This window comes from Streptomyces sp. NPDC102467, from assembly GCF_044765445.1.
In the GTDB taxonomy this organism is placed as follows: domain Bacteria; phylum Actinomycetota; class Actinomycetes; order Streptomycetales; family Streptomycetaceae; genus Streptomyces.
In genome coordinates this window covers 57672-114427 of record NZ_JBIWKA010000011.1, presented here as the reverse complement: position 1 = coordinate 114427, position 56756 = coordinate 57672, and the positions used below count along the sequence as shown (strand labels likewise).

Here is a 56756-nt window from a genome sequence, read left to right as displayed (position 1 = left end):
TGGCCGAACGTCTGCCCCCGGTTGTCCGCGTCGTGGATCGACACCGGGAAGATGATCTTGTCGCAGGTCGCCGGCACCTTGGAGAGGTCGACGATGAGCGACTCGTCGTCACCTTCACCCTCACCGGTGAGGTTGTCCCCGGTGTGCTCGACCGAGCCGTCGGGGCTCGTGAGCTGGTTGTAAAAAATGAACCACTCGTCGCCCATGACCCGGCCGCCGCTGCACAGCAGCGCGCTGGCGTCCAGGTCGAAGTCGGCTCCGGTGGTGGAACGTGCGTCCCAGCCGAGCCCGACCAGGACCTGCGTGAGGTTCGGTGCGGCCTTGGAGAGGGAGACATTGCCTCCCTTGGCGAGCGTGACGCCCATGATTTTGATCCTCCCCGATGTACGACGTTGCGGTGGTCGAGCGCGTCCGGCGCCGCACTGGCAGTGCGGCGCCGGACGAGTGAACGTAGTGCTGTGCTGCGGCTCAGACGTTGACGCCGAAGTCCTGCGCGATACCGCGCAGGCCCGACGCGTAGCCCTGGCCGACGGCGCGGAACTTCCACTCCGCCCCGTTCCGGTACAGCTCACCGAAGACCATGGCGGTCTCGGTGGAGGCGTCCTCGGAGAGGTCGTAGCGGGCGATCTCCGTGCCGCCCGCCTGGTTCACGACGCGAATGAACGCGTTGCGCACCTGGCCGAAGGACTGCTGACGGTTCTCGGCGTCGTAGATCGAGACCGGGAACACGATCTTGTCGACATCGGCCGGAACCGTCGCGAGGTCGACCTTGACCTGCTCGTCGTCGCCCTCGCCCTCACCGGTGGTGTTGTCACCGGTGTGCTCGACCGAGCCGTCCGCGCTCTTCAGATTGTTGAAGAACACGAAGTCCTGGTCGTTGCGGACCTTGCCCTCCGCGTTGATCAGGATGGCGCTGGCATCGAGGTCGAAGTCCGTACCGGTGGTGGTACGAACGTCCCAACCCAGGCCCACGACGACCGCCGTGAGGCCAGGTGCCTCCTTGCTCAGCGATACATTGCCGCCCTTGCTGAGGCTGACTCCCACGAGTCCTCCCTATGGTCTGGGGGCGGGGAGCCCCGTAGTGCGTCTGGCATCGGATCAACGTCTGGATCCTAGTGAGGGGTTCCCGCCCCCCGCGAGGTGTCCAACACGGTGTCGTCCCCGAGGAGTGCTTAAAGCGCGTCGAGCGCCTTGGCGTACTCGTTCAGGTCACGGGCGTCCGGCAGACCGTTGACGACGGTCCAGCGGACCACACCCTCCTTGTCGATGATGAAGGTGCCACGCACCGCGCAGCCCTTCTCCTCGTCGAAGACGCCGTACGCGCGCGAGGCCTCGCCGTGCGGCCAGAAGTCGCTCAGCAGCGGGTACTCAAGGCCCTCCTGCTCAGCGAATACGCGCAGCGTGAACGGGGAATCGTTCGAAACGGCGAGCAGCTGCACGTCGTCGTTGACGAACTTCGGCAGCTCGTCACGGAGCGCGCACAGCTCGCCGGTGCAGACCCCGGTGAAAGCGAACGGGTAGAAGAGCAGCACCACGTTCTTCTCGCCGCGGTAGTCCGAGAGCTTCACGGTCTCGCCGTGCTGATTCCTGAGCTCGAACTCCGGAGCCTTGGTGCCGACCTCGATCGCCATGGTGAAGCTTCCCTTCGGTGGGGCTGTTCGGGTGGCTTCAGCCTAGTTGGCGACGTGAAAGCGCCCTCCACCGCCCGTCGGCCCGTGCCCATGCGTGAGGCCCCGCGGGCGCACTCTCATGCCCGCGGGGCCTCACATGGGGATCCCGGTCCTCCGGGGCGGCTACCGCTTCTTGGCTGCCGTCTTCGGCGTCACCAGCCTGCTCCCGGTCCAGTCCTTGCCCACACTGACGCCCTTGGTCTGCGAGAGCCCGGCGGTGGTGGCGGCCTCGCCGATCTCGCTCGGCTCGACGTACCCGTCCCGCCCGGTCTTCGGCGTCAGTAGCAGGATGTAACCGCCGTCTTCGATGTACGTGGTGGTGTCCACCAGCGCATCAGTAAGGTCCCCGTCGTCCTCACGGAACCAGAGCACCACGGCATCAGCCACGTCGTCATAGTCCTCGTCGACGAGCTCTGTGGTGGTTGTGGCCTCGATGGCCTCACGGAGCTCCTGATCGACGTCCTCGTCGTAGCCGATCTCCTGGACCACCATGTCGGTCTGGAAACCAAGCCTTGCGGCAAGGTTCGTCTCCGCGTGGTCCGCGGTCGCGCTCACGGATTGCCTCCTGATCATGTTTACGAAGTTGTCTGCAGCCTCGCGCACGCGCGAAGCGTTGGCCGTAGTCCACACGTGCGCGACGGATCGCGCAAGTACCCGGCCGCCGAGACCGCCGAAACGGTGACGTTCCAGGCCGTGCCACCACAACTCCTGTCAAGGATTCCCGCAGGCCGGTGATGTACGCCACAGCATTCTGCCGGGTTTGCCCGCCCTGCTCCGGCACACAGCGTAACCAGGGCCGAACAGTCCCACGGAACACATGAACGACAGGGGCGTAACGTTGCGATTCGTTCACAGCTGCCCAAAGGGTCACGCGCCGGTCCTCCGGTTTACCTCTCGGTAGAGATGACGATTCCGTTTCCGAGGTACACGATGGACAACGGCGTACCCGACGGCGTACCCGACAGTGGAACAGTGGCATCACCGACAGTGAAGGAACAGCGTGGCTTCCGGATCCGATCGCAACCCGATCATCATTGGCGGTCTTCCCAGTCAGGTCCCGGACTTCGATCCCGAAGAGACCCAGGAATGGCTCGACTCCCTTGACGCCGCAGTCGACGAACGCGGCCGCGAGCGGGCCCGCTACCTGATGCTCCGACTGATCGAGCGGGCCCGCGAGAAGCGCGTGGCCGTGCCCGAGATGCGCAGCACGGACTACATCAACACGATCGCCACCAAGGACGAACCGTTCTTCCCCGGCAACGAGGAGATCGAGCGCAAGGTCCTCAACGCCACGCGGTGGAACGCCGCGGTGATGGTGTCCCGCGCCCAGCGCCCCGGCATCGGCGTCGGCGGACACATCGCCACGTTCGCCTCCTCCGCGTCGCTGTACGACGTGGGCTTCAACCACTTCTTCCGTGGCAAGGACGAGGGCGACGGCGGCGACCAGATCTTCTTCCAGGGGCACGCCTCGCCTGGCATCTACGCCCGCGCGTACCTCCTGGACCGCCTGTCCGAGGGTCAGCTCGACGCCTTCCGCCAGGAGAAGTCGAAGGCGCCCAACGGCCTTTCGTCGTACCCGCATCCGCGCCTCATGCCGGACTTCTGGGAGTTCCCCACCGTCTCCATGGGCCTCGGTCCGCTCGGCGCGATCTTCCAGGCCCGGATGAACCGCTACATGGAGGCCCGCAGCATCGCGGAGACCTCCAAGTCCCACGTGTGGGCCTTCCTCGGTGACGGCGAGATGGATGAGCCCGAGTCCCTCGGTCAGCTCTCCATCGCCGCCCGTGAAGGCCTCGACAACCTCACCTTCGTCGTCAACTGCAACCTGCAGCGCCTCGACGGCCCGGTACGCGGCAACGGCAAGATCATCCAGGAGCTGGAGTCCCAGTTCCGTGGCGCCGGCTGGAACGTCATCAAGCTTGTCTGGGACCGCAGTTGGGACCCGCTGCTCGCGCAGGACCGCGACGGCGTCCTGGTCAACAGGTTGAACACCACGCCCGACGGCCAGTTCCAGACCTACGCCACCGAGCCCGGCTCGTACATCCGGCAGCACTTCTTCGGCGACGACCACCGCCTGCGCGCCATGGTCGAGAACATGACCGACGACCAGATCCTGCACCTGGGGCGCGGCGGTCACGACCACAAGAAGATCTTCGCGGCGTTCACGGCGGCCAAGGAGCACAAGGGCCAGCCGACGGTCATCCTCGCGCAGACGGTCAAGGGCTGGACCCTCGGCCCGAACTTCGAGGGCCGCAACGCCACGCACCAGATGAAGAAGCTGACGGTCGACGACCTGAAGGGCTTCCGCGACCGGCTGCACATCCCGATCACCGACGCGCAGCTGGAGGGCGGCGCCCCGCCGTACTACCACCCCGGCCGCGACTCCGAAGAGATCCAGTACATGCACGACCGCCGCAAGTCGCTCGGCGGGTACGTCCCCACCCGCGTCGTACGCGCGAAGCCGCTGCAGCTGCCGGACGACAAGGCGTACGCGACGGTGAAGAAGGGCTCCGGTCAGCAGTCGATCGCCACCACCATGGCGTTCGTCCGGCTCCTGAAGGACCTCATGCGGGACAAGGAGATCGGCAAGCGCTTCGTGCTGATCGCGCCCGACGAATACCGCACCTTCGGCATGGACTCCTTCTTCCCGAGTGCGAAGATCTACAACCCGCTCGGCCAGCAGTACGAGTCCGTCGACCGCGACCTCCTGCTCGCCTACAAGGAGTCGCCGACCGGCCAGATGCTCCACGACGGCATCTCCGAGGCCGGCTGCACGGCATCGCTGATCGCCGCGGGTTCCGCCTACGCGACGCACGGCGAGCCGCTTATCCCGGTCTACGTCTTCTATTCGATGTTCGGTTTCCAGCGCACCGGCGACCAGTTCTGGCAGATGGCCGACCAGCTGGCCCGAGGCTTCGTCCTCGGCGCGACCGCGGGCCGCACCACGCTGACCGGTGAGGGTCTCCAGCACGCCGACGGCCACTCGCAGCTGCTGGCCTCGACGAACCCCGGCTGCGTCGCCTACGACCCGGCGTATGCCTACGAGATCGCGCACATCGTCAAGGACGGCCTGCGCCGGATGTACGGCCCGACCGACGACGGCAAGCCCGGCGAGAACGTCTTCTACTACCTCACCGTCTACAACGAGCCGATCCAGCACCCCGCGGAGCCGGCCGACGTCGACGTCGAGGGCATCCTCAAGGGCATTCACCGCATCAGCACCGGGACTTCGGGCACGATCCCCGCGCAGATCATGGCCTCGGGTGTCGGCGTTCCCTGGGCGCTGGAGGCACAGCGGATTCTCGCGCAGGACTGGGACGTACGGGCCGACGTGTGGTCCGCGACCTCGTGGAACGAACTGCGCCGCGAAGCAGTGGATGTAGAGCGCCACAATCTGCTGCACCCCGAAGAGGAACAGCGCACGCCCTACGTCACGCAGAAGCTGTCCGGAGCGCAAGGGCCGTTCGTCGCGGTCTCCGACTGGATGCGGGCCGTGCCCGACCAGATCTCCCGCTGGGTGCCCGGCACCTACCAGTCCCTCGGCGCCGACGGGTTCGGCTTCGCGGACACCCGGGGCGCCGCGCGCCGCTTCTTCCACATCGACGCGCAGTCGGTCGTGGTCGCGGTCCTCACGGAGCTGGCACGCGAGGGCAAGGTCGACCGCTCGGTCCTCAAGCAGGCGATCGACCGCTACCAGCTGCTCGACGTCGCGTCCGCCGATCCCGGTGCGGCCGGGGGCGACGCGTAACAGTCCGCTTGTCCGAGGGCGGCGGGACCGACGGTCCCGCCGCCCTCCTGCGTTTCGGGACGGGCGTCCGCGCTGGGTCTGACGCGGTCCGGCATCACGCTGCGCGGTGTCGTCACCGGCCTCGTCGCGCAGGACACGCATGGCACGCATGGCACGCATGGCACGCACACGCATAACGCACATAACACGCTTGTCGCGCAAAGCTTGCATGGTACAACTCCCCGTTCGAGAAGGGTTGCGCGAAGGAACCCGCCGCGGGAGACGAGGGCGACGCGTAAGACGAGGGTGACGACTGACGTGCCTCAGGGCCTCAGGGGGCATGCCGATGGCTGACGCAGGCGGGACGGACGCGCTCATGCCAGGGGGGCCGAGGGTCGCTGCGCCGGAGGCACGCATGAGCCAGGTGGACGTGGCGCTGGCACGCTCGGCACGGCCGTCAGCTCGCAGCTCGCAGCTCGCAGCTCGCAGGTGACAGTGATGGCGAGAGCGATGGCGATGGCGATGGCGATGGCGATGGCGATGGCGATGGGAACGCTCCCTGACGCCCCCAGGTGCGGCGGCTGGGCCGCACCCGGGGGTGCAGGTGCCTCCGGGGTGGGCCCCGGGAACTGACCCGGGGTCGACCGGAGTTGACCGCTCGAAGCGGTCAGTCGCTCACACCCGGACTCAGAACAATCCGCCCGCGGCGGAGCCGGCCGCCGAGGCCAGCCCGACGATCGCGAGCAGGGTGTCGATCGCGCCGAGGACGACGGCGACCAGCGCCGGCATCGACCGAGTACCGGTCCAGCGTCGGCCCATGGCCAGCCAACCGCAGACCAGGGCGATCGGTCCCAGCACGATCCCCAGGGAGAAGAGCCCCACGATCGCGCAGATGAGTCCGATGATTCCGAGCGTCGCGCGGTCCGGCCCGCTCCGCGAACCTGTGCGGCTGCGTGAACGGGGGTGCTTGCGCGTGGTGTGTCCGAAGCCCGCCATCATCCCTCCTCGAGTTCGTCCGGACTCGGGCGATACATCGAGTACCCCGTCTAGCGCCGCCTATCGCACGCGGCTTCCACCCTCTCGCCCCTCTCCTGCCATCTCGCTTCTGTCATCTACCTTCTGTCATCTCCCCCAGAGCCTTCTGTGCCTTCTGTCATCTCTCCCAGACCTTGAACGCCCGTGCGCGGTAGGGCGATTCCGGTTCCCACGTACCGCTGCCGGGGTACGTCTGGAACTCCCCGGTCTCCGCGCAGTTGACGGACTGATACGTGGTGACGGGCCGGCCGGTGCGATTGGCCAGAGACGCCGCGCTGCTCCCCTCTGGCAGCGCGACGCAACTCTCGATGTCGATCCCGGCCAATTCGTACGTGTGCCGGGGCCCCTTGAACCCGGCCTTGCCCCACAGACAGAGCTCCCCCGCCGCGCAGCCACCGAGTGTCGGTGGCGCCGCCGCGGTGGCGAGGCCGGGTGTGAGAGCTGCCGCGGCAAGTGCGAATGCGACTGCGACTGCGGTCCTGGGCATAGACGTACGCATGTGATTCAACCCCCGTGTCATGTCGACCAGTTGCGTTCGCGACTGATCGCTTGCCTCACACTTTGGCCCGGAGGATCCGGTTCCGGGAAGGGCTGTCGAGCGACGTCACCCGGATAAGCGAAAGCCCCCGGATAGTTCCCCGGGGGCTTCCCTCACAAGAGCGGTTTGAGCGCCTTGTTCACGACTAAGGGCGACGCTGTCCCGCACCCATGAGCTGGGGCTTCGGACGCAGCGCCCGTCCGGCGTCAGATGTGCCCGACACCCGCTCCCGCCTCCGCGTTGGCGCCACGCTTGGTCAGCATCGCGACGACGATCGCGACGACCGCGACACCCGAGGCGACCAGGCAGGCCAGACTCATGCCGGAGATGAAGGTGTCGTGGGCGACACCCGTGATCTTCTCTGCGAGCCCGGCCGGCGTGCCGGGCGGCACCGGGGCGGCGCCGACCTGGACGGCCTCGGCCGCCTGGTCCAACTGGCTCGAGGAGAGCGGCGGCAACTTGGCGTCCGCCCAGTTGCCCGCGAGGTCGTTGTCCACCTTCGACGCCATGACGGCGCCGAGGACGGCGGTGCCGAGGCTGCCACCGATCTGCATGGCGGCCTGCTGAAGTCCGCCGGCGACGCCGGAGAGCTCCATCGGCGCGTTGCCCACGATGACTTCGGTGGCGCCCACCATCACGGGCGCGAGGCCGAGACCGAGCAGCCCGAACCAGACGGACATGATGCCGCTGCCGGTGCCCGCCTCCAGCGTGGACATGCCGTACATCGCGATGGCGGTGCACGCCATACCGCCCGCGAGCGGGATGCGCGGGCCGACCTTCGTGATCATCGCGCCCGCCAGCGGCGAGGCGACGATCATCATGCCGGTCAGCGGCAGCAGGTGCAGACCACTGTCGATCGGGCTCATGCCGTGCACGTTCTGCAGGTAGAAGGTGACGAAGAACAAGCCGCCCATGAACGCGATGGCCATGAGAACCATCAGCACCACACCGGCCGACAGCGGCACGGAGCGGAACAGGCCCAGCGGGATGAGCGGCTCGGCGACGCGGGTCTCCCAGAGCGCGAACAGCGCGAAGCACAGCACCGACGCGGCGAGGAACGTCCACGTCAAGCCGTCGCCCCAGCCCCACGCGGGTGCCTTGATGAGGGCCCAGACCAGACAGAACATCGCGCCGGACAGCAGCAGGATGCCGGCGATGTCGAAGGACCGCGGCGCGTTCTTCGCGCGGTGGTCGAGGAGGATGACGAGCCCGAGGATGAGAGCGAGAACGCCCACGGGGACGTTGATGAAGAAGACGGACTGCCAGCTGACGTGCTCCACGAGCACACCACCGAGGATCGGACCACCCGCGGTCGACGCACCGATCACCATGCCCCAGATGCCGATCGCCATGTTCAGCTTCTCGGCGGGGAAAGTGGCGCGCAGCAGGCCGAGCGCGGCGGGCATGAGCAGCGCGCCGAACAGCCCTTGGAGCACGCGGAACGTGACGACGAACGCGATGCTGTCGGACAGGCCGATGGCTCCCGAGGCGGCGGCGAAACCGACCACGCCTATGAGGAAGGTCTGCCGGTGCCCGAACCGGTCGCCGAGCTTGCCCGCGGTGATGAGCGTGACCGCGAGGGCGAGGAAGTAGCCGTTGGTGATCCACTGGACGTCGGCGAAGCTCGCGCCGAGGTCCTTCTGAATGGCCGGGTTGGCGATGGCGACGATGGTGCCGTCGAGGGCAACCATCATCACGCCGATCGCGACGGAGAAGAGGGTCAGCCAGGGATGGCCGCGCAGCCCCTTGGCCGGTGCCGGGACGGGATCGGGCTCCGGAACCCGGTCCGCCTTGTCGACAGTGGTCTGACTAGTCATGTGTTCGAGGCTAGTGACAGTCCCTGACAGTTGACAAAGCATTTCACAAGTCGGTAACTGTCACGTCGCTCACACTACTACTGTGGGGTGCACAAACAGCCTGAAAGAGGACCATGGCGACTCGATTGAACCTGCGTGAACTCAAGAAGCAGCGCACGCGAAACGCGTTGCTGCGCAGCGCACTTGAGCTCTTCACGTCCCAGGGGTTCGACCGCACCACGGTCGACGAGATCGCCGAGGCCTGCGAGGTCTCCCAGCGCACCTTCTTCCGTTACTTCGCGAACAAGGAAGAGGCCGCTTTCGCCGTACAGGACATGGTGGAGTCCCGTTTCGTCACCGCACTACGGGAACGCCCGGCACAGGAGAGCCCATTCGAGGCGCTGCGCCACACGGTGCTCGGCACTTGGGAGGCCCTGAGTCGCTCGGTGGAGGAAGTCATCCCGGCCGAACTCCACATGCGCACCTACCAGATGATCGAGTCGACCCCCTCGTTGCTGGCCGCACATCTGCGCCGCTCCACCGAGCTGGACGAGCAGGTCGCGCGTGTGATCGCCGAGCGGGAAGGGCTCGACGTGGACACCGACCCCCGGCCACGCGTGGCGGTGGCCGCGTTCAGTGGCGTGATGCGGATGACAGGGCGCTTGTGGGGCGCTGGTGAGGACGCGAGCATCGACGCCATCCGCGCCCTCACCGAGGCGTATCTCGACCACCTGAAACCGTCACTGAGCGAGCGATGGAGTGATGACCGAGCGTGAGCGACGTGGGCGTCATCGCGTGATCCCGGTCGCACGCCCGCGCATGTAGGGCGCTTCAACTCCCTACGCGCCCTTACGTAGCGTGAAGGCTTGACTGCAACTGCGCCCGCTTTTACCCAAATACCCGGCTGAAAACGTGATGTGTCTCACCCGCCGCACGGAGCCCCGTGCGCTTCTCCTAGGGTGTCCCGCAGTGACTTCCTTCGACTCGACTCCGCAACTCAACGTTTGGCGCGCACTGCTTGCGCTGTCCGTCGTGTTCGTCATGCTGGCGACCACCGGCTGGACGGCAGTGCAACAGCACCGGGGCGGCACCTCGCCGCTTCAGTCCGCACTCTCCGCATGGGAGCACGGCAGCCTGAACGGGCATGCTCTGCCCGCGCCCGACGGTTCCCCCACCCGCCTCACGCACTTCTTCGCCTCGCTGCCGCCTCATCAGCGCAGTCGGCTCGTCGACCGCTACCCGCTCGCGGTCGGCAACATGAACGGCGCACCGGTCGAGCTGCGCTACCGCGCCAATCGCATCGCCCTCGACCAAGCCCGCAAGGTCGAGGCGAAGCGCGTGCACGACGTCCGGCTCTCCACCCTCGGCCACAGCGACGCCAAGCAGCGCATGAAGCGCTTCGCGCTGCTGGCCAACCCGGACCGCAAGATCCTCGCCTTCGACCCCATGGGCAACGGCCGGGTCGCCGAGGTCTTCGGCGATCTCGACAAGGCGCAGCGCGTCTCCGTCGTGGTGCCGGGCGTCGACACGAATGTGCTGACGTTCCAGCGCACATTCCGCAAATACTCCGCTCCCGTGGGCATGGCCCGCTCGCTGTACGACGCCGAGCGCACGGCGAGTCCCCACACCCGCACCGCGGTCATCGCCTGGGCCGACTACACGGCCCCGATCGGCCTCGGCGTGGATGCCGCCACGGCGATGCGTGCCGACGACGGCTCCGTCCGGCTCAACGCGATGCTGCGCGGCCTGCCCGGTCGCTCCCCCGTCGCCCTGTACTGCCACAGCTACGGCTCCGTGGTGTGCGGAGTGGCCGCGCGCCACCTCCCCTCGCGGGTCAGTGACATCGCGGTGGCCGGCAGTCCGGGCATGCGTGCGGAGAACGCTTCGGGTCTGGGCACCCACGCGCGCGTATGGGCCACCCGCGACAAGGACGACTGGATCCAGGACGTGCCGTACATGGAGGTGGGCGGCCTCGGACACGGCGCCGACCCGGTCTCCTCCGGCTTCGGCGCGCGGGTCGTGTCCTCAGCAGATGCCAAGGGCCACACCGGTTACTTCGTACCGGGCACCGAGAGCCTCAGTAACTTCGCCGAGATCGGGACTGGCGCGTACCGATCGGTGCGCTGTGCGGACGCGAATCAGCACTGTCGGGAGGGTTTTTCCGGTAGTGCCTCTGCCTGACGCGCGTAGAAATCGGTGAAACAGTGGTCCGACGCAACAGGCGACGGAGGCGCATGTGCCGCATACGATGAGCCGCATGGGTGACGTACTGGCCGGATTTCATGCCGCCTGGGAGTTCGAGTCCGACTCCGTGCTCATCCGCTTCGAACGGGGGATCCGCACGCCGAAGCTCCTTCAGGTGCTCGGTGAGCGACGCATCCCGCTGGAAGCGATCGCGGCGGTGACTCTGACTCCTGGCAAGCGCGGGACGGTAGTCCTGCACGCCGTGCCGAGACCGGGTGTCGATCCACTGATGGACGCCGCGGCGGGCCAGCTCAAGGAGGGCAGCGACCCGTACCGCCTGGTACTGCCCGCCGAGCGCGAGACGCTTGCGGAGTACTACGCGGACGAACTGCGCGGCAAGCTCGTGGCCGACGAGGACATCTGGCCGGACGGGTATCTGGTGGCGCCGCCCGAGGCCCCACTGCAGTTCAAGGCGTACGACGGCAAGGCCTCCTTCGACGGGGCGTCGGTCTCCTTTCGCTGGTTCTGGACGGGTGCCTCGTCCGCGAAGTGGAAGGCCGGGGACAAGACGTTCCCGGTCGCCGATCTGAGCGGCGTGGAGTGGCGCTCCCCCGAGCTGTTCGAGGGACATCTGCGCCTCCTGCCCCGCGATTCGGTCGACGGTCAGCCGGGACAGGCCGACCAGGATCCGGCCGCTGTGGTCTTCGGACTCGGCTACGGGCCGGTGCACGAGTCATTGCCCTTCGCCGCCTCTGTGCTCGCCGCCGCACGGTCCACGAGTCCCGCTCCCTCGCCGGGCGGACAACTGCGCGCCGAGTCCGCACCGTCCGGGCGCCGTGACCCGGCGGACATCGCCGACCGCATCCGCCACCTCGGCGAGCTGCACCAGGCGGGCCTGGTCACGGACGCGGAGTTCACGACGAAGAAGGCCGAGCTGCTCGCGGAGCTGTGACAGCCGGGGACGCCGCCGTGGGTACGCAGCCGAGGCACGCAGCCGGGGTACGCAGCCGACCGGCGATACCTGGGTATGAGGTGCGGTTGAGCACCACGGTATGACGGCACGCGCTGTGCTCATTGCCTACGCTGATCTGGCCATGAGCACTCCACCTCCCCCCGACCATGCGCCCCGAACGCCGGACGAAGGCTCCGGCCGAGCGGGGCGGCGGCGTACCTCCGATGAGCCGGCACGCGATCCGCGCCGTATGCGCGACAGGCTGGCCGCGGCAGGCGCGGCGCTCACGGTCGCCGTGGGTGGCGACCGCTCCGAGCCGCTGCTGGCTCAAGCACCCAAGCGCTGGATGCGGCTGCTGCCGTATCTGATCGCCCTGGGCTTCATCGTGGTGCTCATCCCGGTCACGACGCAGGTGTTGTCGAATGATTACGGAGTCAACGGCGGCCTCGCCGGCGCCATCGGTGTCGCGCAGTCCGCCCCCCTGCTTCTCGCGGTCAGTCGTCCGCTGACCGCCTGGTACATCACGATCGCCGCCACTGTGCTGGGCACCATCCCTGTCCTTCAGGGCGACGCCCATCATCCGTCGCCGTGGACGCCCATGGTCGTCGTGGGCTACGTGGTGCTGTGCATCACCCTGGCGCTGCGAGAGAGCCGCCGTACTCTCGTCGGCATCTGGCTGGTCACCGTTTTCACCAGCATCGTTCTGGGTCTCTTCCGCGACAGGACCAGCCAGGACACGGGTGTTCTCCTCATCGTCCTCAGCGGCGGAGTACTGCTGTTGGGTGCCCTGTTGAGAGAGCGCGGCGAGACACGGCGCAAGCTCGTCGAGCAGGAGACGATCAGCGAGGCCGAGCGGACCCGCCGCACGCTGCTGGAGGAGCGAGCCAGAATCGCCCGCGAGTTGCATGACGTCGTGGCCCATCACATGTCGGTGATCACGGTGCAGGCGGACTCCGCGCCCTACCGGTTGCAAGGCCTGACCGGCGAGACGCGCGCGGAGTTCGAGTCCATCGCCGCGGGCGCGCGCGAGTCGCTGACGGAGATGCGGCGTCTCCTGGTCGTACTGCGCAGCGAGGGCGCACAGGGCGATCTGACGCCCCAGCCGGGCCTCGCGCACCTGCGACAGTTGGTGGAGGCGACGATACGAGGTGGCGTTCCGGCCGAGCTGTCGTATCCAGAACTGGCGCTCGTCGGGCAACTTGCTGATGTGCCGCCGGCGGTGGACCTCTCCGCGTATCGCATCGTGCAGGAAGCACTCGCGAACGTGGTGCGGCACGCCCCCGGCGCGCGAGCGCAGATCTCGGTCGGCCTGGACGACGCCGCCCTGCTCCTGATCGTGGTCAACGGGCCGGCTCGGGAGCCCACTTCCCCCATCGAGTCCGCCGGTACGGGACACGGCCTGGTGGGGATGCGCGAGCGCGTACGGTTGGTCGGCGGCACATTGGACGTGGGTCCGCTGCCCGACGGAGGCTTCCGTGTCGCAGCCCGGCTCCCGCTCGATGTGTCCGACTCCCCCTCGGCGTAAAGGACTTCTGCGCGCATGACCATTCGCGTGATCATCGTCGACGACCAGAGCATGGTGCGGGCGGGCTTCGCCGCGCTGCTGTCCGCGCAGGCCGACATCGACGTCGTGGGCGAGGCCCCGGACGGCAGACAGGGTGTCGACATGAGCCGGTCCACACATCCCGATGTGGTCCTCATGGATGTCCGGATGCCCGAGATGGACGGACTGGCTGCGACGCGCGAGCTGCTGGATCCGCCGCGGGGCGTGGTGCACCGACCCAAGGTCCTCATGCTCACCACGTTCGACGTGGACGACTATGTGTATGCGGCGCTACGCGCGGGCGCATCCGGCTTTCTGCTCAAGGACGCGCCGCCCACCGATCTGATCTCCGCGGTACGCGTCGTCGCGGCCGGGGAAGCGCTGCTCGCGCCGACGGTCACCAAGCGTCTCATCGAGGACTTCGCCAAGACACGGCCGGCCCGCAGAGATCGTTCCCCTCGGCTCAAGAGTCTGACCCCCCGCGAGGTGGAAGTTCTGGAGCTGATCGCGCGCGGTCTCTCCAACCAGGAGATCGCACAGAAGCTGGTCCTGGCCGAGCAGACCGTGAAGACTCATATCGGCCGAGTACTGGCGAAGTTGGGGCTGCGCGATCGTGCACAGACCGTGATTTTCGCCTACGAGTCCGGGCTCATCACGCCCGGCGACCAGTGACACCCGGTACCTGAGTACTGATTCGCCCGACGCGCGCCGCGCATCCCGGTCGGCGTTGTCCCGGGCAATGCCCCCAGTAGCACGGCATCTTGTGAGATCAGCGGCGTGCGTCCGTGCCACCCCCTACTGCGGTATGAGGTGTCAATACCCAGGTATCAGCTGCGAGTTGGCTCCGCAGTGTGACGTGCCGACCCAAGCCGGCTTTCTACCTTCCCCTCGTCAAGTCAACGGACGAAGGGGAGACGGGCGATGGGCCTGGGTTCATGGAAACGACGCGGCCGCCGCACTTTGGTCGCCGCCGCGCTCACGACGACGATTGTCGCGGGCACCGCAGGCTGGGCCTCGGGGCATGAGCAGCATCCGCTCACGGGCCCGCCCCCGGGAGTGGCGTCCTGGCGCGCGGACGGCATGCTGGGCAGAGCCCTGCCTGACCCCGAGGCAGTCAGCCCCTCGCACCTGGCGGCCTTCTTCCGCGGGTTGAGCGCGACGGAGCAGCACGAGCTGGCCGTCCGGCACCCGTCGGTCGTGGGCAACCTGGACGGCGCGCCGATCCCCTTGCGCTACGAGGCGAACGCGCTGGCTTTGCGTGCCGAGAAGCGCCGGGCCCGGAGAGACGCGCGGAACACGACCCTGACCCCGCAGGCACGGGCGGCGGCGCGCGCTCTCGCCGAGCGCTGCTCAGATCTGCTCGCCCACGACCGTCGGATACTCGCCTTCGACCCGCGGGGCCGGGGGCAAGTAGCCGAGGTCTATGGGGACTTGAGCGCGGCCGGTCATGTCTCCGTAGTCGTTCCGGGCTCGGACATCGATCTGGGTTCGTTCGACCGGGCCAAGGACGAGTACGGGACACCCACCGGAATGGCGAAGTCCTTGTACGCGGCGGCGCGTGGACGTACGGCCGTGGTGGCGTGGGTGGGGTACACCACTCCGGTCGGGCTCGGCCCGGACGCCGCCACCGGCCGGCTCGCCCAGGCGGGAGCGCCCCGTCTGACCCGCTTCGCACAGGGCCTCACCGCCGCGGGCGCACCGAAGCCGACCGTCTTCTGTCACAGCTACGGGTCGGTGGTGTGCGGGCTCGCCGCCGCCCGGCTGCCCGCATCGGATCTGGTGGTGTTCGGGTCTCCGGGGCTGCGCGCGGACAGCGTGTCCGATCTGCACACCCGGGCCCGTGTGTGGGCGGCGAAAGACGACAGCGACTGGATCTCCAAAGTGCCCCATGTCGAGCTGCTCGGCCTGGGGCACGGAGCCGACCCCACCGATCCCTCCTTCGGGGCCCGGCGGGTGCCCGCCGAGCGCGCGCAGGGCCACACCGGCTATTTCGCGCCCGGCACGGATTCACTGCGGGCCTTCACCGACATCGCCATCGGAGCGTCCTCATGACCCTCGCCACTGTGCGGGCTTCCGCCGCCTCGGCTGTCGCCACTATCGACGCCAGAACTCCGGCCCACCGGGACCGGGCGGTCGACGGGCTGCGGGCCCTGGCCCTGCTCGCCGTTCCGACCGGGCACTGGCTCCTCGGCGGGTTCACCGTGGACACCCAGGGTGCCCTGCACAATGCGAGTCCGCTGTCCGCGTTCGGCTTCTTCGCCCCGCTGAGCTGGGTGCTGCAGATGCTCGGCGTCTTCTTCCTCGTGGGTGGCTACGCGTCGGTCCTGTCGTACCGCCGGGCGCAGGAGCGAGGTACATCGACGGCCCGCTGGCTGCGCGGCCGACTGGTCCGGCTGGGCCGTCCGGTTCTGGGGGTGACGGCGGTCTGGGCCGCGGTGATTCCGGTGCTGTACGCCCTCGGAGTGCCGGGGACGACGTTGCGGACCGGCTCCACTCTGGTGATACAGCCTCTCTGGTTCGTCGGCGTCTACACCGTGGTCACCGCGCTCACGCCCTGGTGCATACGGGCCTCCCGCAGGCTGGGCGGCTGGGCGGCGGCACCGCTCCTGGGTTCGGTCGCCGCTGTCGACTTCCTTCGGTACGGGCCCTTCGCCCAGTCGATGCCGTCCTGGCTGAGTCTGCTGAATCTGCTGCCGGGCTGGATGTTCGCCTACCAACTGGGCGTCTGTTGGGGCGAGAAGAGGCTGGGCAGGCGTGGCGCATGGGTACTGCTTGTCGGCGGGGCGGTGCTGTTCGCGGCACTCCTGGTCGTCTTCCACTACCCCACGTCGATGGTCGGGGTACCGGGCGCGGAACGGACCAACTCCCATCCGCCATCGCTTCTGGTCCTCGCCCTGGCAGCCGCGCAGAGCGGCACCGCGATGCTGCTCCGGGACCGTATCGGCCGTCTGTTGCGCCGGCCCGTGTTGTGGGCGCCGGTCGTGGTGATCAACCTGTCGGCAATGACCATCCTGTGCTGGCACCAGACGGCGATGCTGGCGGCGGCGGTCCCCGCGTCCTTCGCCGGGGCGATACCGGGCTTGACGGCGGCGCCGGACACACTGGCCTGGATAGCGGCCCGCCTCGCGTGGCTGCCGCTGTTCGCGGCTCTGCTTGCCTTGACAGGCCGCTACGCGCGGGGCTTCGAATCGCCCTGGAAGCAGGCGAGCCGGGGGCGGCGGGCCCTGGCCGGGCTGCTCGCCGCCGGATTCACGGTGTTCGCGCTGGGGCTGGCGTGACGGGCCACCGCAAGCCTCACGGTCGTCCGAGGCGGACAGCCAGGACCGCGAGGGCGAGCCGGGGCCAGTCCGACCGAACGGGCCGCATACCGGGTGCGCACGATGGGCGGCGGACGCCGACAGGACGGGGCAGCGCACGTTCCTCGCCCTCTGCGGCCGGGCTCCCGACGACGGTCTGCCGTCGGGGCTCCGGCTCCGCGACTACTCGCGGCCCGCCGACGTGAAGGCCATGTCGGCGTAGCGGTCACCGGACACCTGGGAAGCGATCGGTTCGAGGAGCGCCAGGTCTTCGTCGGTGAGGGCGATGCGGGTCGCCGCGGTGTTCTCCTCGACCCGGCCGCGCTTGCGGGTGCCGGGGATCGGGACGACGGCGAGACCGAAGGGCTCCGACTGCCGTTGCACCCAGGCGAGGGCGATCTGGCCGAGGGAGGCGCCGTGCGCGTCGGCGACCTTGCGGACCGGTTCGAGAAGGGCCGCGTTGACGGCGGCGTTGTCGCCGGTGAACCGGGGCTGCTGGCGGCGGAAGTCGTCCGCGGACAACTCCTTGTCGGCGCTGACGAAGGCACCGGTGAGGAAGCCGCGTCCGAGCGGCGAATAGGGGACGAGCGCGACGCCGAGCTCCGCGGCGGCCGGCACCACCGACCGCTCGATGTCGCGGCTGAACAGCGACCACTCGGACTGGACGGCCGCGATCGGGTGGACGGCCTGCGCGGCGCGCAGTTCGTCGGCGGTGACCTCGCTGAGGCCCAGGTGCTTGACCTTGCCGGCGGCGACGAGTTCGGCCATCGCGCCGACCGTCTCCTCGATGGGCACCTTCGGGTCCCGGCGGTGCATGTAGTACAGGTCGACCGAGTCGACGGCCAGGCGCTGGAGGCTGGCGTCGATGCAGGTCCGAATGTAAGCGGGGTCGTTGTTGATGATGCGCTTGTACGGGTCACCGGGATCGGTCCCGATGGCGAACTTGGTGGCCAGGACGATCTCGTCCCGGTGCGCCTTGACGAAAGGAGCCAGAAACTTCTCGTTCTCTCCGGCGGCGTAGGCGTCGGCGGTGTCGTACAGGGTGACGCCGAGTTCCAGAGACCGCTCCAGGGTGGCTCGCGCCTCGTCGGCGTCCGTCGGACCGTAGGCCCAGCTCATGCCCATGCAGCCCAGGCCCTGAATGCCCACCACGGGCCCGTTGTTTCCCAACTCAACAGTGGAAATGCGCTCTTCGCTCACCTGCGAGGTCGGTTCCGTGCCGGTCATGCGGTTCAGTTCCTCTCCGACGCCTGGTGGGCGCCCGCATAGAAGTTGATCTTGTGGTCGAGCACGCCCAGGGTGTCCTGAAGTTCGGCCATCCGGTTCAGGACGTCGCGGCGGGTCGACTCGAGGAGTTCCCGCCGCTCCTCGAAGGTCTGCTCGCCCAGGCGGATGAGTTCGGCGTAGCGGACCATGTGGGCGACCGGCATGCCGGTGAGCCGCAGCTTGCCGACGAAGGCGAGCCAGTCCAGGTCGCGGTTGCTGTAGCGGCGCTGGCCGGTGTGTGAGCGGTCGACATCGGGCATCAGGCCGATGCGCTCGTACCAGCGCAGGGTGTGCGCGGTCAGTCCGGTGAAGGCGACGACCTCACTGATCGTGTACCGGTCCTGGCCGTCCGGAAGCGGATGGGCACTCGGCGCCGAGGCACAGTCGTCGACCTTGGTCCGGTCGGCGTCGGTCCGGGTGGATGCGGGCGTGGTCTCCATCACCGTCATGACCCCCACGCTAGAACCTTGGAGTGCGCTCCAAGCAAGCAATCGCGGGGAATTCCTGGCGACAGCCAGGCGGCGCTCCCACTACGGTGCGGATCATGCCTCTCGTCCGCCGTGCCGTCCCTGAGGACGCCGAAGAGCTGGTCCGGCTGCGCAAGATCATGCTCGACTCGATGAGCCCCAGTACCGATGTGAGCTGGCAGCCGGTCACGATCGAGGCGCTGCGCGACCATCTCGCCGTCCCAGACGGAGAGTTGGCCGCGTTCGTCATCGACGCTCCAGCAGGCGGCGGGCGTCTCGCGGCCTGCGCGACGGGGACCATCCACCGCGGTCTGGGTGGCCCGGGCAACCCCTCCGGCACCTCCGGGCACGTCTTCAACGTGTGCACCGACCCGGAGCACCGGCGCATGGGCCTTTCGCGAGCCTGCATGGAGGCACTCCTGGGCTGGTACCGGGAGCGCGGTGTACGCCGGATCGATCTGCACGCGACGGCGCAGGGCGAACCGTTGTACACGTCTCTCGGGTTCGCCCGCACCCCCGCGCCCGCGATGAGGCTGACGCTTTAGGCTCGTAGGTATGCAGAGCCTCGCGTTGATCGAGAACTGGCCGGTCCCGACCGCCGCCGCAGCCGTCGTCCGGGCGGACGGCACGGTGTTGGGCACGCGCGGACCCACGGCCCATCGTTTTCCGCTGGCCTCGGTCACCAAGCCGCTCGCGGCCTATGCGGCGCTCGTCGCGTATGAGGAAGGGGCGATCGAGCTCGACGAGCCGGCCGGCCCGGAGGGGTCCACGGTGCGGCATCTGCTGGCGCACACCAGTGGCCTCGCCTTCGACGAGCACAGGACGACCTCGGCGCCCGGGACGCGGAGGCTGTACTCGAACGCGGGCTTCGAGGTCCTCGGGGACCACATCGCGAAGGCGGCGGACATTCCGTTCGCCGAGTATCTGCGTCAGGCCGTGCTCGAGCCTCTCGGGATGACCGCGACCACGATGGACGGCTCGCCCGCCAAGGACGGGGTGTCGACGGTGGACGATCTGGTGCGGTTCGCCGCCGAGGTGCAGGCCCCGCGGCTGCTCGACCCGCGGACCGTGGCCGAGGCGATGACGGTGCAGTACCCGGGAACGAAGGGCGTCCTGCCGGGGTACGGACACCAGAACCCGAACGACTGGGGACTCGGGTTCGAGATCCGGGACCACAAGTCGCCGCACTGGACCGGGAGTTCGTCGTCGCCTCGGACGTTCGGGCATTTCGGGCAGTCCGGCACGTTCTTGTGGGCGGACCCCGCGGCCGGGGTTGCGTGTGTCGCACTGACGGATCGGGCGTTCGGGCCTTGGGCGGCCGAGGTCTGGCCGCCGTTCACCGACGCGGTGCTCGCGGAGATCTGACCGGGCCGCGCCGAGCCGCGAGCTGTGGCCTGGCCGGGCCGCCCCGGCCACAGCGGCCTGGCCACAGCAACCCGTCCCCGGCACCCCCGCACCCAGCGCGCCAGCACCCCGCACCCAGCGCCCCGGTGTCAGCCGTTCATCTCCCAGATCAGCACCTGCGCGCGCGTGGTGGCCAGCACTTCGGGACCGACCGGTTCGGTGACGCGAGCGGCGTCGCCCGGCCTCAACTCCGCGTCGCCCAAGCGCACTTCTCCGTGCACTACGTGCAGGTAGACGTAGGGGGCGGTGGGCAGTTCGGTGCGCTCGCCCTCCGCCAGGCGCCGCACATGGAGCATGGCGTCTGCCGCGGGAACGTCGTAGGGGGTCGAGTCGGCGATGCCGTGCACCACTTCGTAGGCGGGGTCGCCGCCCGGGTCGCTGGGGGCCAGCCACATCTGAACGAAGGTGAGGGGTTCGACGCCGTCGTTGCGCTCGACGTGGCGGACGCCGCCGCCGGCGCTCAGGCGCTGGACATCGCCGGGCCGCACGACCGACTCGTGCCCTGCCGAGTCGCGGTGGGTGAGTTCGCCGGAGACGACCCAGGTGACGATCTCGGTGTGACTGTGGGGGTGTTCGTCGAAGCCGGCGCCGGGAGCCAGATGTTCCTCGTTGCAGGCGAGGATCGCGCCGAAGCGCAGATTGTCCGGGTCGTAGTGCCGGCCGAAGGAGAACGCGTGGAGGGACTCGATCCCCGCATCGGGTTCGCCGCCGGGGTACCGGTCGTCGGAACGGCGTACATCAATCACGCGATACACGGTATCCGTCGTCTCCGGCCGCCGTTTCCAGCCGTCTTTTCCTGCCGCCCGCCGCGGTCACCTCGGACCCTCCACTCCGCTGAGCCGTTCCGATAAGGCAGTCTTGTCCCCGTGCCCCCATCGGAATCAGCGCAGCCTTCAGCGAACGAACCAGCGGACCGCCGCCCGGACGCCCGTGCGAACCCCCACCCGCACTCGGCGACCCTGAAGCGCCTGGAGAAGTCATCCGGGGCGCTCGCCGCGCAGGCGATCACGCGCATGGACGAGACGCTGTCCTGGTACCGGGCCATGCCACCGGAGAACCGGTCGTGGATCGGCTTGGTGGCGCAGGCGGGTATCGCCGCGTTCACCGAGTGGTTCCGGTACCCGGACGCACCACAGGCCATCTCGACGGACGTCTTCGGCACAGCGCCGCGGGAGTTGACCCGGGCGATCACCTTGCGCCAGACCGTGGAGATGGTGCGGACGACCATCGAGGTCATGGAATCGGCCATCGACGAGGTCGCCGCTCCCGGCGACGAGAGCGTCCTGCGGGAGGCGCTTCTCGTGTACGCGAGGGAGATCGCGTTCGCGACCGCCCAGGTGTACGCGCAGGCGGCGGAGGCGCGGGGCGCGTGGGACGCGCGGCTCGAGTCCCTCGTGGTGAACGCCGTGCTCTCCGGGGAGGCCGACGAGGGCGCCGTCAGCCGGGCCGCGGCGCTCGGCTGGAACTCGCCGGAGCATGTGTGCGTGGTGCTCGGGACCGCACCCGACGGCGACAGCGAGCTGACCGTGGAGGCGATCCGGCGGGCATCACGGCACGCCAAGCTCCAGGTGCTGACCGGGGTGCTCGGGGACCGGCTCGTAGTGATCGCGGGCGGCAGCGACAATCCGCTGGCGGTGGCGAAGTCACTGATCGGGCCGTTCGCGGCGGGAGCCGTGGTCGCCGGCCCCGTGGTGCCGGACCTGCAGGCCGCCACGCGGTCCGCCCAGGCGGCGGCCGCCGGACTCAAGGCGTGCGGGGCCTGGCAGGACGCCCCGCGTCCGGTTCTGGCGGACGATCTGCTTCCGGAGCGCGCGATCGCGGGGGACCCGTCCGCGCGGGACCAGTTGGTGGAGGAGATCTACAGACCGCTGGAGGAAGCGGGCTCGGCGCTTCTGGAGACGCTCAGCGTCTATCTGGAGCAGGCAAGCAGCCTGGAAGGTGCGGCCCGGATGCTCTTCGTGCACCCGAACACCGTCCGCTACCGGCTCCGACGTGTGACCGACGTCACCGGCTGGTCGCCGTCCGACGTCCGCTCGGCGTTCACCTTGCGCATCGCGCTGATCCTGGGGCGTCTGGCCCACGCAGATCCTCAGTCGTAGGCTTTTGTCGGGGGTCTACAATTCCCCCTTCGGTTCTTCGTCCCTGTCCCCACGGGCGGCCCGCACCGTCCACAAGAGAGAGTGTGAGAGTGCTCGTACTCGTCGCTCCCGGCCAAGGCGCTCAGACGCCCGGCTTTCTGACCCCCTGGCTCGACCTCCCCGGCGCGGCGGACCGCCTCGCCGCGTGGTCCGACGCCATCGGACTCGACCTCGCCCACTACGGCACGCAGGCCGACGCGGACGCGATCCGTGACACGGCCGTGGCCCAGCCGCTCCTTGTCGCGGCCGGGCTCCTGTCGGCGTCCGCGCTCGGTGACATCGCGCCGGGTGCGGTGGCGGGGCACAGCGTCGGCGAGATCACCGCGGCCGTGTTCGCGGGCGTGCTCGACGACACCGCCGCTCTGCGGCTCGTGCGGGGACGTGGCCTGGCCATGGCCGAGGCCGCGTCGATCACGCGGACCGGTATGTCGGCGCTGCTCGGCGGCGCCCCCGAGGTCACCGTGGCGCACCTGGAGAAGCTGGGCCTGACCCCGGCGAACGTGAACGGCGCGGGCCAGATCGTGGCCGCCGGCACGCTCGAGGAGCTGGCCGCGCTGGAGGCCGACAAGCCCGAGGGCGTGCGCCGCGTGGTGCCGCTGAAGGTGGCCGGCGCGTTCCACACCCGGCACATGGCCCCCGCGGTGGCGAAGCTGGAGGAGGCGGCGAAGGAGCTGGCCCCGGCCGACCCCGCGATCACGTACGTCTCGAACAAGGACGGCAAGACGGTCGCGACCGGCGCCGAGGTGCTCTCCCGCCTGGTCGGCCAGGTCGCGAACCCGGTCCGCTGGGATCTGTGCATGGAGACGTTCCAGGAGCTCGGCGTGACGACGCTGATCGAGGTGTGCCCGGGAGGCACACTCACCGGTATCGCCAAGCGCGCCCTGCCCGGCGTCAAGACTCTCGCCCTGAAGACCCCCGACGACCTCGACGCAGCCCGCGCCCTGATCGCCGAAGCCACAGCCGCAACGGCCTGACAAGGAGATCCGAGCAGCATGTCGAAGATCAAGCCCAGCAAGGGTGCCCCGTACGCGCGCATCCTCGGTGTCGGCGGTTACCGGCCGACGCGGGTCGTGCCGAACGAGGTGATCCTCGAGAAGATCGACTCGTCCGACGAGTGGATCCGTTCGCGCTCCGGCATCGCCACCCGCCACTGGGCGAACGACGAAGAGACCGTGGCGATGATGTCCGTCGAGGCGTCCGGCAAGGCCATCGCCGACGCGGGCATCGGGGCCGAGCAGATCGGCGCCGTGGTGGTGTCGACCGTCTCGCACTTCTCGCAGACGCCGGCCATCGCGACGGAGATCGCGGACAAGCTGGGGACGCAGAAGGCCGCCGCGTTCGACATCTCCGCCGGCTGCGCCGGGTTCGGGTACGGCCTGACGCTGGCCAAGGGCATGATCGTCGAGGGCAGCGCGGAGTACGTGCTCGTCATCGGCGTGGAGCGGCTCTCGGACCTGACCGACCTGGAGGACCGTGCGACGGCCTTCCTGTTCGGTGACGGCGCCGGTGCCGTGGTGGTCGGCCCCTCCCAGGAGCCCGCGATCGGCCCCACCGTGTGGGGTTCCGAGGGCGACAAGGCCGGGACGATCAAGCAGACCGTGCCGTGGGACAAGTTCCACGTCGGCGACGTGTCGCAACTGCCTCTCGACTCCGAGGGCAACGTCAAGTTCCCTGCGATCACGCAGGAGGGCCAGGCGGTGTTCCGCTGGGCCGTGTTCGAGATGGCGAAGGTCGCCCAGCAGGCGCTGGACGCGGCCGGGATCCACCCGGACGACCTGGATGTCTTCATTCCCCACCAGGCCAACGAGCGGATCATCGACTCGATGGTGAAGACTCTCAAACTGCCGGAGCATGTCACGGTCGCCCGCGACGTGCGCACCACCGGCAACACGTCGGCCGCCTCGATTCCGCTCGCGATGGAGCGGCTCCTGGCGACCGGCGAGGCGAAGAGCGGCGACACCGCGCTCGTCATCGGCTTCGGGGCGGGTCTCGTGTACGCCGCCACGGTCGTTACCCTCCCCTAGGCATCCTGTCCGGATCACCTGGTCCGTACAGCTGCCGCCACACCCTCTGGAAACACACCGAAGGAGCGCCACAATGGCCGCCACTCAGGAAGAGATCGTCGCCGGTCTCGCCGAGATCGTGAACGAGATCGCCGGGATCCCCACCGAGGACGTCCAGCTGGACAAGTCCTTCACCGACGACCTGGACGTCGACTCGCTGTCCATGGTCGAGGTCGTCGTCGCCGCCGAAGAGCGCTTCGACGTCAAGATCCCGGACGACGACGTCAAGAACCTCAAGACCGTCGGCGACGCCACGAAGTACATCCTCGAGCACCAGGCCTGATCCCCGGGGGCCCGTACGGGTCCCCGCAGGCCGGTCAGTCGCTCCGCCACCCGGCGGTGGCGCCGCTGAATCCCTCGCATCCGTTGGAGAAAGAATTCCTGTGAGCCCGACCAATCGCACCGTGGTCGTCACCGGTATCGGCGCAACCTCACCGCTGGGTGGCGACGCGAAGACCACCTGGGAGGGCCTGGTCGCCGGACGTTCCGGTGTCAAGCCCCTCGAGCAGGAGTGGGCCGCCGAGCAGGCGGTCCGTATCGCGGCGCCGGCCGCCGTGGACCCGAGCGAGGTCATTCCTCGCCCGCAGGCCCGCAAGCTGGACCGTTCCGCGCAGTTCGCGCTGATCGCCGCCAAGGAAGCCTGGGCCGACGCCGGTTTCACCGACAAGGCCGGCGACGACCCGGCCATCGACCCCGAGCGTCTGGGTGCCGTCATCGCGTCCGGCATCGGCGGCGTGACCACGCTCCTCGACCAGTACGACGTGCTGAAGGAGAAGGGCGTCCGCCGCGTCTCCCCGCACACCGTGCCGATGCTGATGCCCAACGGCCCCTCGGCCAACGTGGGCCTCGCCGTGAACGCCCGCGCCGGTGTGCACACCCCGGTCTCCGCCTGCGCGTCGGGCGCCGAGGCCATCGGCTACGGCATCGAGATGATCCGCACCGGCCGCGCCGACGTCGTCGTCTGCGGTGGCACCGAGGCGGCCATCCACCCGCTGCCCATCGCCGCGTTCGGCAACATGATGGCGATGTCCAAGAACAACGACGACCCGCAGGGTGCTTCGCGCCCCTACGACACCGCCCGGGACGGCTTCGTTCTCGGCGAGGGCGCCGGCGTTGTCATCCTGGAGTCGGCCGAGCACGCCGCCCAGCGCGGCGCCCGCGTCTACGCGGAGGCGCTCGGCCAGGGCATCTCCGCCGACAGCCACGACATCGTGCAGCCGGAGCCGGGCGGCCGGGGCATCGCGCAGGCCCTGCAGAACCTGATGGCCAACACCGACCTGGACCCGGCGGAGATCGTGCACGTGAACGCGCACGCGACGTCGACGCCGGCCGGAGACGTGGCCGAGCTGAAGGCGCTGCGCAGCGTCTTCGGTGACGACACCGACCACATGGCCGTCTCCGCGACGAAGTCCATGACCGGGCACCTGCTCGGCGGCGCCGGCGGCGTCGAGAGTGTGGCGTCGGTGCTGGCGCTGTACCACCGGATCGCCCCGCCGACGATCAACGTGGAGAACCTGGACCCCGAGGCCGAGGCGGCCGCGGACATCGTCCGTGGCGAGGCGCGCAAGCTGCCCGTCGAGGGCCGGATCGCCGCGCTGAACGACTCGTTCGGCTTCGGTGGGCACAACGTGGTTCTGGCGTTCCGTTCGGTCTGAGGCCTGAGGTCTGAGATCTGAGGTCTGAAATCTGAGCCGCCCGACGCGGCTGACGCGCCGCGAAGGCGCTGTGAACGTGAAGTGGGCCCGCCCGGGAACTCCCGGGCGGGCCCACTGCTTTCGGCCGGATCATTACCCCGCGTTGTTCACCCCGCGGATTACACCACCTGGTGGAGCCAGCGGACCGGGGCGCCTTCCCCGGCATAGCGGAACGGCTCCAGTTCGTCGTCCCAGGGCTTGCCGAGGAGCTCGGCGACCTCGGACTCCAGGTCCGTCTCGCCGCCCCTGGAGCGGGCCAGAGCGGCGCGCAGACGGTCCTCGGGGATGAGGATGTCGCCGTGGATTCCGGTGACGGCGTGGAAGATTCCGAGTTCGGGAGTGGCGCTGTAGCGCTCGCCCTCGGCGGTGGCGCAGGGTTCGGCCGTCACCTCGAAGCGCAGCAACTGCCAGCCGCGCAGCGCCGAGGCAAGCTTGGACGCCGTGCCCGCCTCGGCTCGCCAGGAGAATTCGGATCTCCAGGTGCCAGGCGCCGCGGGCTGCCTGATCCAGTCGAGGCTGACGCGCGCGCCGAGTACGCCCGCGACCGCCCATTCGACGTGCGGGCACAGCGCGCGCGGCGCGGAGTGCACGTACAGAACTCCACGTGTCGTCACCGGACCTCCAGTGTGGGTCGAGGTTCGCCTTCCCCAGCGGCCTCGCGCCCGTGCCGAGCCTTCTTCCCCTTGTGCCCGGATCGAAAAGGTCCAGACAAAAAGGGACACATCTGACGTGTTGTAATTTAGCGGAACCGGTACAGCGGGGTCTCACCGGGTCGACCGGTGACCCCGGGGCGAGGCTATCGCGCAGCGGTGCAAGGAGTGTGACGTACTGTCGGTCCCGGGGCGCACAAACACCGACCTTTCACCCGGCGGGGCGCAACCCCGGCCCTGCGTACGGCGACAACGGGTGGAAGCGCACCGGCACGAGACGGCAGCGAGCGACCGAGGGGACCACAGGATGCGGAAGCGAAACCACCGGTCGACTGCCTCTCGGGCCGCGGTCGCCGCTGTGACGGCGGCGGTGCTCGGTGTCACTTCGCTCACCGCGTGTGACGCCTCCGGTGGCAACTCCCCCGGTCCCAAGGGGTCCACCGCCGCGAAGCCGTCGCCGAAGCCCACTCCGGCGTGGGACACGAGTCCGCGTTCCGTTGCGGCGGTGGGTGATTCGATCACGCGCGGGTTCGACGCCTGCTCCGTGCTGTCCGACTGTCCCGAGGTCTCCTGGGCGACCGGCACCGACGCGCAGGTCAAGAGCCTGGCCGTACGGCTGCTCGGTAAGAGCCGGGCCAGGACGCACAGTTGGAACTACGCGCGGACCGGGGCGCGGATGGCCGATTTGCCGGCGCAGATGGCGCGGGCCGGCGCGGCGAAGCCCGAGCTGGTGGCGGTGATGGCGGGGGCGAACGACGCGTGCCGGTCGACGTCGAAGGCCATGACGCCGGTGGCCGGCTTCCGGGCCGATTTCGAGGAGGCGCTGCGTCAGTTGCGGCGTGCGGCTCCCAAGGCGCAGGTGTACGTGATGAGCGTGCCGGACCTGAAGCGGCTCTGGTCCGAGGGGCGGGACAATCCGCTGGGCAAGCAGGTGTGGAAGCTGGGGATCTGCTCGTCGATGCTGGCCGATCCGGATGCCATGGACGCCGCGGCCATCGCGCGCCGCGACGTGGTGCAGCAGCGCGTCGAGGCGTACAACGAGGTGCTGAAGGACGTGTGCGCGAAGGACCGGCGGTGCCGGTCCGACGGTGGCGCGGTGTTCGGGTACCGGTTCGACGAGGACCAGTTGAGCCACTGGGACTGGTTCCATCCCAGCAGGGACGGGCAGGCGCGGCTCGCGGCGCTGGCGTACCGCGGAGTGACGGCGAAGGAGCCGCTCGTCTGAGGGACCAGGGGGCGGGCGTAGGGTCTCGATCATGCGCAGCGAACTCTTCGACGCCCTTCCCGACGGCACCGACGTCCACCGCTGGACCCTGGAAAGGGACGGGGTGCGGGTGCGCGTCCTGACGTACGGGGGTGTCCTGCAGTCGGTCGAGGTGCCGGACCGCGAGGGGGCCACGGCCGACATTGTGCTCGGGTACCCCGATCTGGCCACGTATCTGACCCTCCCCGAGCCCTACTTGGGTGCCACGGTCGGACGGTACGCGAACCGGATCGCGGGCGGCCGCTTCCTGCTCGACGAGCGGGTCTACCACCTCGCGCAGAACAACGGTGAGAACTCGTTGCACGGCGGCGAGCGCGGTTTCGACAAGCGGGTATGGGACGCGGAGGCGGTCGGTGAGCACGCGCTGCGGCTGAGCCGGGTCTCCCCGCACGGCGAGGAGGGGTTCCCCGGCCGGCTCGAGGTCTCGGTGACGTACGCGCTCGAGGAGGGCGGGGTGCTGCGTCTCTCCTACGAGGCGGTGACCGATGCCCCGACGATCGTGAACCTGACCAACCACAGCTACTGGAATCTGGGCGGGGCGGAGTCCGGGAGCGCGGCGGGCGGTCATGAGGTGCGGATCGACGCCGGGCAGGTGACCGCTGTGGACGACGAGCTGATTCCGACCGGTGAGCCGACGGAGGTCGGCGGGACGCGGTTCGACTTCCGGGAGAGCCGGAAGGTCGGGGCGGGGTACGACCACAACTACGTGCTCGACAAGGGGGTCACCGCGGCGGCCGAGGAGGTGGCCGAACTGCACGATCCGGCGTCGGGCCGGGTGCTGACCATCGCCACGACCGAACCGGGGCTGCAGCTCTACACCGCGGACGGTTTCGCCGAGGCGCTGCCGTTCGCGCCGGGCGCCGGGATCGCTTTGGAGACGCAGCACTTCCCGGATTCGCCGAACCGGCCCGAGTTCCCGAGCACGGTGCTGCGGCCCGGCGAGGTGTACCGCTCGGAGACCGTGTACGGGTTCGGGGTGCGCCGGTAGAACAGCTCGCCGGTACGGGCACAGGGGCGGCGGGGTCAGGTGCCGCCGCCCCTGAGTCGAGGGGCCCGTCGTCAGGCGACGAGCGTCTCGCTGACGCGGCCGTCGGTGAGCGAACGGCCGGCCGTCAGCTCGTAGGGACCCGGCTGGTGCGCCCACGCGCCCGCCTTCTCGTCCCAGATCTCGAAGGCGCGGCGCGGGAGTTCGACGACCGCCTCGACGGTCTCGCCGGGTGCGGCCGCGACGCTCGCGAAGCCGGCCAGCCAGCGGGCCGGGCGGTCCGCGTCGGGCTCGTTCGGGGACAGATAGAGCTGGACGGTCTCGCGTCCTGGGCGGGGTCCTGTGTTGCGGACGCGGACCGTGGCGGTCGTGCCGGTCACGTCGATCGACTCGTACGTCCAGTCGGTGTAGCCGAGGCCGTGGCCGAACGGGTACGAGGGCGTGGCGCCGGCCTTGTCCCAGGCGCGGTAGCCGATGAACACGCCCTCGGTGTAGGCGAGTTCGCCGTCGGTCGGGGTGACCTGGGTGACCGGTGCGTCCTCGAACGAGCCCCAGGTGGTGGGCAGTCGGCCGCCCGGTTCCTCGGCGCCGAGCAGCACGTCGGCGAGCGCGTCGCCGCCCTCTTGGCCGGGGAACCAGCTCAGCAGCACGGCCGCGACGTCCTCACGCCACGGAAGTTCCACCGGGGAGCCGGAGTTGACGACGACGACGGTGTTCGGGTTGGCGGCGGCGACGGCGCGTACGAGGTCGTCCTGGCGGCCGGGGAGGCGCAGATCGGTGCGGTCGAAGCCCTCGGACTCCACGCGGTCGGTGGTGGCGACCACGACGACGGCGACCTCGGCGTCCCGCGCGGCCTCGACCGCCTCGGCGATCAGGGTGTCCGCGTCGCGGCGCGGTTCGAGGTGCGTGAAGGTGAAGATCACGGCCGGCAGCGGCATGGCGATGGACTTGTCCAGCGGGTGCAGCAGGGAGACCTCCACCGGCTCGTCCGCCGTCAGCGTCGCCTTGCCGCGCTCCAGCGGGGCGCCGAAGAACGCCTCGAAGGGGTCGCCCTCGTCGCCCATCGCCTGTACGCCGTCGTAGAGGACGGCGCCGTCGACGGTGAGGGTGAAGGCGCCGAGGCCGCGCGTGCCGAAGGCGTGGTCGCCACTCACGCGCGGGGTGAAGGTGCCCTTGATCTCGATGCTGTGCAGCGTCTCATGGGTGACGCCGGCGGGCAGGTCGTCGCCCATCCACTGGAGCTGGCCGCTCGGCAGTGAGCGTTCGCCGATGACGGTGCCGTCGGCGTCGCGGCAGACGGCGCGCAGCTCGAACCCCTTGTCCGCGGCGGCGAGTTCGTCGCTCGGGTCGGCGCCGACGGCGTAGGTGAGGGAGTCCACCGCGGCGGTGAGGCCGTCGAGCGGGGAGACGATGCGGTCGGGGAAGACGGTGGCCGAGCCGCCGCCGAGGATCCGGGCGTCACGGGCGGCGGCGCCGATGAGGGCGATCTTCGCGTCCGAACGCAGCGGCAGGACACCGGAGTTGCGGACGAGGACGAAGGCGCGGCGGGCGACCTCGCGGGCCAGGGCCACGCCGTCGATCTCGGCGGGGCGGGCCGAGGGGGGCACGACCGGCTCGGCGCCTTCGAGGATGCCGACGCGGGCGGCGAGCCGCAGCACGTTGCGCACGGCGGCGTCGACCTCGGACTCCTCCACCTCGCCGGCCCGGACTGCGACGGCGAGCGCGGGCCCGTACACGGTCCCTGGGCCCGGCATGGCGACGTCGAGGCCGCCCTTGAGCGCGCCGGTGGTGGAGCGGGCGGCCGTCCAGTCGGAGACGTTGAAGCCGTCGAAGCCCCATTCGCCGCGCAGGACCTCGTTCACGAGGTAGCGGTGTTCGGTCATCGTCGTGCCGTTGACCGTGTTGTAGGCGGTCATGATGCCCCACGGGTGGGCGCCCGCGACGATGGTCTCGAAGGGGGCCAGGTACAGCTCGCGCAGGGCGCGGGCGGAGACGAGGTTGTCGACGGTGAAGCGGTCGGTCTCGGCGTCGTTGGCGACGAAGTGCTTGACCGTGGTGCCGACGCCGCCGGACTGGACGCCCTGGACGTAGCCGGTGCCGATGGCGCCGGTGAGGTACGGGTCCTCGCTGTACGCCTCGAAGTGGCGGCCGCCGAGCGGCGACCGGTGCAGGTTCACGGTCGGCGCGAGCAGTACGTGGACGCCCTTGCGGCGGGCTTCCTGGGCGAGCAGGGCGCCTGCCCTGCGGGCGAGCGCGGGGTCCCAGGTGGCGGCGAGCGCCGTCGGGGAGGGCAGGGCGATCGACGGGTCGTCGGCGGTCCAGCGCACCCCGCGCACCCCGATCGGACCGTCGGACATGATCAGCGGGGCCAGGCCGATCTCGGGGATCGCGGGCAGCGACCACATGTCGTGGCCGGCGAGCAGTCGCGCCTTGGTGTCGAGGCCGAGCTTGCCGAGCGCCGCCTCGACCACCGCCTCGCGGGCCGGGTCCCTGTCGTCCGCGCCGCCGCTGAAACCGTCTGTCTGGGTCGCCATGCCGGCCCTCCTCGTCGAGGTCATCACGTACGTCTGAGCGCATCCGGTGGGCAGGCCCACCGCGCACTCCCCTTGAGCACGTCCATCCTGCACCCGCTACCTGTAGAGCGGTAGGTTTCGTTACTCCGACGTTATAAATACACCGCCGGGGCGCTCTCGCGATGTCGTACGGTGACCGCATGAGCAGCACCAGAACCGCCAGGAGCGAGGAACGGCGGGCCGAGATCCTGCGGGCCGCGCTCGAGGTGATCGCCGAGCGCGGGTACCGGGGCGCGAGCCTCTCGGCGGTCGCCGAGCGCGTGGGGCTCACCCAGCAGGGGCTGCTCCACCACTTCCCGACGAAGGAGGCGCTGCTCGTCGCGGTGCTCGCGGACCGGGACCGGTGGGACGCGGTGCCGGACAGCCGGTGGCGGCTCGATCTGCTCGGCTCGCTCGTGGAGTACAACGCGATGCGGCCGGGCATCGTGCAGACCTTCTCGGCGCTGCTCGGGGAGTCGGTCACCGAGGGGCATCCGGCGCGCGGGTTCTTCACCCGGCGCTACGTCGGCGTACGCGAGTCGATGACGGAGGTGCTGCGCGCCGAGTACGGGGAGCGGCTGCCGAGCGGGCTCACGCCGGAGCGGACCGCGCCGCTGCTCGTCGCGGTGATGGACGGACTGCAGTACCAGTGGTTGCTCGACCCGGAGTCGGTGGACATGCCCGGGGCGTTCCGCGATTTCCTGGTGCTGCTGGGCGAGGCCGAAGCCGAGGCCGGGACCCAGGGCTGAGCTACTGGTTCTGAGCTACTGGTTCCAGTGCACCGCGAGGCCCTTGCTCAGCGCGCAGACCGCCGCGAAGACCGCCGCCCAGATGTACGCGCCGGAGAGCGCAAGGGCCACGACTCCCGCGCCGAACCAGACGATCTCGAAGGCGACGCGTACCGTTCCGCGGGTCTTGTAGCGGGCCTTCTGGGAGCCGAAGAGGGCCCAGGTGGTGATCATGAGAGCCAGGCCGGCCATGCCGAGCAGCCAGGCCAGCGGCGCTGACACGTCGCGGGTGAAGCCGTAGGCGCCGACCGCGCCGAGAGCGACGAGTTCTATGGCGAAGAGGACGCCCAGGTTCGCTGTTTTCATGCGGTCAGTCCTCGCGTGGTCTCGTCCGCACCGTCGTCGCCGGACGCCGGGTGCTGGTTGTCCGTGGGCGCCGGCCCCGCGAGGTCGCCCTGCATGTCCCGCACCATCAGCGTTGCTCCCGCCACCGCCCCCGGCATCAGGAACACCGCCACGACCGGGACCAGGAAGGCCACCGCCAAGGGCGTTCCGAAGCCCCACGCCAGACCCTTCCTCGAACGCAACAGGGCCAGGCGGTCGCGGAGTTGGACGCCTCGGCGCTGCAGTGCCACGGACGTGAGCTCCTCCGAGAGGAAGAAGCCCGTGACGAAGAAGCCGAGGACCGGGATGACCGTCTGGCCGACGAAGGGCACGAAGCCGAGCGCGAAGAGGAGGAGACCCCACAGGCACGCCCGGATCAGGATGCGCAGGCTGTCGCGCGCCGAGATCCACAGGTCGCGCCAGAGCGGCAGGCCGGACTCCGGGGCGTGGCCGCCCTCGGCCAGGTCGACCTGCTCGGAGAGGGACTCGTAGAACGGCTGGCCGATCAGGAGCGTGACGGCCGTGAAGGTCAGCACCGCGAGCAGCAGGGCCAGGGCGAAGAGGACCGCCGTCAGCAGGCCGCGGAACAGGCCGCCCCACGGGGACGACCAGTCGTCGGCGAAGGGGGTCGCCCAGCCGACGAAGTCGGCGCCCCATATGGCCAGGCAGACCAGGGCCGCCGCGTACAGGACGAGGGTGATGAGACCGGGCAGCAGGCTCCAGCCGAACTGCTTGCCGTGCTGGGCAACCCAGCGCTGCCCTTTCATCAAATAGCCGAAGCCCGCCCCGAGATCACGCATGGCGCAAACCTTACGGGACGGGCCGGGGCCGTCGGCCGGTCGAGCCCACTCAGACCGAGAGCGTGACCGTGATGTTGCCGCGGGTCGCCTTGGAGTACGGGCAGACCTGGTGCGCCTTCTCGATCAGGGACGTGGCGGTGGCCGTGTCCGCGTTCGGGATGGCCGCCGAGATGTCGACGATCAGGCCGAAGCCGTCGTCGTTCTTGCCGATGCCGACCTTCGCGGTGACGGTCGAGCCGGCGATGTCGATGCCCTCCTGGCGGGCGACGACGGCGAGGGCGCCCTGGAAGCAGGCGCTGTAACCGGCCGCGAAGAGCTGCTCGGGGTTGGTGCCGGCACCCGAACCGCCCTGCTCCTTGGGCGGGTTGACGACGACGTCGAGCTTGCCGTCGTCGGTGGCGACGCGGCCGTCGCGGCCGTTCTCGGCGGTGGCTACGGCGGTGTAGACGACGTCGGACTGCGTGATGGCCATACCCGTGCTCCCTAATTCCAATATGCGGAAAGCTGTATCCGTTAGATGGAAGCAGCGTATCGAATGTGCGCGGGAACGAAAGTGGCCCCCGTCACAGAAGACGGGGGCCACCGACAGAAGCCGGCCGGCACGGCCCGGCGAAGAGGCGAAGCGTCAGAGCTTGACGACCATCTTGCCGGTGTTGTCGCCGCGCAGGACGCCGAGGAACGCCTCCAGGTTGTTCTCGATGCCCTCGACGACCGTCTCGCGGTACTTCAGCTCGCCGGAGCGGACCCAGCCGCCGACCTCCTGCACGAACTGCGGCTGCAGGTCGTAGTGGTCGCCGACGAGGAAGCCCTCGATGCGGCCGCGGGTCTGGATCAGGCGGGAGAGGTTGCGCGGGCCGGGGGCCGGCTCCGTGCTGTTGTAGACGGAGATCGCGCCGCAGATGGCGATGCGGCCGTCGCGGTTCAGCCGGGCGATGGCCGCCTCCAGGTGGTCGCCGCCGACGTTGTCGAAGTACGTGTCGATGCCGTCGGGGGCCGCCTCCTTCAGCTGCTCGTGCACGCTGCCGGTCTTGTAGTTGAAGGCCGCGTCGAAGCCGTACTCCTCGATCAGGAGCTTGACCTTCTCGTCCGAACCGGCCGAGCCGATGACCCGCGAGGCGCCCTTGAGCTTGGCGATCTGACCGACCTGGCCGCCGACCGCGCCCGCCGCGCCGGAGACGAAGACGCTGTCGCCCTCCTTGAAGGAGAGCGTGCGCAGCAGGCCCGCGTACGCGGTGAGGCCCGTCATGCCGAGCACGCCGAGGTACGTCGACAGGGGCGCCGCGTCGGGGTCGACCTTCACGGCCTGCTTGGCGTCGAACGTCGCGTACTCGCGCCAGCCGAAGAAGTGCAGCACGTGGTCGCCGACCGCGACGCCCTCGTCGTTCGAGGCGATGACTTCGCCGACCGCGCCGGCCTGCATGGCCTTGCCCAGCTCGTACGGCGCCACGTACGACTTCGCGGCGCTCATCCGGCCGCGCATGTACGGGTCGACCGAGACGTAGAGGTTCTTGACCAGGACCTGGCCGGGGCCCGGCTCGGCGACCGGGGCCTCGCGCAGCTCGAAGTCCTCGGGCTTCGGCCAGCCGACGGGACGGCTGATCAGGGCCCACTCGCGGCCGGTGGCGGGGATCTGGGGGGTCTCGGCGGGCATGCGCTGATCCTTCGTCGCGGAGGGGGGGAAGTACTTCAGTATGTGAAACAACCATGCTCCTGAATATTTCAGGATGTCAAGTAACTGGGTACGCTGGAGCCATGACCGCCACCCGACTGCCCCGCACCGACCCGCTCACGCTCGAAGTGGTCGAGCTGATCGGGGCCGTCGTCGCGCGCTACTACCAGGAGTACGAGGAGGCGGCGGCGCGGCACGGACTGACCGGGGCGCAGGCGCGGGTGCTGAGCCTGCTGGCGCTCGAACCGCTGCCGATGCGGCAGATCGCACAGCGGCTGAAGTGCGAGCCGTCGAACATCACGGGCATCGTGGACCGCCTGGAGACGCGGGAGCTCGTGGAGCGGCAGCCGTCGCCCGGCGACCGGCGCGTGAAGATGGCCGCGCCCACGGCGGAGGGCGCGCGGATCGCGCGGAGCCTGCGGGACTCCCTCGACTTCGCGCGCGAGCCGCTGTCCGGGCTCTCCCGGGACGAACGACTGGCGCTGCGGGACATGCTGCGGACGATGGTCGGGGTGGAGTGACCCCGGACCACTAGGACCCTTCTTCCGCTACGTGCACCACCACAGAAATCGGTTGCACGTCTCCGACGGGGTCGGGGCGGGGGTCGGGGGCGCCGTCGTGGGGTGGGGGGCCGCGCTGGTCGGGTGCGTCGTGGACGGGGAGCCCTGGGGTGAACCGGCCTCGGACGACGGGCCGTTCGCCGGGGCGCCGCTGCCGCCGTCCTCACCGCTGCCGGCGTCCGCCGACGGAGAACCGGAGCTTGCCGTCGCGCTCGGTGATGCCGACGACGACGCCGACGCCCCGGGCGAGGCCGATGCCGACGTCGGTGCGCCGGAGGAGTGCGCGGCCGGGCCACCGGTCGCCGACGTGGCGTCCGCCTCCGTCACGGTGTCGGTGGCGTCGGCCGTGTCCGGCGCCGCCTGGGCGTCGCCGCCCCCGGAGGACTCGGTGCCGAGTTCGGCGAGGCTGAGGCCGCCCGCGGCGAGGGCGAGGCCCGCCGTGGCCAGGAGAATGCGTCCCCGGCGTCGACGGTGCGCCCGGCGGGTGCGGCGTCTGCCGCGCGGCCGGGCGGGTTCGCCGCCCGGCTCCGCGGCAGGCTCCTCGACCGCCTCCTGCGCGGCGCGCGCCTCGGCGTAGGCGCGCACGGCATCGGCGGGGGTCCCGCAGCCCGGGCAGGCCAGGGCCCCGTTGAGGTGCCTGCGGCACGGGTGGCAGTAGTCCATGACGTACGGAGGCTAAGCGCCCGGCAGGTAACGGAAAAAGCCGGTGCTGTGAATCTTCTGTGCACAACCGCGTGTTCCGCCGAGCACAAGACTCGGCAATCCTCCGCGCAGAACCATTGACACCCCCACCGGCCCGTCCTTACTGTCACGCCAGCATTTCGAACGAGTGACGAAATATCGAACGGCACAGGGGGCAACTGCCTTGCGCATCACGGGAATCAGCACACATGTGGTCGGAACGCCATGGCGGAATCTGACCTATGTCCAGGTGCACACCGACGAGGGGATCACCGGCGTCGGCGAGACCCGCATGCTGGGCCACACCGACGCGCTCATCGGCTACTTGAACGAAGCGTTGGCCAACCACATTGTCGGCTCCGATCCGTTCGCCGTCGAGGATCTCGTGCGGCGGATGAAGTACGGCGACTACGGGCGGGCCGGCGAGATCGTCATGTCCGGCATCGCCGTGGTGGAGATGGCCTGCTGGGACATCAAGGGCAAGGCGCTCGGCGTGCCGGTGTGGCAGCTGCTCGGCGGCAAGGTGACCGACAGGGTCAAGGCGTACGCCAATGGCTGGTACACCACCGAGCGGACCCCGGAGGCGTACCACAAGGCCGCGCAGGCGGTGATCGAGCGCGGGTACAAGGCGCTGAAGATCGACCCGTTCGGGACCGGGCACTTCGAGCTCGACCACGAACAGTCCCTGTACGCCGTCTCGTTGATCGAGGCCGTGCGCGACGCGATCGGGCCCGACGCCGAACTCATGCTGGAGATGCACGGGCGGTTCTCCCCCGCCACCGCGATCCGGCTCGCCAGGGACCTGGCCCCGTTCAAGCCCGCGTGGCTGGAGGAGCCGGTGCCGCCGGAGAACCTCAAGGCGCTGGAGAAGGTCGCCGCGAAGGTCGACATCCCGATGGCGACCGGTGAGCGGATCCACGACCGGATCGAGTTCCGGGAGCTGTTCGAGAGCCAGGCCGTCGACATCATCCAGCCCGATGTCGGCCACCTCGGCGGCATCTGGGAGACGCGCAAGCTCGCCGCGACCGCCGAGACGCATTACATGCTCGTCGCGCCGCACAACGTGGGCGGCCCGGTGCTGACGGCCGCTTCGCTGCAGGTCGGGTTCACCTCGCCCAACTTCAAGATCCTGGAGCACTTCAACGACTTCGCGGACGCCGACATCAAGAAGGTCGTGAAGGGCGCGCCGCAGGTCGTGGACGGCTACTTCGAGCTGTCGCACGAGCCGGGGCTCGGCGTCGAGCTCGATGTGGACGCGGCCGCCGAATTCCCGCAGCAGCAGGCCCGGTTCGACCTGTGGGCCGAGGGCTGGGAGAAGCGCGCGCCCAAGGCGTCCGAGTGAGCTCCGCCGTCGTCGTCGACGGTCCCGGCCGGCACCGGCTCGTACCGCACGAGCCCGCGCTGCCGGGGCCCGGCGAGGCGCGGGTGCGGGTGCACGCCGTGGGGATCTGCGGCAGTGACCGTGAGGTGTACCAGGGCAACCGGCCCGCGGAGTACGTCCGTTACCCGCTGACGCCGGGGCACGAGTGGTCCGGTGTCGTGGAGGCTGTGGGCGCGGGGGTGCCGGACGGGCTCGTCGGGCGCAAGGTCGTCGGCGAGGGCTTCCGGAACTGTCAGGTGTGCGAGCGGTGCCATGCCGGTGACACGACGCTGTGCACCGCCGGGTACGAGGAGACGGGCTTCACGCAGCCGGGGGCGATGGCCGCGACGCTGGTCCTCCCGGCCCGGCTGCTGCACGTGCTCCCCGACGACGCCGAGCTGAGCGCCGCCGCACTCCTGGAACCGGCCGCGTGCGTCGCGGCCGCGGCGCTCAAGGCGGGGGCCAGGCCCGGGGAGCGGGTCGCGGTGGTCGGCACCGGGACGCTCGGGATGTTGGCCGTGCAGTTCCTCGCGGCGAACTCGCCCGCGGAGCTGCTCGTCGTCGGCACCAAGGAAGAACGGGCCGGGCTGGCACGGCAGTTCGGGGCGACGGACTTCCGGCTGCACGACGGCCCGCTGCCGGACGACATCGACGTCGTGATCGAGGCCGCCGGTTCGGCGTCGGCGGCGCGGACCGCCGCGCGTCTGCTGCGGCGGGGCGGGCGCCTGGTGCTCACCGGACTTCCTGCGGCCGGCGCCGAAGGGCTCGACCCGACGGATCTGGTGGTGCGGCAGCTGGAGGTGCACACCGTGTTCGGGGCAGGACCCGACGCGTGGGCGCACGCGGTGCGGATGTTCGGGGCGGGGCTGCTCGACCCGATGCCGCTGGTGACGCACGAGGTGCCGCTGGAGCGGTTCGCCGAGGCCATCGAGTGGGTGGGAGCCGGGGATCCGAAGGTGGGGAAGGTGCTGCTGCGGCCTTAGGGCCCCGATCTGCACCCGCCGCCCCTAAGGGAACCGGACCCCGTCCGACATACCGAACAACCGTAAAGGACTAAGGACTAGCGTGACCGACTCACCCCGTCACCCCGGCTCACCCCGCCACCCCGGCGAACCCGCGCTCTCCGCTCTCGGCCTGCCCTCCCCCGCCGCCGATCCGGCGGACGCCTCCCCGCACGCCTTCCCCGGCGGCGGCCGCTGGCGCACCGAGATCCCGTCGTGCGAGGGTCCCGAGGCGCTGGCCGTGGTGCTCAAGGAGTCCTCCCGGCTCGATGTGCCGATCCACCGGATCAGCCAGGGCAGCGGCGTGTGGATGCTCACGGACGCCGAGATCATCGAGATGGTCGAGGCCACGGCCGAGCGCGACATCGAGCTCTGCCTGTTCACAGGACCCCGCGGCACCTGGGACACCGGCGCCTCGGTGCGCACCGACTCGGGCGGCGCCGGGCTGCGCGCCCGGGGCCACAACGCCGTCGCCGGCTGCGTCGAGGACGCCGTACGGGCGACGGAGCTGGGCGTCAAGTGCCTGCTCGTCGCCGACGAGGGTGTGCTGTGGACGCTGCACCGGGCGCGGGTCGCCGGGATCATCCCCGCCGATACGACGCTCAAGGTCTCGGCGCTGATCGGGCCCGTCAACCCGGCCGCGTACGCCGTCTTCGAGCGGCTCGGCGCCGACTCCCTCAATGTGCCGAGCGACCTGACCCTGGACCACCTCACCGAGATCCGCCGGGTGTCGGCCGCGCCGATGGACATGTACATCGAGGCGCCGGACGACCTCGGCGGCTATGTCCGCATGTACGAGGTGGCCGAGCTGATCCGGCGCGGCGCGCCGCTGTATCTGAAGTTCGGGCTGTCCAAGACGCCCGGCATCTACCCGTACGGGCACCACCTGCGGGAGCTGACGCTGGCCACCGCGAAGGAGCGGGTGCGGCGGGGGCGGCTCGCCCTGGACCTGCTGGCACGGCACGGGGCGGCCGGATCCATGGCCCCGCTCGGCTCCCGGCTGCCGGGTGATCTGAAGCGGTTCGACACGGCTGAATAACGTTCCGGAAACACAACTTCACATAACCCGACAGGGCCGCGCACAATCCAACGCATCTCGCCTCGGTCAACTCGCGTTCCCCGCAGGTGACTTCGCTTCCCCGCCCCGAGCTCGTATTCACACATCAAGGATGATGACCATGCGAAACCGCCGAGCCGCACTCTCCGCGCTGGCCGCGACCGCGTCCCTCGCCCTCACCCTCTCGGCCTGCGGCCAGAGCAGCGACGGCGGCAGTGAGGAGAAGGCAGGCAGCGCCAAGGGCGGCACCGTCGGCGTCGCGATGCCGACCAAGTCGTCCGAACGCTGGATCTCCGACGGCAACAACGTTGTCAAGGAACTGCAGGCCAAGGGGTACAAGACCAAGCTGGTCTACGGGGAGGACGACCCCGACCAGCAGGTCTCGCAGATCGAGAACCTGATCACGCAGGGCGTCAAGGCGCTGATCGTGGCGGCCATCGACAACAAGTCGCTCACGAACGTGCTGCAGCAGGCACACGACGCGAAGATCCCGGTCATCGCCTACGACCGGCTGATCCTCGACTCGAAGAACGTCGACTACTACGCGTCCTTCGACAACACCAAGGTCGGTGAGCTGCAGGCCAGTTACATCGTCGACAAGCTCGGCCTGAAGGACGGCAAGGGCCCCTTCAACCTCGAGCTGTTCGCCGGTTCCAACGACGACAACAACACCAAGTACTTCTTCGGCGGCGCGATGAGCGTGCTCAAGCCGTACATCGACCAGAAGAAGCTGGTGATCCGCTCCGGTCAGACCGCGCTCAACCAGGTCACCACGCTGCGCTGGGACGGCGCCACCGCCCAGAAGCGGATGGACGACGTCCTCACCAAGTCGTACAAGAGCGAGAAGGTCGACGCGGTGCTCTCGCCGTACGACGGCATCTCCATCGGCATCCTGTCGGCGCTGAAGTCCGACAACTACGGCTCGTCGTCCAAGCCGCTGCCGGTGGTCACCGGCCAGGACGCCGAGCTGGCGTCGGTGAAGTCGATCGTCGCGGGACGGCAGACGCAGACCGTCTACAAGGACCTCCGCAAGCTGGCCAAGGTCGCCTCCGGCATGGTCGATGACTCGCTCAACGACAAGAAGCCCGAGGTCAACGACACCAAGACCTACGACAACGGCGCCAAGGTCGTCCCCGCCTACCTGCTGAAGCCGGTGAGCGTCGACAAGTCCAACTACAAGCAGATTCTGGTGGACGGCGGCTTCTACACCGAGGGCGACCTCAAGTAACCGCTCCCACCTAGTGATTGGAAGGCACGACCATGGCGGGACCCGTCCTGGAAATGCGCTCGATCGTCAAGACCTTTCCCGGTGTCAAAGCGCTGTCGGACGTCACGCTGACGGTCCGTCAGGGCGAGGTCCACGCCATCTGCGGGGAGAACGGTGCGGGAAAGTCCACCTTGATGAAGGTGCTCTCCGGCGTCCATCCGCACGGGAGTTACGAGGGCGAGATCCTCTTCGATGGAGAGGCCTGCCACTTCAAGGACATCCGGGCGAGCGAGCAGCGCGGCATCGTCATCATCCACCAGGAACTGGCCCTCGTGCCGTTCCTCTCCCTCGCCGAGAACATCTTCCTCGGCAACGAGCACGCCAAGCGCGGCTTCATCGACTGGACCGAGACCCTCAAGCACGCCAGCGCGCTGCTGCGCCGGGTGGGGCTCTCCGACCACCCGGAGACCCGCGTCTCCGACATCGGTGTGGGCAAGCAGCAGCTCGTGGAGATCGCCAAGGCGCTCTCCAAGAAGGTGAAGCTGCTCATCCTCGACGAGCCGACGGCGGCTCTCAACGACGAGGACAGCGGCAAACTCCTCGACCTGATCCTGGAGTTGAAGCAGCAGGGCATCACCTCGATCATCATTTCCCACAAGCTCAACGAGATCCGTCGCGTCGCCGACTCGGTGACGATCCTGCGGGACGGCCGGTCCATCGAGACGCTGGACGTGAAGGCCGCGGAGACGACCGAGGACCGGATCATCTCCGGCATGGTCGGCCGCGACCTCGACAACCGCTTCCCCGACCGCACTCCGCACCAGCCGGAGGAGGGCGCCGCGCCCGCCCTGGAGATCCGTAACTGGACCGTGCACCACCCGATCGACCAGCAGCGCAAGGTCGTCGACGATGTGTCGGTCCAGGTGCGGCGCGGCGAGATCGTCGGCATCGCGGGACTGATGGGCGCCGGCCGCACCGAGCTCGCGATGAGCGTCTTCGGGCGTACGTACGGGCGGCATGCGGGCGGCACGGTCCTCAAGGACGGCCAGGAGATCCGTACGAAGACCGTCGCGGAGGCGATCGGGCACGGCATCGCGTACGTCACCGAGGACCGCAAGCACTACGGCCTCAACCTCATCGACACGATCAACCGCAACATCTCGCTGACCGCCCTGAACAAGGTCTCGAAGCGCGGGGTCGTCGACGAGCACGAGGAGCGGCAGGTCGCCGAGGGCTACCGCAAGTCGATGAACATCAAGGCGCCGACGGTCTTCGAGCCGGTCGGCAAGCTCTCGGGCGGCAACCAGCAGAAGGTCGTCCTCAGCAAGTGGATCTTCGCGGGTCCCGATGTGCTGATCCTGGACGAGCCGACCCGCGGCATCGACGTGGGCGCCAAGTACGAGATCTACACGGTCATCGACCAACTGGCCGCCCAGGGCAAGGCGGTCGTCTTCATCTCCTCCGAGCTGCCGGAGCTGCTCGGCATGTGCGACCGCATCTACACCATGGCCGCCGGACGGCTCACCGGTGAGGTGGCGCGGGCCGACGCCACGCAGGAAGTGCTGATGCGTCAGATGACAAAAGACAAGACAGGCGAAGAGGTAACGCGATGAGCACCGATGTGACCGACAAGAGCCCGGCCACCGCGCCGCCGGGCGGTTCAGCGGACAGCGGTCTGCTGGGCCTGGTGCTGGACGGCCTGCGCCGCAACATGCGCCAGTACGGCATGCTGCTCGCGCTCGGCCTGATCGTCGTCCTGTTCGCCGTGTGGACCGACGGCGACCTGCTGCTGCCGCGCAACGTCTCGAACCTGGTGCTGCAGAACAGCTACATCCTGATCCTCGCGATCGGCATGATGCTGGTGATCATCGCGGGCCATATCGACCTCTCGGTCGGCTCGCTCACCGCGTTCACCGGCGCGTTCGCGGCCGTCCTGACCGTGCAGCACGGGATGGCGTGGCCGCTGGCGCTGGTGCTCTGCCTGGCCGTGGGCGCCGTGGCGGGTTCGCTCCAGGGCTTCATGATCGCCTACCTCGGCATACCCTCCTTCATCGTCACCCTCGCCGGAATGCTGCTGTTCCGCGGTCTGACGGAGATCCTCCTCAAGGGGCAGACGCTCGGCCCGTTCCCCGAGGGCATGGGGAAGATGGGCAACGGCTTCCTGCCGGAGGTCGGCCCGAACACCAACTACCACAACATCACGCTGCTGCTCGGCCTCGCCCTGATCGTCTTCGTGGTCATGCAGGAGGTGCGGGACCGGGGGCGCCAGAAGGAGTTCGCGCTCGAGGTCCCGCCGCGCAACCTGTTCCTGCTGAAGCTGGTCGCGATCATCGCCGCGATCCTCACCGTCACGATGCTGCTCGCCAGCTACGAGGGCGCGCCGATCGTGCTGCTCATCCTCGGTGTGCTGGTGGTCGGTTACGGCTACGTCATGCGCAACTCGATCTTCGGCCGGCACATCTACGCCATCGGCGGCAACCTGCCCGCGGCGAAGCTCTCCGGCGTCAAGGACAAGAAGGTCACCTTCGCGGTCTTCCTGAACATGGGCGTGCTCGCGGCCCTGGCGGGTCTGGTCGTGGCCGCCCGCCTGAACGCGGCCTCGCCGAAGGCCGGTCTCAACTTCGAGCTGGAGGCCATCGCCTCGTCCTTCATCGGCGGCGCGTCGATGAGCGGCGGTGTCGGCACCGTCCTCGGCGCGATCATCGGCGGCCTGGTCCTCGGTGTGCTCAACAACGGCATGAACCTGCTCAGCGTCGGCACCGACTGGCAGCAGGTCATCAAGGGGCTCGCGCTGCTCGCCGCGGTCGGCTTCGACGTATGGAACAAGCGCAAGTCCGGTTCGTAGATCCCGTTCGCAAGTCCGGTTCGTTGGTCGACCAGGGAGAGTCGTACATGGAACTGAGCAGACGCACGGTCATGGCATCGGCGGCGGCCGCAGGCGTCGCCGCCACCGCCCTCGGCGGCACGGCGCACGCCTCGGCGGGCAGGAAGCCGACGAAGGAGCTCTTCGGCAGACTGGCCGACGGCACGAAGATCCACCGGTGGTCCCTGACCAACGGCGGGACCCGCCTGAAGGTCCTCTCCTACGGCGGCATCGTGCAGTCCCTGGAGATCCCGGACCGGCGCGGCCGGTACGTGAACGTGTCCCTCGGCTACGACAACATCGAGGGATACGTCACCGGGACCACGTTCTTCGGATCGACCATCGGGCGGTACGGGAACCGCATCGCGAACGGCCGCTTCACCCTGGACGGCAAGGCGTACCAGCTCTCCGTGAACGACGGCGTCAACTCGCTGCACGGCGGGGCGAAGGGCTTCAACACCCGGGTGTGGGACGTGGAGCCGTTCACGTCCGGCTCCGACGTGGGCCTCGACCTGCACTACACATCGGTCGACGGTGAGATGGGCTACCCGGGCACGCTCAAGGTGAAGGTCACCTTCACTCTCACCGCGCGCGGCGACTGGCGCATCGACTACACGGCGACGACGGACAAGGCGACCGTCGTGAACCTCACCAACCACACCTACTACAACCTCGCGGGCGAGGGCAGCGGCGGCATCTACGATCACGAACTCACCCTCGCCGCGGCCCGGTACACGCCCACCGACACCGGTCTCATCCCGACGGGCGAGCTGGCGAAGGTGGCCGGGACACCCTTCGACTTCCGCTCCGGCAAGGCGATCGGCGACGACATCCGCGCCGGGCACCCGCAGCTGATCACCGCGAAGGGCTTCGATCACAACTGGGTGCTCGACAAGGGCATCACGCGCCGCCCCGTGCACTTCGCGACGCTGCGCGACCCGGGTTCCGGCCGCACCCTGAAGATCGCCACGGACCAGCCCGGCGTGCAGTTCTACTCGGGGAACTTCCTCGACGGAACGCTCGTCGGCCCGTCCGGCCGCACCTACCGGCAGGGCGACGGCCTGTGCCTGGAGACGCAGCACTTCCCGGACGCGCCGAACCAGCCGGCGTTCCCGTCGACGGTGCTGCGGCCCGGCGACACGTACCGCTCGACGACGGTGCACTCGTTCGGCACCTCCTGAGCAACAGCTTCTGAACGCCCCCGCCCGTATCCGTGATGGAGCTCAACACGGATACGGGCGGAGGCAGTTGATGAGCGCGGGCGGCGGCGGGGGCAGATTCAGGGGTTGCGCCAGGCCGCCGGGTCCTCGGCCAGTTCTCGCACGGGGGCCGGCAGCCGGTCGTGGGCGATGTCGGCGAGCGTGACGCCCTCCAGGATCTTGCGCACGTTGGCGCGCAGCGCCACCCAGAGCGGCAGCAGAGGCTCGGCCGGGCCCGAGTAGGTGAGCGCGTTGGGGCGCTCACCGCGTACCGAGACGATGGGCCCCTCCACGGCACGTACGACGTCGGCGACCGTGATCTCCGCGGCGGGTCTGGCCAGCAGGTATCCGCCGTTGCCGCCGCGCCGGCTGACGACGATGCCGCCGCGCCGCAGATCGCTGAGGATGCCCTCCAGGAACTTGTGCGGGATGTCCTGCGCGGCGGAGATCGCCTCGGCCTTGACCGGTTCGGCCTTGACCGGTTCGTCGCCGCAGTTCGTGCGGGCGGCGAGTTCCAGGCTGGCGCGGACCGCGTAGTCGGCGCGGGCTGAGATCCTCATGGGGTCATTGTCGGGGACCGCTCCGGCTCCGCGGCCCGCTCGGTGGCGGGGAGGGCGGCGTCGGCCCGCCGGGTGCGCAGGGTCACCGCGACGCCCACGGCCGCGATGGCGAGGCAGACCAGGACCAGCGAGATGCCGCCTACACCCCACATGGCCAGGCCCGAACCGGAGAGCAGGACCACCAGGGCCCAGCGCAGGGCGGGGCCCGAGACCCGGGTGGACAGCACGGCCCCGCACACGACACCGGGGATCGCGCCGATCAGCAGGGTTCCGGCGAGGCCGAGGGAGACGTCGCCGACCAGGAAGTGGCCGAGGGCGGCGGCGCCGACCAGCGGGACGGCCTGTACGAGGTCGGTGCCGACCAGGTGGTTCGCCTTGAGCCGGGGGTGGGCGAGCATCAGCATCACGATGATCAGGGAGCCGGAGCCGACCGAGGTCATCCCGACCACGAGCCCGCCGACCAGGCCGATCAGCAGCGTGGCCACGGGCCTGACCCGTACGTCGGCGTCCTCGGCGGCGCCCGGTCCGAGGCCGCGACGCCGGTCGAGCCACATTCTGGCGATCATGCCGGTCACGGCGAGCAGCAGGGCGCCGCCGATGACGTACTTGACCCGGGTCTGGAGCTCCTCTCCGTCCCCGAAGGCCTGGAGGAGCAGGGCCCCGGCGAAGGCGGCCGGCATGGCGGTGGGGAGCAGCCAGCGGACGATGTCCCAGCGGATCGTGCCCGCCTTCTGGTGCACGGCGGCGCCGAAGGGCTTCATGAACAGGGACGTCGCCAGGTCGCTGCCGATGGCGGCGGTGGGGTTGACCCCGAAGAACATGACCATGATCGGGGTCATCAGGGCGCCACCGCCCATACCGGTGAGGCCCACGGCGAGCCCGACCAGGGCGCCGGCGACGACGATCGTCCATGAGAAGTCCATGGCGACCACTGTGCCTACGTTCCCTATGGGAAAGATATGAAATGACTCGAGATCTCGGATGACGGACGCTGCGCGGCAGGCAGGGCCGCCGCCCCCTTCGTCAACTGTGACCCGGCCGGAACATCTGTTTCGGTAAGGTTCGAACGTTTCGAGTGCGCCGTTCGACTTCACGGGGGATACAGGGATGGGCTACACGATTCCGGGCTGGCTGGACGACGTGCTGGACTTCATCGGGATCAACTTCCCGAATGTCGACGAGGACGACTATCGCGAAATGGCCACGGCCATGCGCGAGTTCGCGGAGCAGTTCGAGGGACACGGCGGCGACGCCCACAAGGCGGTCTCCCGCATCCTGTCCTCCTCGGAGGGCTGGGCGGTCGACTCGTTCGAGAAGCACTGGAACCAGGTGAAGACCAGTCACCTGGAGAAACTTCCCGAGCTGGCACGGCTGTTCGCGGACGCCTGCGACATCCTCGCGGACATCATCTTCGGGATGAAGACCAAGGCCGAGATCGAACTGGGCGTGATGGCAGCGTCGGTGGGGATCTCGGCGGGCCTGGCCGTGGTCACCGGTGGTCTGTCCGCGCTGATCGGCGCCGGCGAGGTCGCGGCGATGCGGCAGGTCGTCAAGCGGATCATCGACGAGGCCGTGGACCGGATCGTCGACGAGGTCCTGGCGAAGATCACCGAGCCGATCAACGCCAAGCTGGAGGCGATGGTCGAGGACATGGTGCTCGATCTGGCCGAGGGCGCGTTCTCGATGCCGGCCGCCGACGGCAGCGGTGGTGGGGGTGGCGGCGGCGGGCACGACGGCAAGGGCGGGATGCACATCGCCTCGGCCGGCGGATCGGGCGGCTCCGAGGGTGGCGGGGGCGCGCAGAAGCGGACCCGCATCGATCACACCGAGTTCGAGGACGGCGCGGGCAAGGTCTCCAAGCACGGCAGCGAACTGCACCTGGCGTCCTCCACGTCATTGGGCAAGGCGCGGGGCGCGTTCGGCCGCAGCAAGGGCCGCGACCCGTTCACGCAGGCCTTCGACAGTGTGCTGCACGGTGCGCTCAAGGGCTCGGAGAAGGCGCTCGGCAAGGTCGCCAAGCACATCACGGAGACCCTGCCGGACCGGGCGAAGGCGACTTCCCGGCTGCACAAGGACAAGGACCACGGCGTCCGGGACAAGGTCGAGGCCATCGTCGGCGGCAAGAAGGGTGATGAGGGACGCGGCGTACGTACCCGCATCAACGAAGCGGTCAAGCGTCTTCCGGCCTCCACCCGCGACGCTCTGAACAAGGCCCGCGAGAAGGCGATAGCCCTGGCACAGCGCCGTTGCAAGACCGACCCCGTCGACATCGCCAGCGGCGAGATGGTGCTCGGCCAGACCGATCTGAGCCTGCCGGGGGTGCTGCCCCTCGTATTGCAGCGCACCCACATATCCGGCTACGGCTACGGCCACAGCTTCGGGCCGAGCTGGGCCTCCACCCTGGACGAGCGGCTTGAGCTCACGGGCACCGGCGCGATCTGGGCACGGTCCGACGGCTCGCTGCTCGCCTACCCGCACCTGCCGCGCGAGGAGGGCGAGGCGGTGCTGCCGCTGGAGGGCGCCCGGATAGCCCTCACCTTCGTGGAGCGGTCGGCCCTGGGCGACATCACCTACGCCACGGCGGATCCGCGTTCGGGCCTGATCCACCGCTTCACCGGCAATCCGTACTCCTCCGGCAGCCTGTACTGGCTGACCGACGTCGAGGACCGCAACGGCAACGCCTTGCAGTTCACCCGCGACGCCGAGGGTCTGCCCTCCGCGGTCCTGCACGAGGGCGGCTACCGCGTGCGCGTCACCCGCGACGCGGAACTCGGCCGGGTGACCGCCCTGGAGGTCGAGACTCAGGACGGGCCGGTGCGGGTCGCCTCGTTCGCCTACGACGAGGCCCGTGAACTGGTCGGCGTCTCGGGCGCGCGCGACGTGCCGCTGCGGTTCACGTACGACGACGAGCACCGCGTGACGTCCTGGACCGACCGCAACGGCCACACCTACAGCTATGTGTACGACGCCGCGGGCCGGGTCGTGGAGACCGCCGGCCCCGATGGCGCGCTCTCCTCGCGCTTCGCCTACGACCTCGCCGCCCGCGAGACCCGCTTCACGGACTCGACCGGCGCGGTCACCGTCACCCGCTTCAACCAGCTCGGCCAGACGCTCAGCGAGACCGACCCGCTCGGCCACACGGTGCGCTTCGAGTGGGACCGCTACGACAACCTGCTCTCCCGCACCGACGAGTTGGGGCAGACGGCCCGGTTCACGTACGACGACGCGGGCAACCTGAGCACCGTCCACTACCCGGACGGGCGGCAGGCCTCGACCACGTACAACGCGCTGCATCTGCCGGAGACGATCACAGGCCCGGACGGCACCGTGTGGCGCCAGACCTTCGACGAGCGCGGCAATCGCACCGGGATGATCGCGCCCGACGGCACCGCAACCACGTTCACGTACGACGCGGCGGGCGCGCCCGCCACCGTCACGTTCCCGACCGGCTCGACGGAGACCCGCTCCAACGACCAGGCGGGCCTGGTCCTTTCGGTCTCCGACGGACACGGCGCCCGGTACACGGTGCTCCGCGACTCCTTCGGGCGGCCCCGCGAGTGCACCGACCCGGACGGCTCCGTCACCCGCCTGGAATGGACGGCGGACGGCTGGCTCACCGGGCGCACCGCGCCCGACGGGGCGAGCGAGCACTGGACGTACGACGAGGAGGGCAACTGCCTCACCCACACCGACCCCATGAGCGGCGTCACGCGCTTCGAGTACACGTGGTTCGACCTTCTCGCGGCCCGCACGGGCCGGGACGGGGCGCGGTACGAGTTCACGTACGACAGCGAGTTGCGGATCAGCGAGGTGCTCAACCCGCAGGGTCTGTCCTGGAGTTACCGATACGGCGCCACGGGCCTGACCGACTCGGAGACCGACTTCGACGGGCGCTCGACACGATACGAGTACGACGCCGCGGGCCGCCTCGTCGCGCGGACGACCCCGCTCGGGCAGCGCATCGCCTTCACCTTCGACGCGGTGGGGAACGTGGTGGAGAAGGACGCCGCCGGTGCGCTCACCCGTTACACGTACGACGCGGATGACCAGCTGCTCACCGCGGTGTCGCCGACATCCTCGCTCGCCCTGGAGCGCGATGTGATGGGCCGGCTGCTCGCCGAGACCGTCGACGGGCGCAGCATGCGCTACGGCTACGACGCGCACGGCGAACTGGTCTCGCGTACGACACCGACCGGTGCCGCCACGTCGTACACCTACGATGCCGCGGGCAACCGGGTGCGCGTGGACCTCGCCGGCCATCCGGTGGCCCTGGACCACGACACGCTGGGCCGCGAGACCTGTCGCACGCTGGGACCCGCGGACGCACCCGTGACGCTCGCCTCCCGGTGGGACGTGACCGGCCGTCTCGCCGCCCGGTCGGTGGCGACGCCCCGCGGCACTCTGCGGGACCGCTCCTACAGCTACCGTGCCGACGGGTTCCTGTCCCGTGTCACGGAGGGGCAGGGCGGTACTGACCTGCACTTCGAGCTGGACGCGGTGGGCCGTCCGCTCGGCGTCACCGCCGGTGGCTGGTCGGAGCGCTACGCCTACGACGCCGCCGGGAACCAGACCGACGCCCGGTGGCCGGACCGCGCCCGGTCCACGGAGAGCCGTGGCGAGCGGACCTATGAGGGCACTCGGCTGCTCGGCGGGGACGGCTTCCGTTACGAGTACGACGCTGCCGGACGCGTGGTGCTGCGCCAGAAACGGCGGCTCTCCCGCAAGCCCGACACCTGGCGTTACATCTGGGACGCGGAGGACCGTCTGGTCTCGTGCACCACGCCCGACGGCACCGTTTGGCGCTACGCCTATGACGCGCTGGGCCGGCGCACCGCCAAGCACCGCATGGCGGCCGACGGGCATTCCGTGGCGGCCACGGTGCGCTTCAGCTGGGAGGGCACTCAGGTCGCCGAGGAGAGCGACTCGACGACCGGTGTGACATTGACCTGGGAGTACGAGGGTGTCCAGCCGATGTCCCAGCTGGAGCGCAGAATTTCCGCAGACGCAGACGCAGACGCAGACGCAGATCCCGGCCCCCGCCCCGACGCCGAACAGCGCGAGGTGGACAGCCGGTTCTTCGCCATAGTCACCGACATCATCGGTACCCCGACCGAACTCGTCGGCGAACAGGGCGACATCGCCTGGTACAAGCGGTCCACGGTCTGGGGCATCACCACGCGCAACCGCGACGCCCAGGCGCACACACCGCTGCGCTTCCCCGGCCAGTACGCCGACCCGGAGACGGGCCTGCACTACAACCTGAACCGGCACTACGACCCGGAGACGGCCCGCTACATGTCGGCCGACCCGTTCGGACTCGTGCCGGCGCCCAATCCGGCCGCGTACGTGGTCAACCCCTGCACGTTCATGGACCCCGAAGGGCTGGTCGCCAAGGGGTGCACGCAGGAGAGCGGCTGGTACGGCGGGCTGCTGCCCGCGAACAAGAAGGCCGACGGGACGAAGTATCCGCAGGCCATGGAGGTCAACCACATCCCGGCCAAGTCGGCGTACAAGGACGTCATCGAGCCCGGGTTCTACTTCGCGAACAAGCCGCACAAGAAGCAGAAGGTCAACAACGGCCCGGCCATCCGTATGGAGCGGGACCACCACGAAAAGCTCTACAGCACGGGTTACTCCCTGCAGTCCCAGGCGTGGCAGCAGTACCAGCGCGAGCTGATCAACTCAGGGCGTATCACCGAAGCCATGCGCATGGACATCGACGACATCAAGCGGCGCTTCCCCGGCACGTACGATCAGCACATCAAGGACATGGTCGGCAGCTTGAAGGACAACAAGCCCCTCCAGGACATGCTCACGAAGCGAGGATGGAGCATCGACGAGAGCGCCCTGCTCGCGTGAGGTGCCGGCGCACGTGATCGAGGGGCGTCGAGGGGCGTCGAGGGAAACGAGGGACTGGGTATGGAACTGGAACTGCTGCCGCAGGTCGGCGTCGGGCCGCTGCGGCTCGGCATGTCGGTGGAGGAAGCGCGCGGCGCGGTCCAGGAGTGGGGGCTCCTGCGGGTCGCGTCGAGTGACCCGGAACCGGGGCAGATCACGCTCAAGCACGACGACTCCGAGCTGAACGTCGTCCTCGGCTTCACCAAGGGCGCGCTGAGCGGGGTGGAGCTGTTCCGGTTCCTGGACGAGGACGCCGACGTACAGGTGCTGCTCGACGGCCTCGATGTCTTCCGCACCCCGAGCGAGGACCTCTTCGAGCAGCTCGCGGAGCGGGGTCACACGATCACCGAGAACGACCTCGGCTTCGACGCCCTGCCGGAGCTGAAGGTCATCCTCGCCAACCAGAGCAGCTACGAATACCCGGTGGACGAGGACGGGGACCCCCTCTACTACGACTACGTGCGGGTCGCGGACCAGATCTGATCCGGTGCGTCGCCCCCGGTTGGGGGCGACGCACCGGTCCGCCCGGATCAGCCGAGCCGGATCACGTTCCACGACAGCGGCTCGAGGGATGACGTCAGCGTGCCGTCCTCCAGCACCGTCCCGGCCCCCGCGTGGGGCTTCACCCGCTCCGGCTCCGTGAGCGTGTTCCGGGCGTCCGGGTCGGTGTCGGAGAGCACCGAGTGTTCGGTGACCGAGGTCAAGTCCAGGCCGTGCAGGGCCACTTCGAGCGGCAGCGGCTCCGTCTGGCTGCGGTTCACCGCGAAGACCGTGACCGTGCCGTCCTCCGCCCGGACCGCCGTCGCGTGCAGCAGGTCCGCGGTGCCGTGGCGCTTCGTGTCGTACGTCGGGCCTGCCACCCGGACGTCGAGGACCTCGCCGCGGCCGTACTTCGAGGCCTGCGCGAACGGGTAGAACGTCGTCTGACGCCAGGCCGGGCCGCCGGGCTCCGTCATGATCGGGGCGATGACGTTGACCAGCTGGGCGAGGCAGGCGACCGTGACGCGGTCCGCGTGACGGAGCAGGGCGATGAGGAGCGAGCCGAAGACGACGGCGTCGGTGACCGAGTAGACGTCCTCCAGGAGGCGCGGCGCCTCGGGCCAGTCGAGGGCGGAGACCTGGGCCTCGGTGCGGGACATGTACCAGACGTTCCACTCGTCGAAGGAGAGGTTGATCTTCTTCTTCGACTTGAGGCGGGCGCCCACGTGGTCGCAGGTCGCGACGACGTTCTCGATGAACGACTCCATGTCGACCGCAGAGGCGAGGAAGGAGTCGCGGTCGCCGTCGTGCTCTTCGTAGTAGGCGTGCAGTGATACCGCGTCCACCAGGTCGTACGTCTCCGCCAGGACCTTCGCCTCCCACTCGGCGAACGTGTCCATGCTCTGGCCCGAACTGCCGCACGCGACCAGCTCGACGTCCTTGTCGATCTGGCGCATCGCGCGGGCCGTCTCGGCGGCGATCCGCCCGTACTCCTCGGCCGTCTTGTGGCCGGTCTGCCAGGGGCCGTCCATCTCGTTGCCCAGGCACCACAGCCGGATACCGAAGGGGTCCTTGTCGCCGTGGGCGATGCGGAGGTCCGAGAGGGCCGTGCCCTGCGGGTGGTTGGCGTACTCCTGGAGTTCGATGGCCTCGGCGACGCCGCGCGTGCCCAGGTTCACCGCCATCATCGGCTCGGCCTGCGGGCCGATCTTCTTCAGGAACGCGATGTACTCGGACAGCCCGAAGCGGTTCGACTCCGTCGTGCGCCAGGCCAGGTCGAGGCGGCGCGGACGCTCCTCGACCGGGCCCACCGAGTCCTCCCACTTGTAGCCCGAGACGAAGTTGCCGCCCGGGTAGCGGATCGCCGTGACGCCCAACTCCCGTACGAGGTCGAGCACATCGGTGCGCAGGCCCGACTCGTCCGCCGCCGGGTGGCCCGGCTCGTGGATGCCGGTGTAGACGCATCGGCCGAGGTGCTCCACGAAGGAGCCGAAGAGCCGGGGGTTGACCTGGCCCACGGTGAACGCCGGGTCGAGGGTGAAGCGTGCGGTGCGCAATGGTTCCCTTTCACTGGGTCGTACGGTCGCGGTCACTGGCCGGCCAGGCCCGTGTGTGCCACGCCCGCCACGATCTGCCGCTGGAAGAAGACGAACACGATGATCAGCGGCAGGCCCGCCATGAGGCCGCCGGCCATCAGCTGGGCCCACTGGATCCCGTAGGAGTTCATGACGGTCGCGATCCCGTTCGGCATCGTCATGAGGTCGGGGTTGTTGGTGACCATGTACGGCCACAGGAAGTTGTTCCACGACGCGATGAAGGTGAAGATGCCGACGGCCGCGAGCGAGGGGCGGGCGAGCGGCACCACGATGGTGAAGAAGATCCGCCAGCGGCCCGCGCCGTCGATGAACGCGGCCTCCTCCAGTTCGCGCGGGATGCCCTGGAAGAACTTGTAGAGGATGTAGACCATGGCCGCGGGAGCGCACTGGGGCAGGATCATCCCCCAGTAGGTGTCGACCATGCCCATCTGCTGGACCGTGGTGAACAGGGGCACGCCGAGGACTGCGGGCGAGATCATCAGGCCGGTCATCACCACGCCCATCAGGACGCCCTTGCCGCGGAACTCGGTGCGGGCGAAGCCGTATCCGGCGAGCGCGGCGACGCACAGCACCACGGCCGTCACGCACACGGAGACGACGAGGGAGTTGACGAACCAGTTGGTGATGTTGCCGGACTCGAAGAGCGCCTTCCAGGCCTGGCCCGTCCAGTCCTTCGGCAGCCAGTGCGGCGGCACCTCGACGGCCTCGGTCTCCGACTTGAGCGAGGTGAACAGGGCCCAGGCCAGCGGTGCCAGGAACACCACGGCGACGGCGGTGCCGAGCAGGGTCAGGACGATCTGGCTGGGCGTCCAGGAGCTGCGGGGCTTCAGCCTCGGTTGCGTACTGCTCATCGCGCGCCCTCCTCACGGTTGCGCAGCAGCCACATGCGCCCGAGGGCGACGGCCGCGATGATCACGAAGAAGATGACGGAGATGGCGGAGGCGTAGCCGACGCGGTAGCTGGTGAAGCCCTCTTCGAGGGTGTACTGCACGAAGGTGCGGGTGGAGTCCTCGGGCCCGGGACCGAAGTCCATCATCACCACGGCCTGGTCGAAGACCTGGAGCGAGGCGAGGATCTGCAGCGCGATGACGAGCCCCGTGATGTTGCGCAGCATCGGCAGCGTGATGTGGACCATGCGGTGCCAGGCGTTGGCGCCGTCCAGCTTGGCGGCCTCGTAGAGGTGTCCGGGGACGCCCTGGAGCGCGGCGAGGTAGAGCAGGAAGCTGAAGCCGACCGTCCACCACAGGGTCGTGATGACGACGGCGAACATCGCGTACGACTTGTCGGTCAGCCAGGGCGTCTCGATGCCGAAGACGTAATTGACCATGCCTGTACCGGGGTTGAACAGCCACTGCCATAGGTTGCCCGCGACGGTGGAGGGCAGCAGGAACGGCAGGAAGAAGCAGAGCCGCCACAGCCATCTGCCGCGCTCGATGTGGTGGGCGAGCATCGCGAGGAGGAAGGCGAGGACCGTGATGCAGGGCACGACGAGCAGCGTGAAGAAGGCGCTGTGGCCGAGCGCGTCCCACATCAGCGGATCGTGCAGGGCCTCGCGGTAGTTGTCGAGGCCGACGAAGCCCGGGGCGTCGCCGGAGATGTTGGCGTCGGTGAAGCTGAGGTAGATGCCGCGCAGCAGCGGCCAGATCACGAACAGGGCGAAGAGGGCGAGGAACGGGGCGACGAACCAGCCGCCGTGCTGGAAACCCTGCTTGCGTCGGACGGTGGCGCTCGGCGCGGCGGTGTGCGCACGGGCCGGGGCGATGACGGTCTCTGCGCTGGTCGTCGTCATGCGACCGCACCTCCCTGCGCGGCGGTCCTGCCGTCCATGGGGTTCTTCATGGCGAGGAGCTGGGCGAGGGTGCTCTTCATGCGGCGGGCGGCGGCTTCCGGCTTCGCGGAGCCCATGGTCGAGGAGACGACGACCGGGCCGACGCGCTGGGCGAGGATGCCGGTGGAGCCCGCGAACCACACCTTCGGTTCGGTGGCCTGGTGGTCCATGGCCGTCGCGTACTCGTTCTGCGGGGTGAGCTTCTTGTACGCGTCTGTGGACAGGGTCGGGGTGTAGGCGGGGATGTGGCCGCCGGCCGCCCACTGCCGCGCGTGTTTGACGACGTAGGCGGCAAGCTGGTGTGCGGCTTCGTTGGTGGCGCCGCCACGGTCCGGCTGGTGCGGCAGCACGAACGAGTGCGACTCCGCGTGCGTGGCCTGCTTGCCGAAGACGGGCGGTAGCGGGGTCGCTCCGTACTCCACCTTCGCGCCGGAGAAGACCGGCACCGACCAGTTGCCCTCCCAGGTGAAGGGCGCGCCGTTGATGAACTGTTCGCCGTCCGCGGCGCCCTTCACCGCGTATCCGTCGGTGACGTGCTGCCGCAGGAACTCCAGGACCTGGGTCGCCTTGCCGGTGTCGAAGGTGACCTCGGTGTTCGCCGCGTTGAAGTAGGTGCCGCCGAGCTGCGTGTAGAACGCGACGAAGAACCACCACATGAAGTTCTGGTCGTTGGCGTGCAGGCCGAGGGTCTGCAGCCCGCTCTTCGTGGCCTTCTTCGCCTTCTTCAGCAGGTCGAACCAGTCGTCGGTCGACGTCACCGGCACGATCCGGCCGTCGTCGCCGAGCAGGTCCGCCTTCTTCAGCACGTCCTTGCGGTAGAAGCTGAGCTGGACGTGGATGTCGAGAGGCAGGGCGTAGAGCTTGCCGTCGATGACGGCGCGCCTCCACAGCGCGGGGTTGAAGTCCGCTTCCCGTACGCCGTACTTGGCGAGCAGGCCGACGTCCCAGGGGTCGAGCAGGCGGCCCGGCGAGAATCCGGTGACCCGGCCCAGGTGCATGACGCCGAGGTCGGGTGCGCGGTTGCCGGCCGCCGCCATGGCGAGCTTGGTGTAGAAGGGGCTGCCCCACTGCAGGGTGGAGTCCTTCACGTCGATGGCCGGGTTCGCCTTCCGGAAGGCGTCCAGCATCGCGATCATGTTGTAGCCGTCGCCGCCGCTGAAGAGGTTCCAGTAGCGCACGCGGGTGTCCGCTCCGGAGGCGAGCGCGTCGGCCCCGGTCCCGAGCGCCGCGAAGCCGAAGCTTCCGGCGACGGTCAACCCGCCGATTCCGGCGAGGAGTTGCCTGCGACTCAGGCCAGGTCGTCCCATGCCCCGCCCTTACTGTTCGAAAGTGGCTGTCCGAGAGGGGCCGCTCGAAAGAAGTTGTTCGAGATTTCGGCTCCTGCTCGTAACTTCGAACGGGACCGTATTTTCGAAGCGCTTCGACGTCAATGGGTCGCGCAGCGAAAAGTTTCAGCCCCCGCCGACGGCGGGGGCTGAGACGGCTCTACGGGGTGGGGTCAGCCCGCGTAAGGGAGGTGCGTCAGGCCGCGGCCGATGCCCCGCAGCACCAACAGCGAACCCGCCATCGGGGACGGTGGGTTCAGGCCCACCCGCGCCGTCGAGACATACAGGTCGGAGAGGTCCGTACCCCCGAACGCGCACGCCGTGGGCCGCTGGACCG

The 56756-nt window shown here is 69.3% G+C and carries 52 protein-coding genes (2 of these 52 cut by a window edge); 28 read left to right on the top strand and 24 right to left on the bottom strand.

Annotated elements, in window-relative coordinates:
- From ACIREE_RS23640 to ACIREE_RS23625, 4 genes are all read right to left on the bottom strand, one after another.
- On the bottom strand, window positions 1-365 hold the 5' portion of the coding sequence (locus ACIREE_RS23640) for a TerD family protein (protein WP_363191440.1). It extends 211 nt beyond the left edge of the window; the window shows 365 of its 576 coding nt (coding positions 1-365); its start codon is at window positions 363-365; the stop codon falls past the left edge of the window.
- A 103-nt stretch (window positions 366-468) separates the two neighbouring features.
- The gene (locus ACIREE_RS23635) at window positions 469-1044 is read right to left on the bottom strand and encodes a TerD family protein (RefSeq protein ID WP_324776040.1); all 576 of its coding nucleotides are present in this window, start codon (window positions 1042-1044) and stop codon (window positions 469-471) included.
- A 128-nt stretch (window positions 1045-1172) separates the two neighbouring features.
- Window positions 1173-1631, bottom strand: coding sequence for a peroxiredoxin (locus ACIREE_RS23630; protein WP_404155456.1), 459 nt, complete (start codon window positions 1629-1631; stop codon window positions 1173-1175).
- A 162-nt stretch (window positions 1632-1793) separates the two neighbouring features.
- Complete coding sequence (locus ACIREE_RS23625; protein ID WP_356490614.1) at window positions 1794-2225, bottom strand: DUF3052 domain-containing protein; 432 nt, start codon at window positions 2223-2225, stop codon at window positions 1794-1796.
- Window positions 2226-2670: 445 nt separating this feature from the next.
- Here ACIREE_RS23625 and aceE point away from each other — a divergent pair, with 445 nt between their 5' ends.
- Window positions 2671-5418: a pyruvate dehydrogenase (acetyl-transferring), homodimeric type gene (aceE, locus tag ACIREE_RS23620; RefSeq protein ID WP_404155453.1), complete on the top strand. Its 2748-nt coding sequence runs from the start codon at window positions 2671-2673 to the stop codon at window positions 5416-5418.
- Between the two features lie 666 nt (window positions 5419-6084).
- Here aceE and ACIREE_RS23615 read toward each other — a convergent pair.
- The 3 genes from ACIREE_RS23615 to ACIREE_RS23605 all read right to left on the bottom strand — a co-directional run bounded on the left by ACIREE_RS23615 (window position 6085) and on the right by ACIREE_RS23605 (window position 8787).
- On the bottom strand, window positions 6085-6393 hold the full coding sequence (locus tag ACIREE_RS23615; RefSeq protein WP_404155450.1) for a small hydrophobic protein: 309 nt from the start codon (window positions 6391-6393) through the stop codon (window positions 6085-6087).
- 157 nt (window positions 6394-6550) lie between these two features.
- The gene (locus ACIREE_RS23610; protein ID WP_404155447.1) at window positions 6551-6919 is read right to left on the bottom strand and encodes a peptidase inhibitor family I36 protein; all 369 of its coding nucleotides are present in this window, start codon (window positions 6917-6919) and stop codon (window positions 6551-6553) included.
- 257 nt (window positions 6920-7176) lie between these two features.
- Window positions 7177-8787: an MFS transporter gene (locus tag ACIREE_RS23605; protein WP_404155444.1), complete on the bottom strand. Its 1611-nt coding sequence runs from the start codon at window positions 8785-8787 to the stop codon at window positions 7177-7179.
- A 113-nt stretch (window positions 8788-8900) separates the two neighbouring features.
- Here ACIREE_RS23605 and ACIREE_RS23600 point away from each other — a divergent pair, with 113 nt between their 5' ends.
- The 7 genes from ACIREE_RS23600 (at window position 8901) to ACIREE_RS23570 (ending at window position 16723) form a co-directional block, all read left to right on the top strand.
- Window positions 8901-9542, top strand: a complete 642-nt coding sequence (locus tag ACIREE_RS23600; RefSeq protein WP_404155442.1) for a TetR/AcrR family transcriptional regulator — start codon at window positions 8901-8903, stop codon at window positions 9540-9542.
- A 193-nt stretch (window positions 9543-9735) separates the two neighbouring features.
- Window positions 9736-10947 carry an alpha/beta hydrolase gene (locus ACIREE_RS23595; protein WP_404155439.1) on the top strand — a complete coding sequence of 404 codons (1212 nt, stop codon included), beginning with the start codon at window positions 9736-9738 and terminating at the stop codon, window positions 10945-10947.
- Between the two features lie 76 nt (window positions 10948-11023).
- A complete protein-coding gene (locus ACIREE_RS23590; protein ID WP_404155436.1) occupies window positions 11024-11902 on the top strand; it encodes a DUF4429 domain-containing protein in 879 nt (292 codons plus the stop codon).
- Window positions 11903-12044: 142 nt separating this feature from the next.
- The gene (locus ACIREE_RS23585; RefSeq protein WP_404155433.1) at window positions 12045-13427 is read left to right on the top strand and encodes a sensor histidine kinase; all 1383 of its coding nucleotides are present in this window, start codon (window positions 12045-12047) and stop codon (window positions 13425-13427) included.
- Between the two features lie 15 nt (window positions 13428-13442).
- Window positions 13443-14117: a response regulator gene (locus ACIREE_RS23580; protein ID WP_404155430.1), complete on the top strand. Its 675-nt coding sequence runs from the start codon at window positions 13443-13445 to the stop codon at window positions 14115-14117.
- A gap of 249 nt (window positions 14118-14366) precedes the next feature.
- Window positions 14367-15497, top strand: a complete 1131-nt coding sequence (locus ACIREE_RS23575; protein ID WP_404155428.1) for an alpha/beta hydrolase — start codon at window positions 14367-14369, stop codon at window positions 15495-15497.
- Window positions 15494-16723 (top strand): acyltransferase, encoded by a 1230-nt coding sequence (locus tag ACIREE_RS23570; protein WP_404155426.1) that lies wholly within the window; start codon window positions 15494-15496, stop codon window positions 16721-16723. The genes ACIREE_RS23575 and ACIREE_RS23570 overlap by 4 nt, the downstream gene beginning before the upstream one ends.
- A gap of 201 nt (window positions 16724-16924) precedes the next feature.
- Here the strand turns inward: ACIREE_RS23570 and ACIREE_RS23565 are convergent, their stop codons facing one another.
- Window positions 16925-17968 carry an aldo/keto reductase gene (locus tag ACIREE_RS23565; RefSeq protein ID WP_404155423.1) on the bottom strand — a complete coding sequence of 348 codons (1044 nt, stop codon included), beginning with the start codon at window positions 17966-17968 and terminating at the stop codon, window positions 16925-16927.
- Window positions 17969-17973: 5 nt separating this feature from the next.
- Window positions 17974-18456, bottom strand: a complete 483-nt coding sequence (locus tag ACIREE_RS23560; RefSeq protein ID WP_404155420.1) for a MerR family transcriptional regulator — start codon at window positions 18454-18456, stop codon at window positions 17974-17976.
- A gap of 95 nt (window positions 18457-18551) precedes the next feature.
- On the opposite strand from ACIREE_RS23560, the gene ACIREE_RS23555 reads away from it, so the two are divergent.
- Both ACIREE_RS23555 and ACIREE_RS23550 read left to right on the top strand, forming a co-directional pair.
- Window positions 18552-19019 carry a GNAT family N-acetyltransferase gene (locus tag ACIREE_RS23555; RefSeq protein ID WP_404155418.1) on the top strand — a complete coding sequence of 156 codons (468 nt, stop codon included), beginning with the start codon at window positions 18552-18554 and terminating at the stop codon, window positions 19017-19019.
- Window positions 19020-19029: 10 nt separating this feature from the next.
- Window positions 19030-19839: a serine hydrolase domain-containing protein gene (locus tag ACIREE_RS23550; RefSeq protein WP_404155415.1), complete on the top strand. Its 810-nt coding sequence runs from the start codon at window positions 19030-19032 to the stop codon at window positions 19837-19839.
- Between the two features lie 128 nt (window positions 19840-19967).
- On the opposite strand, the gene ACIREE_RS23545 is transcribed toward ACIREE_RS23550, so the two are convergent.
- On the bottom strand, window positions 19968-20633 hold the full coding sequence (locus ACIREE_RS23545) for a pirin family protein (RefSeq protein WP_404155413.1): 666 nt from the start codon (window positions 20631-20633) through the stop codon (window positions 19968-19970).
- Between the two features lie 111 nt (window positions 20634-20744).
- Between ACIREE_RS23545 and ACIREE_RS23540 the strand changes: the two genes are divergently transcribed.
- The 5 genes from ACIREE_RS23540 to ACIREE_RS23520 all read left to right on the top strand — a co-directional run bounded on the left by ACIREE_RS23540 (window position 20745) and on the right by ACIREE_RS23520 (window position 25734).
- On the top strand, window positions 20745-21977 hold the full coding sequence (locus ACIREE_RS23540; RefSeq protein WP_404155410.1) for a PucR family transcriptional regulator: 1233 nt from the start codon (window positions 20745-20747) through the stop codon (window positions 21975-21977).
- Window positions 21978-22066: 89 nt separating this feature from the next.
- A complete protein-coding gene (locus tag ACIREE_RS23535) occupies window positions 22067-22990 on the top strand; it encodes an ACP S-malonyltransferase (protein ID WP_404155408.1) in 924 nt (307 codons plus the stop codon).
- 18 nt (window positions 22991-23008) lie between these two features.
- A complete protein-coding gene (locus ACIREE_RS23530; RefSeq protein WP_404155405.1) occupies window positions 23009-24040 on the top strand; it encodes a ketoacyl-ACP synthase III in 1032 nt (343 codons plus the stop codon).
- A 73-nt stretch (window positions 24041-24113) separates the two neighbouring features.
- Window positions 24114-24362 carry an acyl carrier protein gene (locus ACIREE_RS23525; protein ID WP_351591842.1) on the top strand — a complete coding sequence of 83 codons (249 nt, stop codon included), beginning with the start codon at window positions 24114-24116 and terminating at the stop codon, window positions 24360-24362.
- A 100-nt stretch (window positions 24363-24462) separates the two neighbouring features.
- Window positions 24463-25734 carry a beta-ketoacyl-[acyl-carrier-protein] synthase family protein gene (locus tag ACIREE_RS23520; RefSeq protein WP_404155402.1) on the top strand — a complete coding sequence of 424 codons (1272 nt, stop codon included), beginning with the start codon at window positions 24463-24465 and terminating at the stop codon, window positions 25732-25734.
- 158 nt (window positions 25735-25892) lie between these two features.
- On the opposite strand, the gene ACIREE_RS23515 is transcribed toward ACIREE_RS23520, so the two are convergent.
- Window positions 25893-26387 carry a DUF3145 domain-containing protein gene (locus tag ACIREE_RS23515; protein WP_404155399.1) on the bottom strand — a complete coding sequence of 165 codons (495 nt, stop codon included), beginning with the start codon at window positions 26385-26387 and terminating at the stop codon, window positions 25893-25895.
- A gap of 343 nt (window positions 26388-26730) precedes the next feature.
- Between ACIREE_RS23515 and ACIREE_RS23510 the strand changes: the two genes are divergently transcribed.
- Together ACIREE_RS23510 and ACIREE_RS23505 are read left to right on the top strand one after the other, a co-directional pair.
- A complete protein-coding gene (locus ACIREE_RS23510) occupies window positions 26731-27648 on the top strand; it encodes an SGNH/GDSL hydrolase family protein (RefSeq protein WP_404155396.1) in 918 nt (305 codons plus the stop codon).
- Window positions 27649-27679: 31 nt separating this feature from the next.
- Window positions 27680-28675 (top strand): aldose epimerase family protein, encoded by a 996-nt coding sequence (locus ACIREE_RS23505; protein WP_404155393.1) that lies wholly within the window; start codon window positions 27680-27682, stop codon window positions 28673-28675.
- A 71-nt stretch (window positions 28676-28746) separates the two neighbouring features.
- Here ACIREE_RS23505 and ACIREE_RS23500 read toward each other — a convergent pair whose 3' ends face one another.
- Window positions 28747-31206, bottom strand: coding sequence for a beta-glucosidase (locus ACIREE_RS23500; protein ID WP_404155390.1), 2460 nt, complete (start codon window positions 31204-31206; stop codon window positions 28747-28749).
- A 161-nt stretch (window positions 31207-31367) separates the two neighbouring features.
- Between ACIREE_RS23500 and ACIREE_RS23495 the strand changes: the two genes are divergently transcribed.
- Entirely contained in the window at window positions 31368-31973 is a 606-nt protein-coding gene (locus ACIREE_RS23495) for a TetR/AcrR family transcriptional regulator (RefSeq protein WP_404155387.1), read from the top strand.
- Window positions 31974-31988: 15 nt separating this feature from the next.
- On the opposite strand, the gene ACIREE_RS23490 is transcribed toward ACIREE_RS23495, so the two are convergent.
- The 4 genes from ACIREE_RS23490 to ACIREE_RS23475 form a co-directional block, all read right to left on the bottom strand.
- Window positions 31989-32318, bottom strand: coding sequence for a YrdB family protein (locus ACIREE_RS23490; RefSeq protein ID WP_404155384.1), 330 nt, complete (start codon window positions 32316-32318; stop codon window positions 31989-31991).
- The gene (locus ACIREE_RS23485) at window positions 32315-33136 is read right to left on the bottom strand and encodes an EI24 domain-containing protein (RefSeq protein WP_404155382.1); all 822 of its coding nucleotides are present in this window, start codon (window positions 33134-33136) and stop codon (window positions 32315-32317) included. Before ACIREE_RS23485 ends, ACIREE_RS23490 begins: the two co-directional genes overlap by 4 nt.
- Window positions 33137-33185: 49 nt before the next feature.
- A complete protein-coding gene (locus tag ACIREE_RS23480; RefSeq protein ID WP_404155379.1) occupies window positions 33186-33608 on the bottom strand; it encodes an organic hydroperoxide resistance protein in 423 nt (140 codons plus the stop codon).
- A 153-nt stretch (window positions 33609-33761) separates the two neighbouring features.
- Window positions 33762-34787: an NADP-dependent oxidoreductase gene (locus ACIREE_RS23475; RefSeq protein WP_404155376.1), complete on the bottom strand. Its 1026-nt coding sequence runs from the start codon at window positions 34785-34787 to the stop codon at window positions 33762-33764.
- A 101-nt stretch (window positions 34788-34888) separates the two neighbouring features.
- Here ACIREE_RS23475 and ACIREE_RS23470 point away from each other — a divergent pair, with 101 nt between their 5' ends.
- Entirely contained in the window at window positions 34889-35326 is a 438-nt protein-coding gene (locus ACIREE_RS23470; protein ID WP_404155373.1) for a MarR family winged helix-turn-helix transcriptional regulator, read from the top strand.
- 27 nt (window positions 35327-35353) lie between these two features.
- On the opposite strand, the gene ACIREE_RS23465 is transcribed toward ACIREE_RS23470, so the two are convergent.
- Window positions 35354-36028, bottom strand: coding sequence for a hypothetical protein (locus ACIREE_RS23465; RefSeq protein WP_404155370.1), 675 nt, complete (start codon window positions 36026-36028; stop codon window positions 35354-35356).
- 202 nt (window positions 36029-36230) lie between these two features.
- On the opposite strand from ACIREE_RS23465, the gene ACIREE_RS23460 reads away from it, so the two are divergent.
- From ACIREE_RS23460 to ACIREE_RS23430, 7 genes are all read left to right on the top strand, one after another.
- On the top strand, window positions 36231-37388 hold the full coding sequence (locus ACIREE_RS23460; RefSeq protein ID WP_404155367.1) for a mandelate racemase/muconate lactonizing enzyme family protein: 1158 nt from the start codon (window positions 36231-36233) through the stop codon (window positions 37386-37388).
- Complete coding sequence (locus ACIREE_RS23455; protein WP_404155364.1) at window positions 37385-38389, top strand: zinc-binding dehydrogenase; 1005 nt, start codon at window positions 37385-37387, stop codon at window positions 38387-38389. The genes ACIREE_RS23460 and ACIREE_RS23455 overlap by 4 nt, the downstream gene beginning before the upstream one ends.
- Window positions 38390-38471: 82 nt before the next feature.
- Window positions 38472-39446: a hypothetical protein gene (locus ACIREE_RS23450; protein ID WP_404155362.1), complete on the top strand. Its 975-nt coding sequence runs from the start codon at window positions 38472-38474 to the stop codon at window positions 39444-39446.
- A 139-nt stretch (window positions 39447-39585) separates the two neighbouring features.
- A complete protein-coding gene (gene chvE / locus ACIREE_RS23445; protein ID WP_404155359.1) occupies window positions 39586-40692 on the top strand; it encodes a multiple monosaccharide ABC transporter substrate-binding protein in 1107 nt (368 codons plus the stop codon).
- Between the two features lie 32 nt (window positions 40693-40724).
- Window positions 40725-42284, top strand: coding sequence for a multiple monosaccharide ABC transporter ATP-binding protein (mmsA, locus tag ACIREE_RS23440; RefSeq protein WP_404155357.1), 1560 nt, complete (start codon window positions 40725-40727; stop codon window positions 42282-42284).
- Window positions 42281-43516 (top strand): multiple monosaccharide ABC transporter permease, encoded by a 1236-nt coding sequence (gene mmsB, locus ACIREE_RS23435; protein ID WP_404155354.1) that lies wholly within the window; start codon window positions 42281-42283, stop codon window positions 43514-43516. Before mmsA ends, mmsB begins: the two co-directional genes overlap by 4 nt.
- 47 nt (window positions 43517-43563) lie before the next feature.
- Window positions 43564-44715 carry an aldose epimerase family protein gene (locus ACIREE_RS23430; protein WP_404155351.1) on the top strand — a complete coding sequence of 384 codons (1152 nt, stop codon included), beginning with the start codon at window positions 43564-43566 and terminating at the stop codon, window positions 44713-44715.
- A gap of 98 nt (window positions 44716-44813) precedes the next feature.
- Here ACIREE_RS23430 and ACIREE_RS23425 read toward each other — a convergent pair whose 3' ends face one another.
- Both ACIREE_RS23425 and ACIREE_RS23420 read right to left on the bottom strand, forming a co-directional pair.
- Window positions 44814-45293, bottom strand: coding sequence for an RrF2 family transcriptional regulator (locus tag ACIREE_RS23425; RefSeq protein WP_404155348.1), 480 nt, complete (start codon window positions 45291-45293; stop codon window positions 44814-44816).
- Entirely contained in the window at window positions 45290-46216 is a 927-nt protein-coding gene (locus ACIREE_RS23420; protein ID WP_404155346.1) for a sulfite exporter TauE/SafE family protein, read from the bottom strand. The genes ACIREE_RS23425 and ACIREE_RS23420 overlap by 4 nt, the downstream gene beginning before the upstream one ends.
- A gap of 184 nt (window positions 46217-46400) precedes the next feature.
- On the opposite strand from ACIREE_RS23420, the gene ACIREE_RS23415 reads away from it, so the two are divergent.
- Window positions 46401-51152, top strand: a complete 4752-nt coding sequence (locus ACIREE_RS23415; RefSeq protein ID WP_404155343.1) for an RHS repeat-associated core domain-containing protein — start codon at window positions 46401-46403, stop codon at window positions 51150-51152.
- Between the two features lie 60 nt (window positions 51153-51212).
- A complete protein-coding gene (locus tag ACIREE_RS23410; RefSeq protein ID WP_404155340.1) occupies window positions 51213-51674 on the top strand; it encodes a hypothetical protein in 462 nt (153 codons plus the stop codon).
- Window positions 51675-51721: 47 nt separating this feature from the next.
- Here the strand turns inward: ACIREE_RS23410 and ACIREE_RS23405 are convergent, their stop codons facing one another.
- The 5 genes from ACIREE_RS23405 to ACIREE_RS23385 all read right to left on the bottom strand — a co-directional run.
- Window positions 51722-53227, bottom strand: coding sequence for an alpha-N-arabinofuranosidase (locus tag ACIREE_RS23405; RefSeq protein ID WP_404155337.1), 1506 nt, complete (start codon window positions 53225-53227; stop codon window positions 51722-51724).
- 32 nt (window positions 53228-53259) lie between these two features.
- Window positions 53260-54117, bottom strand: coding sequence for a carbohydrate ABC transporter permease (locus tag ACIREE_RS23400; RefSeq protein ID WP_404155334.1), 858 nt, complete (start codon window positions 54115-54117; stop codon window positions 53260-53262).
- On the bottom strand, window positions 54114-55055 hold the full coding sequence (locus ACIREE_RS23395; protein ID WP_404155331.1) for a carbohydrate ABC transporter permease: 942 nt from the start codon (window positions 55053-55055) through the stop codon (window positions 54114-54116). Before ACIREE_RS23395 ends, ACIREE_RS23400 begins: the two co-directional genes overlap by 4 nt.
- Window positions 55052-56401, bottom strand: a complete 1350-nt coding sequence (locus ACIREE_RS23390; RefSeq protein ID WP_404155328.1) for an extracellular solute-binding protein — start codon at window positions 56399-56401, stop codon at window positions 55052-55054. The genes ACIREE_RS23395 and ACIREE_RS23390 overlap by 4 nt, the downstream gene beginning before the upstream one ends.
- A gap of 191 nt (window positions 56402-56592) precedes the next feature.
- Window positions 56593-56756, bottom strand: partial view of an SMP-30/gluconolactonase/LRE family protein gene (locus ACIREE_RS23385; protein WP_404155325.1) — the 3' end only. It continues 688 nt past the right edge of the window; the window shows 164 of its 852 coding nt (coding positions 689-852); its start codon lies off the right edge, out of view; its stop codon occupies window positions 56593-56595.

Excerpts from the sequence above, each read along its gene's own strand:
- ACIREE_RS23395 (WP_404155331.1), bottom strand. The coding sequence starts at position 55,055 with ATGACGACGACCAGCGCAGAGACCGTCATCGCCCCGGCCCGTGCGCAC.
- ACIREE_RS23510 (WP_404155396.1), top strand. The coding sequence starts at position 26,731 with ATGCGGAAGCGAAACCACCGGTCGACTGCCTCTCGGGCCGCGGTCGCC.
- ACIREE_RS23485 (WP_404155382.1), bottom strand. The coding sequence starts at position 33,136 with ATGCGTGATCTCGGGGCGGGCTTCGGCTATTTGATGAAAGGGCAGCGC.
- ACIREE_RS23495 (WP_404155387.1), top strand. The coding sequence starts at position 31,368 with ATGTCGTACGGTGACCGCATGAGCAGCACCAGAACCGCCAGGAGCGAG.
- ACIREE_RS23465 (WP_404155370.1), bottom strand. The coding sequence starts at position 36,028 with ATGGACTACTGCCACCCGTGCCGCAGGCACCTCAACGGGGCCCTGGCC.
- ACIREE_RS23570 (WP_404155426.1), top strand. The coding sequence starts at position 15,494 with ATGACCCTCGCCACTGTGCGGGCTTCCGCCGCCTCGGCTGTCGCCACT.
- mmsB (WP_404155354.1), top strand. The coding sequence starts at position 42,281 with ATGAGCACCGATGTGACCGACAAGAGCCCGGCCACCGCGCCGCCGGGC.
- ACIREE_RS23580 (WP_404155430.1), top strand. The coding sequence starts at position 13,443 with ATGACCATTCGCGTGATCATCGTCGACGACCAGAGCATGGTGCGGGCG.
- chvE (WP_404155359.1), top strand. The coding sequence starts at position 39,586 with ATGCGAAACCGCCGAGCCGCACTCTCCGCGCTGGCCGCGACCGCGTCC.
- ACIREE_RS23430 (WP_404155351.1), top strand. The coding sequence starts at position 43,564 with ATGGAACTGAGCAGACGCACGGTCATGGCATCGGCGGCGGCCGCAGGC.
- mmsA (WP_404155357.1), top strand. The coding sequence starts at position 40,725 with ATGGCGGGACCCGTCCTGGAAATGCGCTCGATCGTCAAGACCTTTCCC.
- ACIREE_RS23560 (WP_404155420.1), bottom strand. The coding sequence starts at position 18,456 with ATGACGGTGATGGAGACCACGCCCGCATCCACCCGGACCGACGCCGAC.
- ACIREE_RS23585 (WP_404155433.1), top strand. The coding sequence starts at position 12,045 with ATGAGCACTCCACCTCCCCCCGACCATGCGCCCCGAACGCCGGACGAA.
- ACIREE_RS23600 (WP_404155442.1), top strand. The coding sequence starts at position 8,901 with ATGGCGACTCGATTGAACCTGCGTGAACTCAAGAAGCAGCGCACGCGA.
- ACIREE_RS23565 (WP_404155423.1), bottom strand. The coding sequence starts at position 17,968 with ATGACCGGCACGGAACCGACCTCGCAGGTGAGCGAAGAGCGCATTTCC.
- ACIREE_RS23575 (WP_404155428.1), top strand. The coding sequence starts at position 14,367 with ATGGGCCTGGGTTCATGGAAACGACGCGGCCGCCGCACTTTGGTCGCC.
- ACIREE_RS23420 (WP_404155346.1), bottom strand. The coding sequence starts at position 46,216 with ATGGACTTCTCATGGACGATCGTCGTCGCCGGCGCCCTGGTCGGGCTC.
- ACIREE_RS23530 (WP_404155405.1), top strand. The coding sequence starts at position 23,009 with ATGTCGAAGATCAAGCCCAGCAAGGGTGCCCCGTACGCGCGCATCCTC.
- ACIREE_RS23480 (WP_404155379.1), bottom strand. The coding sequence starts at position 33,608 with ATGGCCATCACGCAGTCCGACGTCGTCTACACCGCCGTAGCCACCGCC.
- ACIREE_RS23525 (WP_351591842.1), top strand. The coding sequence starts at position 24,114 with ATGGCCGCCACTCAGGAAGAGATCGTCGCCGGTCTCGCCGAGATCGTG.
- ACIREE_RS23400 (WP_404155334.1), bottom strand. The coding sequence starts at position 54,117 with ATGAGCAGTACGCAACCGAGGCTGAAGCCCCGCAGCTCCTGGACGCCC.
- ACIREE_RS23425 (WP_404155348.1), bottom strand. The coding sequence starts at position 45,293 with ATGAGGATCTCAGCCCGCGCCGACTACGCGGTCCGCGCCAGCCTGGAA.
- ACIREE_RS23615 (WP_404155450.1), bottom strand. The coding sequence starts at position 6,393 with ATGGCGGGCTTCGGACACACCACGCGCAAGCACCCCCGTTCACGCAGC.
- ACIREE_RS23550 (WP_404155415.1), top strand. The coding sequence starts at position 19,030 with ATGCAGAGCCTCGCGTTGATCGAGAACTGGCCGGTCCCGACCGCCGCC.
- ACIREE_RS23610 (WP_404155447.1), bottom strand. The coding sequence starts at position 6,919 with ATGCCCAGGACCGCAGTCGCAGTCGCATTCGCACTTGCCGCGGCAGCT.
- ACIREE_RS23590 (WP_404155436.1), top strand. The coding sequence starts at position 11,024 with ATGGGTGACGTACTGGCCGGATTTCATGCCGCCTGGGAGTTCGAGTCC.
- ACIREE_RS23500 (WP_404155390.1), bottom strand. The coding sequence starts at position 31,206 with ATGGCGACCCAGACAGACGGTTTCAGCGGCGGCGCGGACGACAGGGAC.
- ACIREE_RS23475 (WP_404155376.1), bottom strand. The coding sequence starts at position 34,787 with ATGCCCGCCGAGACCCCCCAGATCCCCGCCACCGGCCGCGAGTGGGCC.
- ACIREE_RS23390 (WP_404155328.1), bottom strand. The coding sequence starts at position 56,401 with ATGGGACGACCTGGCCTGAGTCGCAGGCAACTCCTCGCCGGAATCGGC.
- ACIREE_RS23555 (WP_404155418.1), top strand. The coding sequence starts at position 18,552 with ATGCCTCTCGTCCGCCGTGCCGTCCCTGAGGACGCCGAAGAGCTGGTC.
- ACIREE_RS23490 (WP_404155384.1), bottom strand. The coding sequence starts at position 32,318 with ATGAAAACAGCGAACCTGGGCGTCCTCTTCGCCATAGAACTCGTCGCT.
- ACIREE_RS23630 (WP_404155456.1), bottom strand. The coding sequence starts at position 1,631 with ATGGCGATCGAGGTCGGCACCAAGGCTCCGGAGTTCGAGCTCAGGAAT.
- ACIREE_RS23415 (WP_404155343.1), top strand. The coding sequence starts at position 46,401 with ATGGGCTACACGATTCCGGGCTGGCTGGACGACGTGCTGGACTTCATC.
- ACIREE_RS23470 (WP_404155373.1), top strand. The coding sequence starts at position 34,889 with ATGACCGCCACCCGACTGCCCCGCACCGACCCGCTCACGCTCGAAGTG.
- ACIREE_RS23505 (WP_404155393.1), top strand. The coding sequence starts at position 27,680 with ATGCGCAGCGAACTCTTCGACGCCCTTCCCGACGGCACCGACGTCCAC.
- ACIREE_RS23410 (WP_404155340.1), top strand. The coding sequence starts at position 51,213 with ATGGAACTGGAACTGCTGCCGCAGGTCGGCGTCGGGCCGCTGCGGCTC.
- ACIREE_RS23605 (WP_404155444.1), bottom strand. The coding sequence starts at position 8,787 with ATGACTAGTCAGACCACTGTCGACAAGGCGGACCGGGTTCCGGAGCCC.